Origin of the sequence: Shewanella sp. NKUCC01_JLK, assembly GCF_019345615.1 — a bacterium.
Lineage (GTDB): Bacteria > Pseudomonadota > Gammaproteobacteria > Enterobacterales > Shewanellaceae > Shewanella > Shewanella oncorhynchi.
The window spans coordinates 56865-112911 of the sequence record NZ_JAHKRD010000022.1; the positions used below are offsets into that span (position 1 = coordinate 56865).

The following is a 56047-nucleotide window of genomic DNA, read 5'->3' on the forward strand; positions in this document are numbered from 1 at the left end:
AACTCATCAAAGATTTAGCCTGAGACGAAATAAAAGAGCGCCACTCGCATTTGCATGTGATGGCCTGACAGTGAATTTATCAACAACTCGCTGGTTTGTTATTACGCCGATTGGAACTGCAAATATAAAAGATATTAGCATTGGCGGTGTTGGGATTTTGTGCAATGAACCATTGCCAGTAGGGAGGAGATTCTATATTGAACTTGAGCAAACACGAGTTTTATGTGAGGTAACTCGAGAACACACGATTAAAGGTCGATTGAAGTTCTTAGGCGCTCGCTGGATTTATCGTGATAAAGCTGAAGTCCAGAACTTGATTGATGCAATTAGACTACGGGCGAAAATATAGGATATGCAATGGCTGCATCTTTTCATCGAAACGGCTCGGATAAATTACAGAAGGTCTTTCTGTATCTTATTCTGCTGAATTGGCTATTGCTTATTATTGTTGCACTCAATATGAATACATTACGCTTTAGCCATGGTGTTATGATTTCAATTATGATTTTTATCTATAATTATTTTCTGGCTCATTTATGTTTTATTCGTGCTGCCAGAGCGCAAGATGCTTATCTTATTTACCCAGTGGTTATTGGCGCACTCAGCTCCTTTTTCCTCGTTGTTTATTTCTTCTTTTTACTCTAAATCCCCTGCCTATAAAAATGAGTTGCGACTCATTGTTATAGGCTTTTGTTGAGCATTTTTGCATCTAGCTCACATGCTTTTTGGGTCGCTCGCTTGGGAGCGATAACTTGGCCTTGTTTAGAATATTCATGCAGCTGGGTAGGTTTTGCCCGCGGTAATTGCGACAAGCCCAAAAGGGGCCGAATCGCCCATCCTTTAACAGCATATCGCCACCACAGAGGCTACAAAGTGGTGCTATATGACCACAGTTCTCATTCAAACATACCTTAAAGCCAGCAAAGCGTGTGCGGGTCATTGGGCTATCACAGAGCTCACAACCTTCTTCCTTGTGATCGCAAAGGGGAAAATGTGAACAGGAATAAAACGATTTAAATTTTCCCGTTCTAGGCTTAAGCTTTCCCGTGCTACAACGCACGCATTTTATGTCTTCAAATAACCTTTGTACTAAAGAGGTGCTGAACTCATCTTGTTCAATTGCGTAGCCTTTTGTAAGCAGTTCGGTGACGAATGGGCTCACGTCTGTCATATCGGCAATCACATAGGCGCGGTGTTTTGCCCGCGTTAACGCGACATAAAACAGTCGACGTTCTTCTGCAAATTCAAACGCTTCCGTTTTTGGTAAAAATGCATCTAGTATCGGAGGAGTGACTTTCATTGAAGGGAAGCCATGCATTCCCGTCTTCATCCCCATGATCACCACATAATCGGCTTCTTTCCCTTTAGAAGCATGAAAAGATTGGCATTCAATTTTCAAGTTAGGGTACTTAGCCTTGAGTTGGTTTACTTGGGTTTTATCGGGTAGCTGAAACCAAAAACGTGCCAGTAAATAGACGCTTGCTACGCTGTTAAGTTTGTCACTTCTAGCGCTTATCCTTGCACTAATGGCCGTTAATGCTTGTTCCAGTGCATTTGGGCTTGGTTCATTTAGGTTTGACTGCTCGTTTTCTCCGCGGCGTAATATTGAGACTGCAGGGTAGGCGACCTGCATGAGGGAGCGAATGTCCTTCCTCAATTGCGTGGGATTCTGGGTGACAAACTGAGTGGCAACTTGCTCAATACTACTGTTAAACCTAAAAGTCAGATCCAAGTAGCTTTGGGCTGTTGGGCCAAAATATTGGCTAAATTGCGTGGTTAAACTTACATCTGCACCGCTAAAACGATAAATTGCCTGCCAGTCATCCCCGACACAAAATAAAGACGCCAACGCTTTAGAATGGGGCGCACAGGAATCCCTCAAGGCACGCACTAAGCGGGCACGTGGTTCTGAAATATCTTGGAACTCATCCACCATAATGAAACGCCACGGGCTAATAAATTGCCCGCGTTGCAGATACGTCAGCGCTTTGCCAATCATGTCCTCAAAATCAATGTCGCCATTTATCGTTAAATGCTGCTCATAGCGCGTGATTATGGGCTCAAGCAGTTCGAATGCCTTGCGGGTCTGCTGAGCATCGGCGGCGCGAGCAAATACACCCTCAAGCCCATGTTCATCAAGGCAAGCCGCTTTATACAGCCCTATCAGCTGACTAAACATTTTTGCTAATTCGGTCACGCGGCCAAGTTCATGTAGGGTTGCTAGTATGGCTTCATCGGGTAAGGGCGCATATTGTACTTTAAAGACCTGTAAAGCTTGCTCAAGCTTACTGATTAACAACCCTTTTTTATGTTGGTAATAAAATAGCTCAACACACTTAGTGCCATGCTGTTGATGTAGCTGGCGTTTCCATGCCATCGATTCCAAGTATTTCTGGTTATCGATATAAGGAGCGGTATGCTGGTGTTCATCAATACCATAGTATTCAAGATAAATTTGGTATTCAGGCAGATAGAAATCGGGTTGATACTGACGAAAATCAATACTGCGCACATCATGCTCATACTTAGCTTCATAGACATATTCGATGCCATTGCTAAATAGCCAGTTAGCAATGTAGAGCTCACCAAAGCTTTTGACTCGCTCACCTTTAAGACTGCGAATATCGTTATCATTCAAGTATTGAAAATACTCGCCTTCCATATCGAACTCGAATGGGCTTTTTTCAACATAATAGAAACGACTGAAGTACTCGAAAAGCTGTTTACGGTAAGCCTCATTTTCAATCAAAGTCTCAAGGGTATTGTGCACCCACAGCTCTTTGGCTTTGTCATCCTCCGCTAAAGGGGACAAACTCGGTTTTGCTCGCTCAACGTCGGCGATAATTTTTGAGCCTAAACTGTGGAAGGTGCTCGCCTTGATATCATCCGTACCGAGCCTGTTTTTAATCCGCTCATCCATCTCGTCAGCCGCTTTACGGCCATAGGCTAATAGCAATATTTCATCGGCTTTTGCTTGACCACTCTTAAGCAAATATCCTGCTCGACCAACCATCACACTGGTCTTTCCCGTGCCTGCGCCTGCTAATAACAAGTTATTGTTATCATCGATAATACAAGCTCGGCGCTGTTTTTCGGTTAAGGGATTAGATTCTACATGCTCAAAATAGTCAGCAAATTTAATGAGCTGCGACTGAATATAATCTTCACGCAGTTGCTTTATATCGGCACGAGTCCAGCGGTGGATTTGCTTAAGCCTCGCTAACACTGTGTGTAAATGTGCAGACAATGGCAGGTTTTCACACCAAGGGAACCAACGCTGATATTCGCGCGCGACTCTGGCTTGTATCATTTCCACCCGTGATTCACGTAAATAAGTGTGTGTCAGTGTCTTATCCACTTTCGCCATTAACTCAGCAACGCGCGGCCCATTGGCATTTGCCCAATACTGTGCGATTTGATAGCTAAATTGATGTTGTGCAAAATAGCTGAGAAACGGCAGTTGATAGGCTTTGCCTAATACCGTGAAACCGAGTAGATAACCTAGTGGACTTAAGGTAAAAAATGGTGGGGAATCGAGCTGTTGCCAGGTAAAACATTCGTCAGCTGCTACTTTATTAGCGCTGCGAGAGTGAGCAAAAAAAGCCGCCTTTAGTGCGATTAATGCTAATACCACTGGCGCTGAGTTTTACCGCATCAGCTTTGCCAATAAAGAAATGGCCAAACCAACTGTGCTTGATATCTTGTTCAGAGTGAGTCAATGACAATGTAAAACCTACGGCTAAAAAGTTTTAGAATTAACAGGCTGATTTTTAAATGCATTATAACTTAAAACCTGATGGCTCGCGTCAAGGTTATGCTATGGGTCGGTGTGGATTGTCTATTGATTTTGGTCGTTCGAGCAGCCAAGCTCATAGTGTTGGTGAATGATGTTTTAGTTGGTGTGAGAGGCGTGGCAAGCCAAGCCTGATGGTGACTGTGGGTTACTATATGTATTAGAAGAGCGCGCATTAGAAAAGGTGTACATTAGAAAGGTGTACATTAGAAAACAGTGTATCAGAAAGCAAAAAAGCCTGAATCTCTTCAGGCCTTTCCTTTTCTCAATACAACAGCTTAATCCTTGCGGATTAATTCATGCCGTATTTTTTCAATTTTTTACGCAGAGTACCACGGTTGATACCTAGCATGTTTGCTGCGCGGGTTTGGTTGCCACGAGTGTGTTGCATGATGATGTCAAGCAGAGGCGCTTCAACTTCGCTTAGCACCATTTCATAAACTTCTTGTGCTTCCTGACCGTCCAACTGTGCGAAGAAGTTAGTTACGGCACGCTTTACTGCGTCACGTAATAACTGGGGCTTGATAGTGCCGTTTGCGGTTTCGATTTTGCCAACGGTAAGCTGGTGAACTTCTGTGTTAGTTGTCTGATCAAACATTCTATTCTGCTCTTTATTAATTCTGTACTAATTCATCAAAATAACATTCCACGAGGGAATACTGTTCTGCAGCGGTTTCCAGCCGATTAAAGTCAGCCCTAAATTGGCGCTGAGCTTCTTGGTCTAGGTACCATCCCATATGTTTTCTGGCGAAGCGGATACCCTTGTATTCACCATATAAATCATACAGTTTGGTGAGGTGTTCCAGCATCACTTGACGCTGTTCGGCAACCTCAATGGGCGCTAGCTTATTACCCGTTTCCAAGTAGTGCTGGATTTCTCTGAAAATCCAAGGCCGTCCTTGAGCACCCCGTCCTATCATCAAGGCATCGGCACCGGTGTATTCCAGCACAAAGCGGGCTTTCTCCGGACTGTCGATATCCCCATTCGCGACGACAGGAATCGAGACATTCTGTTTGATTGCTTTGATCGTGTCGTACTCAGCGTCGCCTCTGTACATACATTGTCTCGTGCGACCGTGAACGGCGAGCGAGGCGATGCCACAATCTTGGGCAATCTGGGCGATTTGAACACCATTCTTGTGTTCTGGCTCCCAGCCGGTGCGAATCTTTAACGTGACGGGCACATTCACTGCGGCGACCACGGCTTGTAAAATTTCTTTTACCAGCGGCGGGTTTTGCATCAGCGCTGAGCCAGCCAGCTTTTTATTCACTTTTTTCGCGGGGCAACCCATATTGATATCAATGATGTGAGCGCCTTGTTCAACATTGAACAACGCGGCTTGCGCCATTAAATCAGGATCGGCTCCTGCAATTTGCACTGAGCGGATGCCTTCCTCGCCAGAATGCGTCATGCGCTGGCGGCTTTTATCTGTATCCCAAACCTCAGGATTGGACGAAAGCATCTCGGAAACCGCTAGGGCTGCGCCATAACGAAGACAAAGATTACGGAAAGCTTGATCGGTGACACCTGCCATTGGTGCCACGATCAGCTGATTGTTCAGTTGATAGGGTCCAATCTGCATTTTATGTTTCACCTTAGCTCTTCAAAGGGGCGCTATAGTAGCCCTTTTTGTTGGCCGTGAAAAGGTCAATAAATGACCTAGATGTAATTTTTTTTCTTGACTTTTAATCGGCGAGAAGTCAGAGGCTGAATAGTTGGAAGCCAGCGGTGGCGCATGTTGCGCCACCCTTTAGCGCTATTTACGCTTGCCTGTCAAGCGGCTCCAATCTTCTTTGTGAGCCGCTGCGTCCATATCGAACCATTGGCTATAAAAGTCAGAGATTTCTTGGGCTTGTTCTTTGAGGAGACCGGAAAGGGCAAGTTTGCCACCGGTTTTTACGCGTTCTGCGATCAAAGGCGCTAATTCACGCAGTGGGCCGGCAAGAATATTGGCGACCAGAACGTCGGCTTTGAGATCTGCGGGTTGGTCTTCTGGCAAGTACAAGGCTAGCTTGTCGGCGACATCATTGCGCTCGGCGTTGGCACGTGAGGCGTCGATGGCTTGATAGTCGATATCGATACCTGTGACGTTTTTCGCGCCCAGTTTCAGTGCTGCTACGGCTAAGATGCCAGAGCCACAGCCAAAGTCGATCACTTCTTCATCGGTTAAATCTAAGCTGTCTAGCCACTCTAAACACAGTGCAGTCGTAGGGTGAGTGCCTGTGCCGAATGCAAGACCGGGATCGAGGATCACATTGACTGCGGTTGGATCGGGGATCTCGCGCCAGCTTGGGCAGATCCACAAACGCGTGCCGAATTGAATGGGGTGGAAGTTATCCATCCACTCACGCACCCAGTCTTTATCTTCAATTTGTTCGACCTTATGGCTGAAGTTCTCGCCGAGGAAAGGCAAGGTTTTCAACATGGCGATGGTCGGTGTCAGATCGGTTTCTGCATCGAATAGGGCCACTACCACGGTATCGCGCCACAGTGGGGTTTCGCCTAATTTAGGTTCAAAAATAGGGGTATCTTTACCGTCTTCGAAGGTGATAGAGACTGAACCTTCTTCCATGAGCAAGTCGCTGATGGTTTCAGCGTCATCGCTATTGGTGTTTATACGGAGTTGGATCCAAGGCATGGGGGCATCCTGTGACTGAGTGTTCATAAACTAAGGGTTCAAAATATCGCGGTATTGTATACCCAAACTATCCCAAAATGCAGGATGTAGCGGGAATTTAAAGCGCTTTAGGTAAGGTCGTTTGGTTATCACTAGGCTTTAGGTTCGACGACTGGCTATCCTGGTATTACGCTTTTGTCTATACAGACAAGGGGTTAGCTGGCGGGTATGGATTGGTGTTGAAAAGCGAATTGTCAGTTTTATTATTTGATATAACACTATGAAATATATTGGTTAATTGGTTTTACCTTTGTTTGGTTTTGATACGTTTTTTGTGATCATCTTCTAAGAGTTTAACTCCGTCAGGTGAGTTGGCTCACGCTTTAAATCTGTGACACTCAAGCCTGATTTGAGTTGCTGCTATGGTGTAGTTTGCCAAGAGGTGCCAACGATAAACGACATAGGTTAATTCAAGATGACAAGCATAACTCGAGTTCACAATAGGGTGAGTACACCGCTAGGTCATCCTTGGTCGGCTAAGGCTGATAGGCTGCAGAGTGCGACAGGGATTATGCTTGGCAGCTTTTTACTATTACACATGCATTTTGAATCGAGTATTTTGCTGGGTAAAGAGGCTTTTTATCGGGTCGTTCAGTTGCTTGAAGGTGGCATGTTTAGCAGCACAGGACATGGTTTTCCTATAGTCACTAAAGTGTTTTCAGTGTTTATGCTATTGGTGGTGATAGTACATGCCGCGGTGGCGCTGCGGCGTTTTCCGGCGCAGCTAGGGCAATGGCGAGCCCTGCGTTCGCACATGGGGAATATCAAGCATAAGGATACCCATGCGTGGTTTTGGCAATTGATCACCGGCTTTATCTTATTTTTCCTCGTTCCTGTTCACCTCTTCACTATGATTTTGAATCCCGAAATTGGCCCGCATTTATCGGCTGAGCGGGTTTATCACGATAATGCTTGGTTGCTGTATGCGCTGTTACTTCCCGCTGTAGTGGTACACGCCATGATTGGTCTCTATCGCGTGGCGGTAAAGTGGGGCATAACCACTAAACGTTCAGGTCTACGAAAAGTCGCTAAGGTGCTGATTATTTATTTGCTATGCCTTGGTACTGCGAGCCTTGTTTCATATCTATTTATCGGTAGCGAGCTCGGTATTCCTGTGCAGCCCTTCGTACCTGAGTAGGCTTTAAGCTAGCAGCAGGATTTTGTTTCACTGCTATTATTAAGCATTAGGTTAATTATTCAGCACTCAATTGATCTGGCTCACGTTTTCGTGTGGATGTGTGAGCGATATTAGTTTGCGATAAGACTTAATGAGATTGGCTCGATAAGGTCAACGGCGTGAGGCGATAGGATGGCGATCAAATTAAATATTAAAAAATGGAGTGCTTGGCTGGATTTAAGCCAGAGCTTGTCTGGGGTAATACTCGCAGTCTTTTTGTGGACCCACTTAGTGTTAGTGTCATCGATTTTATTGGGTGCGGATGCCATGAGTTGGGTGGCACGCACTATGGAGCTGAGTTTTCTGTCCGCTGATGGACACGGTTATCCTTGGGTAGTGACTTGTATTGCCATTGGTATTGCCATTTTGGCGTTAGTGCACGTGTTAGTGGCATTGCAAAAATTACCCATGAGTCTGCGTCAGCAAAGGGCTCTGCGCCAACAAATGCAAGTGATCAACCACAGCGATACTCGCTTGTGGCGCTGGCAAGCCATTACTGGTGTCGTGATTTTACTGCTGTTGCCTGTGCATTTGTGGCTTATTGGCTCGGCTCCCGAAACCATTGGCCCTCAGGGAAGCGCCGATCGTATTTGGAATCAAGGTGTCTGGATGGTTTATCTGCCTTTGCTGCTCACTGTGGAGTTACATGCAGCAATTGGTATTTACCGTGTGGCTTTGAAATGGGGCGCGGCGCGGGATCTCAACAACCGCAGTCGATTACGTAAGATCAAGACCATAGTGAGCGTGCTATTTGTCACAGTTGGCGTCGCCTCGCTCCTGGCATTTTTACCCTACGCGAGTTAATTCCGCTTTTAATCAATGATTAAGCTAATCAGTGAATAGAATGTCGAACATAAAAAAACAGCACAAAACAATAGACCCCATTAAGGAGCAGGCGTGAAACTGATTTATACCGATTCATTGGTGGTAGGAGCTGGGCTCGCGGGCTTAAGGGTCGCTATCGCTTCGAAAGAGCGTGGGCTTGACACTTTAGTTTTGTCACTCATTCCTGCAAAACGTTCCCACTCTGCTGCCGCTCAAGGAGGGATGCAGGCGAGTTTAGGCAATGCCGTTAAGGGAATGGGCGATGATGAGGATGTGCATTTTCAAGATACGGTAAAAGGTTCCGACTGGGGCTGCGATCAAGATGTCGCACGGATGTTTGCCCATTGTGCACCTAAGGCAGTACGTGAGCTGGCCAATTGGGGCGTGCCTTGGTCTCGGGTGACTGCTGGCCCGAGGGAAGTGATAGTCAATGCGCAAAAAGTCACGCTACATGAGGCCCAAGAAGCCCATGGTCTTATCAACGCCCGTGATTTTGGCGGGACTAAAAAATGGCGCACTTGTTATACCGCCGATGGTACAGGTCATTCGCTGTTATACGCTATGGATAACAAAGCGATTTCCATGGATATTCCCGTCCATGAACGTATCGAAGCCTTGGCACTTATTCACGATGGTAAGCGTTGCCATGGCGTGATTGCTCGTTGTTTGATTACGGGTGAACTTAGAGCCTATGTGGCTAAGTCCACTACGATAGCCACTGGTGGTTATGGCCGAATTTATGAAGTGTCGACCAATGCGATCATCTGCGAAGGTATTGGCCAAGCGTTGGCATTGGAAACGGGCGTGGCAAGGCTTGGCAATATGGAGGCGGTACAATTCCATCCCACTGCCATTGTACCCGTGGGCATTTTAACAACGGAAGGGTGCCGTGGTGATGGCGGCTTATTGCGCGATAAAGACGGTTATCGCTTTATGCCTGACTATGAGCCCGATAAAAAGGAGTTGGCATCGCGGGATGTCGTATCGCGTCGCATGACCGAACATATACGTAAAGGTAAGGGCGTCGATAGCCCTTATGGCCCGCATTTGTGGCTAGATATAACCCTTTTAGGTCGCAAGCATATTGAAACGAATCTTAGGGAAGTGCAGGAAATTTGTGAGAATTTCCTTGGCATCGATCCCGCTAAAGATTGGATCCCTGTACGCCCAACTCAGCATTATTCTATGGGCGGTATTCGGACTAATGCCACAGGTGAAAGTCCGCAGCTTAAAGGCTTATTTAGCGTAGGTGAGGCGGCTTGTTGGGACATGCACGGCTTTAACCGTTTAGGCGGTAATTCGTTGGCCGAAACCGTGGTTGGCGGCATGATTATTGGTAAATATGTCGCCGATTTTTGTGAGAAAAATAGCCTTGAGATCGACACTCAGCTTGCTGAACGGTTTATGCAGCAGGTGCAGAGTGAAATCAATGTGCTGGTCGAGGGTGATGGTCACGAGAGCGCCTTTGAACTCAAGCGCGAAATGCAGCGCATCATGATGGATTATGTGGGGATTTTCCGTAATGGCCCCGAGCTTGAAAAAGCGGTTGCCGAGCTAAAAGTGTTGCTCGAGCGTTCGCGTAAACTCGGGCTTAAGTGTAAAAAACGTCACGCCAATCCTGAGTTAGTTGAAGCCCTGCGGGTCAAGCGTATGCTAAAAGTGGCGCTAACCGTAGCCTGCGGCGCCGCAGCGCGAACAGAGAGTCGTGGTGCCCATGCTCGCGAGGATTATCCACAGCGAAATGATCGAGACTGGCTGAATCGCACCTTGGCCAGCTGGCCGGATCCCGATGCACTCGAACCTGTGCTTAACTACGAAGCACTCGATGTGATGAAGATGGAACTCCCGCCGGGTTATCGTGGTTATGGCATCAACAACGCCATAGTGCATCCCGATACCGAAAAGCGTGAACAGCAAATCGCCGAGATTTTAGCTGAGCTAGGTGATGATGCTGACCGCTATCAAAGGCAGCGGGCTCTTATGCCCTTTGAATTACCCGAGAGCTTGCAACCTAATAACGAACGTTTAAGTGATACTTTAAAAAGTCCATCTGCCAATGCGTTAGGAGAAAAATCATAATGAGCCAAGGTCGTCAGTTAACCTTTAATATCTTTCGTTATGATCCGCAGGAGCCAAACGATAAGCCGAAAATGGTGCGTTATCAGCTTACCGAAACGCCGGGGATGACGGTATTTATCGCCCTTAATAAACTCAGGGAAGAACAAGACACTTCATTGCAGTTCGACTTTGTCTGTCGTGCAGGTATCTGTGGTAGCTGCGCTATGGTGATCAACGGTTTCCCGACGCTAGCTTGCCGCACCTTAACGGCCAAATATCCTAAGGGCGAAATCACCTTAATGCCGCTGCCAGGTTTTGAGTTGATTGGTGATCTCTCGGTTAACACTGGTAAGTTTATGCGGGAACTGGCCGAACGCTTAAAGCTGTGGTTACACCCTAAGGCCAATGATATAAGCGTGCATCGGCTTGAAGATCCTATGGATCCAGATGAAGCTGCGCGTTTGTATGAGCTAGAGCGCTGCGTTGAATGTGGTGTATGTGTTTCCGCCTGTGCGACGAAACAAATGCGTGAAACTTTTGTCGGCGCTGTGGGCATGATGAAAATAGCTCGTTTTGAGATGGACAGCCGTGACGCTCGTACTGCCGAGGATTTTTACCATGTGATTGGCAATCAGGATGGCGTATTTGGTTGTATGACTTTACTCGGCTGCCAAGACAACTGTCCTAAGGATTTGCCACACATGCAGCAAATCGCGTATTTACGCCGCAAGATGGCCATGACTTTGATTCGATAAGTGATAAATGATGAAAAGCGCCAATGTGTTTGGCGCTTTTTTGTTGATTAGCAGGCGTAGCTTTTGTGAATGTCAGCTCGATTGATTATGTCTGCGGTTTGAGCGACGAATGCTTGAAAGTGCGTACTCGCCATATGTTCATCCAGTGCGGCTTGGGATTGCCAAATTTCGTACATCCAGAAGATATTTTCATCATCTAATGAGTGATGCAGTTTGTATTCGATGCAGCCTGCCTCGGTATGAGTGTCTGTCACGAGTTGCTTGAGTATCTTAAATAGCGTATCGCTTTGGCCTTGATTCGCTATGATTTGGGCAAATACTGTTATTTTCATTGGTTAAAACCTTCTAAAACAATTTTACCGATCGCTTTGCCAGACTCTATCTGAGCGTGAGCTTTGATTAAGTTTTGGGCATTAATGGTGCCGTAGTGTTCACCGAACGTACTCTGTAACTCGCCTGTATCGATAAGGGCGCTTAAGCGGTTGAGTAAGTGATGTTGCGCAATCATATCCTCGGTCTGATAAAGGCTGCGGGTAAACATCAGTTCCCAGTGTAAGGATAAGCTTTTACGCTTAAGTTTCATCACATCTAATGGCCCTTTAGGATCATCGATTAATGCTAGTTTTCCTTGTGGCTTAAGCACTTGTACTATTTCATCAAAATGCTGATCGGTTTGGGTTAAGCTAATCACATGGGTCACATCAGTAATGCCAATATTGGCAAGTTCCTGTGAAAGTGGCTTGGTGTGGTCGATAACTGCATCGGCACCAAGTTTGTGCACCCAAGCGGCGGATTCTGGACGAGATGCAGTGCCTATCACTTCTGCACCTGTGAGTTTTACTGCAAGCTGAGTGATGATTGAACCCACTCCGCCGGCCGCACCGATAATTAAAATACGGGCGTCAGTTGCCGAACCATCTTGGGGTAAAGCTAAACGGTCGAATAAAATCTCCCATGCCGTAATCCCCGTTAAAGGTAATGCCGCGGCTTGGGTATAGGTTAAACTTTTAGGTTTATGGCCGACAATTCGCTCATCAACCAATTGATATTCTGCATAACTTCCGCTGCGACTGATATCGCCCGCATACCACACTTCATCGCCAACGTTGAAAAGACTGGCTTTCTCACCAACGGCTTTGACGACACCGACCGCATCCCAGCCGATAATTTTGTATTCGCCTGCAGGTGCAGAGCTAGATGCACGGATTTTTGTATCAACCGGATTGACAGAAATGGCTTTGATTTCCACTAAAAGGTCAAAACCTGTCGCAGTTGGCTCGGCTAGCGTGATGTTTTCTAATGCATTGGGCGCTGTGATTGCACCTGCTGTCTGGTAACCAATGGCTTTCATGTTTATTCCTCTGGGTGTACTTGCTGGAGTCTACTTGTTTGAGTGTACTTGTATCGTGTAGCCATTGTGTGGAATATTAGCCAAGAGATAAACAGGATAAAGTTTGTAATTTTTTCAAAGGATTTTTGATAATCATGCTAATTAATGATTTAGCTTTGTTCGTGCGAGTCGCTGATTGCGGCAATATATCTGCCGCAGCAGCCGAGATGGATATCTCGGCTGCTTCTGCCAGTGCAGCAATAAAACGGCTTGAGAAACAGCTCGATACTAGTTTATTTATCCGCACGACACGCAGCTTACGTTTGACTGTGCAAGGTGAACGTTATCTTATTCATTGCCGACGTGCGCTAAGCGATTTAGCGCTTGGCGAACAGGCTATCGCCAGTGATAAAGGTAAAATATCCGGCACCTTAAGCCTTTCGGTTTCTTCAGACTTTGGCCGTAATCTGTTTGTGCCTTGGCTCGACGAGTTTTTGCTCGATTTCCCTCAACTGCAAGTTCGCTTGCACCTTGGCGACAATATCAGCAGTTTTTACCACGATAAAATTGATGTCGCCGTGCGCTATGGAAAACCGCAGGATTCTAACCAAGTGGCTTTCCCTATCTGCAGTGTTGATCGTGTTTTGTGCGCCTCACCTGAATATCTCGCCAAGTTTGGTGTGCTTGATTCATTAGAACAATTAGTTGAGCATAATTGCTTGTTTTATAAGCTAGATGATCGCACCCACGATCAATGGCTATTTAGGCGTGATGGTCAAGAATTCAAAGTGCGTGTCACGGGCAATCGTAGTGCTAATGATGCCGAGATTGCCCGCCGTTGGGCTGTGGCTGGCAAAGGGTTGGTATTTAAGTCGAGTCTAGATCTGGCCGATGACTTAATCTCAGGGCGATTAGTACGTTTGTTGCCTGAGTATCAGGGGGAGCCCGTCGATTTGTACTTAGTGTGCCCAGGACGCGAGCATGTCACTCCCGTGGTGTTACTGCTTCGCGAAATGTTACGCCAACGTTGTAAAGAGCTGCAAATGCAGTTGGCGGCTCGTCATATTCTCCCACAATACCCTTAAGCAATTGCATTATGGTGGTATATGTAAATAAGCGCACTGCATGTTGTTATTTATTTATAAATAAAGTTTTCTAAATTGTTTTGCTAGATAGGCTGGGTTGTTGCTCATTGTGTTTTTTATGTTTAATTTTGCTGGATTTTTCTGATCTAACTCATATTTATTTTAATTTAATATGAGTTAGCTCTTGTGTGAGTTGTAAATATTTTTTTTTCGTGCGTATGATGCAATAAATGTATCTTTTTGTATCTTCAGCTGTGATGTCGCAGTGGAGATTATTTATAGCATGACGTATTGACGAGCAATGTTAACTAAATTAGCCATAAAAAAATATCCAAAAATACCAAAGCGTTTTCTTTTCGCTGTGGGTGAGTGGCTGATATTTGGAATATTATGGGTGAGATTACCTGTGAATATTGCCGCGTTGTCTGATTCTTGTGTTATTAAAAATAATTATTTATCAATGGCTTCAGTGTTGGCGTTTCACTGTGAATCTGTTAGCCATCAGTCAATAGTAATAGTTGGTGAATATAGCGCTCCCCTTTGGACTGGGTTTGCCCAAACGGATTTTGAAAGCATATTTTTGGGAGCGTCTTTTTTCATTTTTTTTGGTTTTATTTATTTCGTCTTAACCATATTTATACGTAGTTATATTACTAATATAGAAAACTATTATTCAGTTTTACTTAATTGGATGAAATCAATTCAAGCAAGTACATCCTAGCGTTAAATAGAGCGCATGCTCACTATCAAGATTTTTCATTAAAAATATAAATCAAGGTTTTATTATGCAACCAACGAATAATCAATATTATTCGTCGATTTCTCGTCGACGAAATAAATGGTCTGTGTTTTTCTGCGTGCAGGTGATGCTGGCCAGTTTCTCCTTTGTCGGCCAAGCATTGGCCGTCAATGAATTTGAGCTAGCAACGGATGCACAAGCAGCAAAATGGTCTGGCTACGTTAATGTGGGTTTTACGCGAAACATTTATGACTCGGAAAGTTATTACGCCTATCAAGCCTACAACATCGATAGCCGTATCGATTACAAGGCAAATTGGGGCAATGTGCTGTTTACCCTTGGGGGTGAAAAGCAAACATTACATGGCAAAGAGTCCAGTTTTTATGATCCTTTGCTGGAGTACCGCACGCCACTGTATGCCTTAACCGATACCGTCTCATTGAAAGGCAGTTTAGGTGTGTATTTACCCGCAGAACGTGAATCAAAACTAGATAGGTTGCAATATGCGCCGCGCATTGCCGCGTACTTATTTTGGAGCCCGCTAGATAACCTAAGTTTTTATTTTTCACCGCGCTATCGCTACAACGCTTACCAATACAAAACCGCTGGTGAACGCGTGTTAGTTGAACAGCAACTCGATGGATTACTCGATGCTTATTGGCAAATAACGGCCAATTGGTATTTGGATATGAGTGGTCGTTATCGGATTTCCAAAAACTATTACGGTCGTCGACTCGATGATCAATTTACCTTTGCCCAAGAACTCGGTTGGTCGTTTAAGCCTGATTGGGTGTTGGCTGTTGGTCACAACAATAGTGGTCGTTTCTATAACCCAGAAGTGGGGACATCTCAGGGATTTGAGATTTATGACAAAAAGAGTTCAACCTTTTATTTGTCAATTACTAAATATCTATAAAAAACAGTAGTTAAGAGGAATCTATGAAGAAGTCCATGCTATGTCTGGCGATCACCAGTGCACTGACCCTTGTGGGGTGTGGTGCCGGCGATGAGCCTTATAAAGAACTCCCGAAAGATGAAAAGCAAGTCACCACTGCCGACATCGATAAAGCAACTGAGCGGCAATATCTCTACATTCGCAGCGTGGGTAAGGCTCCGCGTTATGCTGCCGAGGTGCGAGGTTTTACCCAAGGTGATCCTAAGTTGGTGACCTTGCATAAAACAGAGAATGGTATCCAAGTACGTCAAATTGACCGAGATAATATCGGACTAGGTCATGACAGTCGTTATCCTAATGAGTATAACCAAGCGCCAGTGTTAACCATTCCTGGCGAATATATCGACTTTAAATGTACCGAAGATAAATGGCGTGAGTGCGTTAACGTTGAGCAAGTTAATACAGATGCTAATTTAACATGGCAGGATAAGCGCTATTTTGTCCCTGATTTTGCCAAAGCCAAAATTGCCGAGTTGAGCATTAATGACATTTTCACCTTTGGAGAATGCGTTACTGAAACAGAAGCCCCGCGTCTAGTGAATACTCAAGGCCAAAAAGGCTATGAGATGGATTTAGCTAAGGGCGTGGTTAACTTTGAAATTGAGCATACTTATCAAGCTTCACCAAGTTGCTTTAACCAATTTTACGGTGGCAACCTCGACAACCTATCCTTTACGACCACTGAGTTTATTTCGATTGTGGCGGTGGATCAATTAGCCAGTAAAGACTATCAAGCGATTCCCTATGCTGAAAATGAAAAGGGAGCATTTGGTTTCTTTACCTCCTCACATACCTATCGTGATGCGACTGACTCAGAGGGCGTTGACGGGTATGTGCGAACTTACTTAAATCGCTTCAATCCGGCCAAATCGGAACTGACTTATTACCTGAGTAATAATTTCTACGATGCGAAAAATAAACCCTTTTTGGATGCTGCCATTGAGTCTGTTACGGCAATTAACATTCAAAACAAGTTGTATAAAACTGGTTTTCCACAGATAAAGCTTGAGCAAGCAAACGATAAACGCCATGGCGATCTACGTTATAGCAACATCACTTTATTCGATGAGCCGCTAGATAATGGCTTGGCGGGTTATGGTCCATCAGCGGCAAACCCGCTAACAGGTGAAATTGTTAGTGCGCGAGTTAATCAATACAGCTCGAATCTAAAACAAGGCGCAGTACGTTACTATCGCCAAGTGCGTTTAGATTATAACAGAGGTAAATTGGACGCGAATTCAGTGACGTCGTTAACGGGTGAGCCATATGTCTCTCGTTTGGACAAGCCAGATGTCAGCCTAGACACCGCGCCAGTTGAGGCGGCTGCATTTGAGCAACCCACTCAGCAACTTATCGCTGCACCCAAATCGATGTTATTAACTCCCAAGGATAATAGTTTCGATGCCTTAGCGGATTTTGATAAAAAAACACAAGCGTTTTGGTCTGAAAACTCAATGATGCATGTGGATACCGTGTTTGCTACGGGTGGTAGTGATCGTGAATTACCTCGCGGCATCAAAGGTCATGAAATTGACTGGAAAAAAGCTGAAATGTGGGTTGATGGCAAAGTGGGCGGTAAGTTAGCGGCATTTGAAGATCTGCCCATAAGTTTACAAGACTCCTTAACGACAGCCCTAGCCGCGCAAGCATTTGCTGGCACCTTAACCCATGAGTTAGGACATACCTTTGGCTTAAGGCATAACTTTGCTGGGAGTCGCGACCACGACAATACCTTTAACCAAGCGCAACTGACGGAGTTAAAAGTCGCCTTTAGCGATGCGGGTTACCCAGAAATTACCGTTAATGCCGAGTTTTCCAGCCAAATGGATTACAACGTGAATCGGTTTGCGACCACGTTTGAACCCTATGACTTAGCCGCGTTACGTTTTGGTTATGCCCGTGAAGTAGAAACGAAGGCCAACGAATTTGTGTCGCTCAAAGCGGAAGATGTCAAACGCCGTGACGAACTCGCCAAAGGGGTTGTTAATGGAGATACTCGATTTGGTGTGCTCTATAACATTGAGCAAAACAATAGCCTACGTCAGTATTCTTACTGCACTGATGAACATGTGTCCCTTAACAGCAACTGTAATCGTGGTGATGCAGGTAAAAACTTAGATGATATTAATCAGTTCTATATCGAGAAGTATTTTGATAGCTACGAGACCATGAACTTACGCCATAATCGTCAATCTTTATTTGAAGATCATAGCCTAAGTTACGCCATTAATCGTAAAGCTCAGTTTGATGAAATACGTCAATTCATTGAAGATGTGAGCTTTTTAGAGCAATTATTTGGTCTATCTGAAAACTTTTTCGCTGGTGAATGCGAACGATTGGCGGCGGCAGGTAGCGAGGCTTGGTATTGCGCGAATCAGCGGGCGATGAATCAGTCGGCAGATTTCTTCCTTAAGCTGGTGGGAGAAAATGATGCGACCCTCGATGTGACATACAAGCAAGCCGATGGCAGCGTGGCCTTAAGACAGCAGTATAATTTTGGCAAAGTGCTTGAACAATATCGTTTTAAAAGCGGCGATATGAAGGCGAAGTTTGAGCCAGGTGAGGTGATAAGTCAGTTCTCTGATTCTCCTGAAGCCTTGAAAGAGCTGATCATTAAATCGCAAATTAATCCTAAATTTCAGGATTTATTAACGGCGGATGTCAGCTTTTCGGGTCGCTTACTCAACGGTATTAAAACGCCTGCATCCTCACCTAACCATCCCTATGTGAATGAGCGCGACGTCTTGGGGGTGTGGCCAGATAAATTGTTAGCCGTGAGAGCCTTAGTATCACGTACCACCCCACGTAGTACATCGAGTCTTGGTTATAAAGCATTGGTTGATTTACCTAATGTGGGTCCGGTGTTCAAAGATATGTTGTGTAAGATGACCATGGGCGAAGGCCCAGGGCTAACTCGTGGTAATGCACCCCTCTTTACCGAAAGCTGTGGTGTGAGTGGTAAGCTCGATAGCTATTTGCCTTATTACACTGATTTTGCGCAACAAAGTATTGAGCCATTACCTAATTACGACCGTTCGGTATCACGTTACTTCCAATTCGATACTGTTAACGGGCAGCCAAAAGGTAAGAGTAATTTACTGCAGATGATATTACGTCAAGTGGTGCTTGCATCCGTGGACAGTGACTATCAAGGCGAGCAAAAAGCCAGGCTATGGCGTGAATACGTTGGTATTCGTTTAGCTGGCCCAGCATTGGCGACTCAAGCAGAAGTGACGGTAAATGGCCGAGTGTACGCGGCAACCGCAGAAAACACCTTAGCACTTGCGCTGATCAACCGAATTAAAGAGATGGAAACCTTTAAGACGCAAGCCGGGGAGGCCACGCTTGCCATCAAGTTAAACAATGGCACAGTAGGTGAGATCATTGATAGCCAGTTAAGTCGAGATCAGTTAGTGCTCAGTTACTTACCTGTGCTTGATTAAGTCACTTGAATCAAGATTAGCCGCACCCGCGGCTTTTTTAATACATAAACAAAAGGCCGCTCAGTGAGCGGCCTTATTATTCATGCAATCTTGTATGGCTTAAGACTTAGTGCGTTTCATGGCGGTAAAGAACTCTTCGTTAGTCTTGGTCATCGCCAATTTATCGATTAAGAATTCCATTGCGCTGACTTCATCCATAGGATTGAGGATCTTACGCAGGATCCACATTTTTTGCAGTTCTTCTTGAGTCGTGAGTTTTTCTTCACGACGGGTACCGCTGCGGTTGAAGTCAATGGCTGGGAACACGCGCTTTTCTGCCGCTTTACGTGACAAATGTAGCTCCTGGTTACCTGTACCTTTAAATTCTTCGTAGATCACTTCGTCCATCTTAGAACCCGTATCAACCAAGGCTGTGGCGATAATGGTCAAGCTGCCGCCGTGTTCGATGTTACGTGCCGCACCGAAGAAGCGTTTTGGACGGTGCAGGGCGTTAGCATCCACACCACCCGTTAACACTTTGCCCGATGATGGGATAACAGTGTTATAAGCACGGGCTAAACGGGTAATCGAATCGAGTAAGATAACGACGTCTTTCTTGTGCTCAACCAAACGTTTTGCTTTTTCAATCACCATTTCGGCAACTTGAACGTGACGGCTGGCTGGTTCATCGAAGGTTGATGCGATAACTTCGCCTTTAACGAGGCGCTGCATCTCTGTTACTTCTTCTGGGCGTTCGTCGATCAGCAATACCATCAACACCACTTCTGGGTTGTTGTAGCTGATGCTTTGAGCAATACCTTGAAGTAATAGCGTTTTACCGGCTTTTGGTGGTGCAACGATCAAACCACGTTGACCTTTACCAATCGGTGAGCATAAATCCAGAATACGCGCGGTAATATCTTCAGTTGAGCCGTTGCCGCGCTCCATACGCATACGTTCTTCTGCGTGGAGTGGGGTTAAGTTTTCAAAGAGGATTTTATTACGGGAGTTTTCTGGTTTATCGAAGTTAACTTCGTTGACTTTCAATAGAGCAAAATAACGCTCGCCTTCTTTTGGTGGGCGAATTTTACCAAAAATGGTATCACCCGTTCGCATGTTGAAGCGGCGAATTTGGCTTGGTGAGACATAGATGTCATCTGGACCAGCTAAATAAGAACCGTCTGAGCTGCGTAAGAAGCCGAAACCGTCTTGGAGTATTTCTAATACCCCACCACCGAAAATGTCTTCTCCACTTTTTGCGTGGGCTTTAAGGATTGAGAAAATAATGTCCTGCTTGCGAGCGCGGGCCATATTTTCGAGCTTCATATTTTCAGCTAGCGAGACTAGGTCAGAAATCGGCGTGTCTTTTAATTCAGTTAAGTTCATTTTGGGGGTCTTGTGTTACGCGACAAAGCTTACCGCGATCAATCAGTAAGGATGTAATTCAGGATAGTGATTGACGAGCGAGAAGAGGTTATTAGAAAGAATCTGGTTATTAAAGTAGCACTAACAAAGCGGGGCGTCCAGAAATTTAGGGAAATTCCGGCACAATTAATTTATAGCTTGTGCCGGAGGTCACTCATTACGACGTCAAATTAGATTTGAGCGTCGATAAACTCTTTCAATTGCGTTTTTGAGAGTGCGCCAACTTTAGTCGCGGCTAATTCGCCGTTCTTGAATAGCAGTAAAGTTGGGATGCCACGAACGCCATATTTCGCTGGAGAAACATTGTTTTGGTCAACGTTTAATTTAGCGATAGTCAAGCGACCTGCATATTCTTCAGACACATCGTCTAAAATTGGAGCGATCATTTTACAAGGACCACACCACTCGGCCCAGAAGTCTACCAATACTGGCAAATCAGACTTTAATACGTCGTTTTCGAAGCTGTCGTCACTCAGGTATATAATTTTATCGCTCATGATGTTCTCCAGTTTGGGTGCCATTGCTGGTTTGTTAATGGCTTACCATGTATATTGGGGCTGAAAAATAGCTTTTCAAGTTACCTTTTTACAATGTGGCTATTTCAAACGATCGAGTATCTTATTGCAACCTCAACAGGTAAGCTTGCGCTATGAGCGAAACACATCTATCTACCCAAAGGTTTGCCGACCTACCTCTACATCCTGAGGTTAAACAGGCCCTTGCCGAGAACGGCTTCGAATTTTGTACGCCGATCCAGGCGTTATCACTGCCTGTATTACTCCAATCAAAAGATATCGCAGGCCAAGCACAAACGGGCACTGGTAAGACAATGGCCTTTTTGGTCGCCACGTTTAATCATTTATTATCGACTCCCATACCTGAAGGTCGACTGATTAATCAGCCCCGCGCCATCATTATGGCCCCGACTCGCGAACTGGCGATTCAGATTGCCAAAGATGCGATTTTACTCGCTAAGCACACACACTTAAAAGTGGGTATTGTTTATGGCGGTGAAAGTTACGATGTGCAGCGTAAAGTATTAGATCAAGGTGTTGATATCTTGATTGGTACAACGGGTCGAATTATCGACTACGTTCGCCAAGGTATTATTGGCTTGAATTCAATTCAGGCTGTGGTACTTGATGAAGCCGATCGTATGTTTGATCTTGGTTTTATTAAAGATATCCGCTTCTTATTTAGACGTATGCCTGAGGCAAATCAACGTCTTAATATGCTATTTTCGGCAACCTTGTCCATGAAAGTACAAGAGCTGGCTTATGATCATATGAATGAGCCCGTTAAAGTTGAAATCGCCCCCGAAGAAAAAACCTCCAAAAACATCAAAGAAGAAATCTTCTATCCTTCCCAAGAAGAGAAGATGCGTTTGCTGTTGACCTTGATTGAAGAAGATTGGCCAGAAAAAGCCATTGTTTTCTCCAACACTAAGCACAGTTGTGAAACGCTTTGGTCTTGGCTTGAAGGTGACGGACATCGTGTGGGTTTATTAACGGGTGATGTGCCACAGAAAAAGCGTATTCGTATCCTTGAGCAATTTACCAGTGGCCAGCTAGATATATTGGTTGCTACTGATGTTGCGGCTCGTGGTTTACATATTTCTGACGTTTCACACGTGTATAACTATGATTTACCTGATGATTGCGAAGACTATGTTCACCGAATCGGTCGTACGGGTCGTGCGGGTAACAAAGGCATGTCGATAAGCTTTGCCTGTGAAGAGTACGCATTGAACTTGCCTGCAATCGAAAGCTATATCAATCATTCGATTCCAGTAAGTAATTACGACAGTGAAGCTTTACTGGCCGATATTCCTACGCCAGCGAAGATCCACCGTAAACACCCTAGCGGCACTCGAAACTTGCGTGATCGTTCAGGGGCAAGCCGGCCAGGTGCTCAACGCAGTGGTGCTCGCCCTCCTCGTCATGATAGGACACGTAGACATTCGTAAATGCCAACACCCGCTTATGCCGCTATAACATTAGGCTCAAATAGTTTTAATATGCTGATCGCCAAAACGCGTGGTGGTCAGCCGCATATTATTGCGAAATATAAACGCAAGGTGAGGCTCGCCGAAGGCATAGGCAACGATGGCAAATTAAGCCCCGATGTCATGCAGCGCGGCCTCGACTGTTTGAGTATGTTTGCCCAGATGTTGGTGCAACATAAGATTGAAGCAAACCATGTCGCTGTGATTGCTACCGCAACCCTTCGCAGTATTAGCAATGCCGATGAGTTTAATCGGCGTGCATTGCCACTCTTAGGTCATCCGATCGAAATTATCTCTGGTATGCGTGAAGCAGAGCTTATTTATCAAGGTATGGTGGCGACCACTTGTGGTCAAGGCCGTCGCTTAGTTATTGATATCGGTGGGGCGAGTACAGAGTTTATCATTGGCGATGGGCATCAAGTGCTGTTCAAAACCAGCTTGCCCTTTGGTAGCGTGACTTATAATCGCCAATTTTTCAGCAGTTTGCCGCTGCAGCAGTTAGATTTCGATGATGCTAAGCAGCAAGTGCTAACCGCATTAGCTGAGCATAGACAAACCCTACGTGATCTTGGTTGGCATTGTGTCGTTGGTGCCTCCGGGGCTGTACAGTCCGTGGTAGAAGTGCTACTCCACCGAGGGTTATCTGAAACTATCACACTCGATGTGCTTACTCAGTTGAAGGCTGAGATCCTCACTCAAGAAGATATTAGCTTAATGGGGATTGCTGGGCTTTGCAGCGAGCGAGCACCGACTTTTGCTGCGGGTGTCGCTATTTTATTGGCTTTGTTTGAGTTGCTGGGGATCGAGCATTTAGCCTTATCTGGCGGCGCGTTACGTGAAGGTGTTTTAGTGATGTTAGCTCAGCGTATTATTGACGAAGTCAGCTAATATTTTATTGAAACATGATAAAAACCAAAGGCCGCGATGCGGCCTTTATTGTTTGTATATTCTTTGTACTGTGTACGATTATTTCAATAAATCGGCGAGATCTTTTTCTAAGGAAACCGTTGGGCGCTCTACGATGCGGCCAACTTCTTTACCTTGCTGCAGTACAATAAAGGTCGGTATACGGGTAAAGTCGTATTTTGCGGCTAAGCCTTCGGGATCTTTTTTCGTTCGATCGACACCAATATAGGTCACTTTAATATTGGGATTAGTGACTTCTTCCATAATACGGATAAAGCGCGGCGTTTCCCGGTGACAATCTGGGCACCAAGTACCAATGATCACTACAATTTCTGTAGGTTCAGTGATGCTTTTAAGCGGGGTGATTGCAGTGGTATCGACTTGATAGGTTTTATACCCTTCAGCAAACTCATTGAGATCTGTGACTAAATGTTGTGCTTCTACTATGCCAGTTAAAATCACTTCTTGTTTCTCCTCACTGCAGGTCGCAATTAAACCCTGTTGTTGTTCTTCAAATCCACAGCCACCATTGGCTAGTACCTGACAACTAAAAAATAAGGCGGTAGTGGCTAGGAATGCCTTAACGTTATTGTGCATGATGCGCCCTCGAAATCGAAGAGAAAGAATGAAATTCGATTCAAACATTATTCTGGATACGATTAAAGCGATTAATTGATTTGCTGCAAGCAAGATCACGCATTGCTAATATCTATCAGCTTAACGATCACATAATTACATGTTTTTCGGAGTTAAGGCATTGAAAAAGTTCATCCCCGAATCGTGATTCGGGGACAGAACACATTGAGAGGATAAGGTAAATTGCTTTATTACTGAGCCAGAATTTTTTCAAGAATAGGCTTATTAGCCTCGGGGAAGTCGTAATTGGTTAAGTCGGTTTTAGTGACCCAAGCGATAAGCTGACCTTCAAGGCCTTGAGCTGTGCCGTTAAATTCGGTGACTGAATGGATATCGAGTAGCACTTGTTTATCGGGATAGTCGAAACTTAACGCCATAAATGGCTGACTATCAGTGACATTGAGCGCGACTTCCTCTTTGAGTTCACGGATCAATGCCTGAGTGACAGTTTCGCCTGTCTCAACCTTACCACCAGGAAATTCCCATTTTCCACCTTGATGTAAATGATCTGGGCGTTTTGCCAACAGAATTTCACCGGCCGAGTTAGTAATAATGCCGACGGCAACATGGATGCGTTTAGTCATAATATTTATCGATTAATGAGTGGGTAAAAGTAAGTGCATTAAAGGCTTGAGCTGAGTTATTCGTGTGTAAACCCAAAATTACTCTTTAAAAAAATCGCCTTCATCGAGATCAAATTCATCAAATGCTTCTGGATCAAATTCGGCTTTGACTGGGATGACGTGTTTTTCTGACGCCCAATCGCCGAGGTCGATCAACTTACAGCGCTCGCTGCAAAAAGGTTTAAATGCAGATTGTGGCACCCACTCGACAGGGGCTTTGCAAATAGGGCAGTTAACGGTCAATGGCATAATTGTTCTCTTGGTTAACGGCGATAAAGCGGCCGCCAATACGAATGTCTTTCAGGCCATTAGTGTAAAGGCTTCATGCACAGGTAGCCAGTAAGAAATCAATTGAACGGTCGGAGTGGCGTTGTTGTTCAAACTGCACAAAATGGATAGCGAAACGGTTTTTATGGCCGCTAATCGTAGGATAACACCCGTGGGAAGCATCGACTTTAACCCTTACCAAAGCAAGTGCTTGGGCACTGTCACCTTGATAAAAGCCAGCATGGGCAACGGCATTGTCGTAATGGGCTGTACTGCGGGTGAGTTGGAGTAATAGTGTGATGGGGGTGAGCAAAGGTTCGAAATGCGCTATCCAAGAGCGATAATCGTGCTGTTTTTCTTCCCAAGGTTTAGATAGCCAATAATGCAGTTGCGGTAGGTCGAAGTTACAGCAAGCACCTGGCATGCCGAAGCGTTGTCGTAGCGCGGAAATAAATTTGTCTTGTTTTAATTGGCTGCCGAAGCGTTCAGGCTTTTGTAACGGTTCGCGGGCTTGGGTGAGGGCGTTGATATAGATATTGATTTGCTGGTGGTCGACGTGATCTAATTCTTGCCATTTGTTCAGTTGCAGCAAGTGCCGCTCAATATCTTTTAATACTTCATTGCGATAATCGCAGCGTTCGGACAATTCACAGAGGGAAAACAGCGGATAAAAACATCTATGTTGGTGGTCATTGCTTAGGTTACTTTGCAGCTGTTTATCGAGGTATTCGAGCCGCAAGTAGCTGCGAATTTTCTCGTTTAGGGGCTGTTCGTAAACTAATTCAGTCATGGGCGTTATGAGTACCAGATAGTTGTAAATAGTGTTGGTGCAATGCTAGCACCTCTCGTTTTAAGGCTGATATCTCTCCTTGATTATCAATAATGTCGTCGGCTCGGGCGAGTTTTTCGCTGCGGCTCAATTGGCTGTTAATGATGTTATTTACTTGAGATGCATCAACATTGTCCCTTTTCACGGTGCGGCTGATTTGCAACTCAGGCGAAATATCCACCACTAAAGTCCGATTGACTAACCTATCTAACCCGTTCTCAAATAGCAAGGGCACGACCATAATTACATAGGCAGAGGTTGCTTTTTCTACCTGTGCTAGCATTTCTTGGCGGATCATCGGGTGCAATAGCTGGTTTAACCATTCACGTTCTTCAGGGTGGCTAAATATCCGTTGCCGCAGTTTGGCGCGATCGAGTTCACCTTCTGGCGTTAATATCTCAGACCCAAAATGGCTAACAATGGCCTCAAGTCCTTTTGAATCCTGAGCGACAACGTCGCGGGCAACGATATCGGCGTCGACTAAGGTAATGCCTTCTGCAGCGAATAAATTGGCAACAGTCGTTTTACCGCTACCAATCCCACCCGTTAAACCAACAACAAATTTGGACATAACTTTCTCTTAAAAGCCAAGAAGGACGCATCTCTACTAGGAGCTAGAGCGCTTCGTTGCTAAGGCGGACTTCGTCCTGCGAGAATCTATAAGGGCGAAGCCCGTTCTGCATTTTCTAGCCGCTGCGTTTTTTGCAGCACCCTAGAAGGACTAAGTCCGCTCTATAGAGTTTCTAAATACCAATCAACAATCTGTTGTCCAAATAGCAAGGCTATCCAGCCTGCGGCAGCAATATAAGGCCCAAATGGGATGGGATTACCTTGCTTGAGGCGTTTACTGACAATCATAGTGATGCCGACGACTGCTCCGACTAAGGACGAAAGTAAAATGACCAGCGGCAGCATTTGCCAGCCGAGCCAAGCACCAAAAACGGCGAGCAGTTTAAAGTCCCCATAGCCCATGCCTTCCTTGCCAGTGAGGATCTTAAATAGCCAAAAAATGGACCACAAGCTTAAATAGCCTGCTGCCGCACCGATAATGGCATCGGTTGGGCTCGCAAAGGTATGATTTAGATTGATGATCAAGCCGAGCCAAAGTAACGGTAACGTCATTTGATCTGGCAGCAGCATCTCATCAAGATCGATACCAGTAAGGGCAATAAGTACAAATGTCAGTATGCTCGCAAAGACAAATTGCCAGCTTGGACCAAAGTGCCACGCTAAAGTCGCAACAAGTAGCCCTGTGATGAATTCAATTATTGGGTAGCGGGCGGAAATGGGGGCGTGACAAGCAGCGCATTTTCCCTTGAGCATTAACCAGCCGAATACAGGTAAATTATGCCAAGGTTTAATCGCCGTTTTGCACTTAGGGCAAGCAGAGCCCGGCACCACGAGATTATATTTTTCGGGGAAGCTATCTATAGGTGTATTGAGTTTATCAATACCGATTTTTGTGACTATCTCAGCGTGGTATTCCTGCAAATACTGATTACATTCTTGCTGCCATTCCCGTTTCATCATCACAGGATATCTGTGGATCACTACGTTTAAAAAACTGCCTATGGTGGCGGCAAAAATAAAGCTTAGCGTAATAAAGAGCCAAGGACTCTGATCAAAAGAGTGGCCCAAAAGAGAGATAAATTCTGACATTTAGTTTTCTTATTTTATTTGAATCGAATGAATTAACTGACGATTTTACCCATTTGGAAGATAGGAAGATACATAGCGACAATTAACCCGCCGACCACAGTACCTATGACTACCATCATAATAGGTTCAATTAGGCTTGATAAACCATCAACCGCATCGTCGACCTGCATTTCATAGATGGTTGAGACTTTATTGAGCATGTTATCCAGCGAGCCGGATTCTTCGCCAATCATCACCATCTGCACTAACATATCGGGGAAGAGCCCTGTGGTTTGCATCGCGACATTCATTTGCATCCCCGCCATTACCTCTTGGCGAATATTCAATATGGCTTTGCGATAAACTGCATTACCCGATGCGCCAGCGGCGGATTCTAAGCCATCAATTAACGGCACACCTGCAGCAAATGTGGTAGCTAAGGTGCGGGCGAAACGAGCCATGGCACCTTTGTGTAAAATCGGTCCAATGGCAGGGATTTTTAGCACGGCTTCGTCTACTCTATCTCGCACCATTTGCGAGTTTCGGTGTGCGCGTACAAACAAAAATACGCCGCCAACAATAGCGGCTAAAAAGATATACCAAGAGGATTGTAAGCCGCGGGAAATATGTAGTACCAGCTGTGTAAAGGCTGGCAGTTCTGCACCAAAGCCCTTAAAAATTTCCTCGAATTGAGGTACGACAAAGAGTAATAACAATGTCGTGACTAAAAGCGCGACTATGACGACCGCTGCAGGATAGAACATGGCTTTTTTAATTTTTGATTTTAGCGCTTCCGTTTTTTCTCTATAGGTGGCGACGCGATCGAAAACCAAATCGAGTGAACCTGAGTGCTCACCCGCGGCGACTAAGTCAACATATAATTCGTCGAAGTAACGTCTATGGGGGCGCATAGCATCGGATAAGGGAATACCCGATTGAATGTCGGTTAAAATAGTACCCAGTAATTCCCGCATTTTAGCTTTTTCATGGCCACGGCCGAGTAGTTCAAATGTCGTTACCAAAGGAACGCCTGCCGCCAACATAGTCGCGACTTGACGTGTCATCATGGCAATATCCATAGGGGTGATGTTGGCTTCACCTAATTTAAATAGTGGAGATGACTGCTTACGAACGCTCTTAGGGTTTACTCCTTGGGATTTTAGCTGGCTACGAATTTCGGCTGCGGTTGCACCTCTAAGCTCTCCTGCCGTTTTTTTGCCGTCGCGATTTATGCCTTTCCATTCGAAGGTATAGATTTTGGGCTGGCTTTTTTGCTCGGCTTTCTTGGTGCGAGGCTTTCTTGTTGTCGTTGCCGTAGCCATAAATGATTCCTGTAAATAAATCGTTCTAGATTTTTAGTTAACTGAACGCTGTGCTTGTAAAATAGTTTGGACTCTAAGATTCAAATATGCGAGTAATGATGCGCTATTGCCTGCATTTTAGACTTAGCTCTAGATGTCTAAAGATTGGATTTAGCCAAAACTGGTTACGCGATTGACTTCTGCGATGCTAGTAACACCGTGGATCACTTTTAATAATCCTGACTGACGTAAATCACGCATCCCTTGCGCTTTAGCTTGGGAGGCGATTTGTAAGGAGTTACCGCCTTCCATGATAGTACGCGCTATTTCATCGGACATCTTCATCACTTCGTAAATACCAACCCGGCCTTTGTAGCCGCCGGAGCAATGCTCGCAGCCCACAGGTTTAAAGGTAGTAAAGCCTTGGGTAATTTGTGCTTGGGCAAAACCTAAACGTAATAGTTCGTGCTCAGGTATGATTTCAGCCTGCTTACATTCGGGGCAAAGTCGACGCGCTAAACGCTGGGCAATAATCAGGTTAACTGAGCTGGCGATGTTATAACCGGGCACGCCCATATTGATTAAACGGGTCAAGGTTTCGGCGGCCGAGTTAGTGTGTAAGGTCGATAATACTAAGTGACCCGTTTGCGCCGCTTTAATGGCAATTTCGGCGGTTTCAAGATCGCGAATTTCACCCACCATCACCACATCGGGATCTTGGCGCAGGAATGAACGTAAAGCGGAGGCGAAAGTCAGGCCGGCTTTTAAGTTAATGTGGACTTGGTTTACGCCTTCAAGGTTTATTTCTACCGGATCTTCGGCGGTAGAAATATTACGCTCTTCAGTATTGAGAATATTTAACCCGGTATAGAGGGAGACGGTTTTACCTGAGCCTGTAGGGCCGGTCACTAAAATCATCCCTTGGGGTTTTGCTAACATCTCAAGGTAAAGTTTTTCTTGGTCGGGCTCGTAGCCGAGCTTTTCAATGCCCAATTGTGCGGAGGATGAATCCAAGATCCGCATTACAATTTTTTCACCCCACAGGGTCGGCAGGGTACTTACCCGAAAGTCGATGGACTTAGTGCGGGAAAGTTTCATCTTGATTCGACCGTCTTGCGGTACGCGGCGTTCGGCGATATCAAGTTTCGACATTACCTTTAATCGCGCCGATAAACGATTTGCAAGGCTAATAGGGGGTTCAGAGACTTCGTGTAAAATACCGTCGATGCGAAAACGAATGCGGTAGCGCTTCTCATAGGGTTCAAAGTGTAAATCCGAGGCGCCTTTACGGATAGCATCGGTTAGAATTTTATTGATATAGATAACAATAGGTGCATCATCACTACTCTCGCCTGCGGACTCTTCATTACGTCTGTCGGTATCTGTTATTTCAATATTGGCTAGAGCTGCTTCATCCATACCGCCTAAATCGAGACCGCTAATATCTACTTCGAGAATTTTCTCCAGTGCTTTGGCTAGTTTATCTTCTTCAACTAGAATCGCTTCGGCGTGGAGGCCTGCACTAAATTGGAAATCTTCGAGGGCGGTGATATTGGTCGGGTCGGATGTGCCTATATAGAGGCGATTTCCCCGTTTAAACAGGGGTAAGCAGCGGTGTTTCTCAATCAGTTTTTTATTGAGGAAGTCCTCAGGAATGGAAGCAAGATCAAACTCATTAAGATCGAGTAGTGGCGTGCCATATTCTTCATAGCAAAGCTCTGCAATAGCACGTGCTGAGACTAGTTTGCTTTGCACTAAGGTGCTGACCAACGCTTGCTTATTTTGGCGGGATTTTGTGATGGCGTTAGCCATCTGCTCTTCATTAAGCAGGCCCTTACGAATAAACAGGGTCGATAAACCTAAATGAAGACCTGTAGATGTCATATTTTCTAATTTATAATCAGCGTAAAAAACGAGGCGGTTAAAAATAAGTTATGTTTTAACCGCCGAAGTTTGAAAACTTAGTTGTTTACTAAATACCAGCACCTTCAACGCATTGTGGTGTTGTTGCGCCTGAACTTACGCTCACAGCAGCATAAGTGACTGTTCCGCCCGGCGCAACTGTAGCTGTTACTTGACAAGCACCATCACTGAATACGACAGCTCCGCCTACACCCTCATCAAAATTTGTAGCTGTACCTGCTAATTCAGGTAAAATGGCATCCACGGTATTGAAATTTGTACATCCAACACCAGTCTGAACACATGTTATCGCTTTAGATGTATATGCACTAACACCTTTCATTGCTGCACCACCGTGAGCTGAACCTACATAATCACGATATGCAGGGAGTGCGATAGCTGCCAAAATACCGATAATGGCAACTACGATCATTAGTTCGATCAGAGTAAAACCCTGAGCTTGTTTCTTTAAATTCATGGCCTTCATTTTTCTCTCCAGCTAACTATTTAGTGACTTACTGTGGTTGAATAGAGTGTTTAACCTAACCGCTGTTTTACTCTATAAATTGTGTTATCTCATCAAACTTTATAACTCATTTATGTCAATAAAATCATTTATATGATCTATGTAACATTAACAGTACACCGATGATCTTGAATGACCCATGTGTAATGACTCATGCTGATTTATCCAAGCTAGCTTTGCTAAATTAGCACTAAGTTAATGCTGGGTTAGCGCTTGTTTGAATAAATTGTTTCGGCAACCGCACCTTAGGCTAACGTTTTCAAAAATATGCCTCTCAAAAAACGTGAACTAGGCAATTTTAAAAAGAATCCCAGTGCTGACCTTAGGTGAGGTTGACCAAACGGCCATCTCGCCTTGGTAAAAGTTAGTACAAAGTTAGGTAAAAGGAAACAAAAATTAAGTATAAAGTACTAATAAAGTGTTGTTTTTGTATAAAAGGCTAACTTATCGACATGTTAGGTTATAACAACTTTTTGACAATGTCAGTTTAGCTGGCGTGTCTTTCGATGTTGTCAAATTGGTGACATGAAATAGTGGCGGGTTGGGTGCTTCGTGAGGGTGAATGCTGAGTATGATAGTACAGACGTAATTTCGTCATTTTGTTTGCTGGAGCCCTACAAAAAAATGCATTTCGCCTTAATATTTTATGAGTGGAATGTGCTTACGGTACTTTGCGAGAACATTCCACTGCCAGCTAACATCTAGCGGTTTTAAGCTTTTAATCTGAGTGATAAATCTAAGGCGCGAACATGCTTAGTGAGTGCGCCAACTGAGATATAATCCACCCCTGTCTTGGCGAATTCGGCTAGGGTATCTAAGGTGACATTACCAGAGACTTCAAGCTTAGCGCCGGCGCCTTTAGCTTTATATTGATTGTTCATTTCAACCGCTTCGACCATCTTAGTGATGTCGAAGTTATCTAACATTATGATATCTGTGCCAGAGTCGAGTGCTAAGGCGAGCTCTTCGAGTGACTCCACTTCGACTTCAACGGGTTTATTCGGGTACAAGCTGCGGGCGGTATCTACGGCTTGTCGAATACCGCCACAGGCCATAATGTGGTTTTCTTTAATCAAAAAAGCATCATATAAACCAATACGATGGTTTTTTCCGCCACCGCAGGTGACGGCATATTTTTGTGCCGTGCGTAGGCCTGGAATTGTCTTGCGAGTATCCAACAAACGAGTGTGAGTCCCCGCCAGTTTATCGACATAATGTTTGGTTAAGGTAGCTACGCCAGAAAGTGTTTGGATAAAGTTCATTGCCGTGCGTTCGCCAGTGAGAATAGCGCGCGCAGGACCTGATAATTCACATAATAGCTGGTTGGGTAATACTAGATCGCCATCATCCACATGCCAATGCAGTGCGACTTCGCCACCGAGTTGGTTAAAAACCTGCTCTGCCCATGCTTTACCACAAAAAACGCCTTCTTCACGGGTGATTAAAGTGGCTTCAGCGTACTTATCGGCGGGGATCAACATTGCTGTGATGTCGCCATAAGCGATGGCTTTGGTTTGATCGTTGATTTCGGTGCCACCTAAGTCTTCACTGAGGGCAGATTTTACTGATTGGCGGATATCATTTTCTAACATAAGCGGAGTCCTTGCATTACGGCCTACTTGCATTTTAGGTTAAGATTACCACGGCCTTAGGTCTCACGGAACAGGTTGGAAGATTGAGCAAAAGGAGTAAGCTGCAGCCTTATTTAAATTGAGAGTGGATGGTTTGCTCCATGATCTCAATGTTAAAAGAGAGCTCCGTCAGTAAGTTCCGTGCGCAGGGTTTCTTCTTTGCTTGGAGGAATACTGTTAGAGTAAGGCGGTATATGTGGCATAGAGGATAAGCTCATCATGCGGTTTGATTCGGGTTGGTGTGATAGTGCGAGGCGTTGTGAGTCGCCACATTTTAATCAACGTCCCTTGAATGAAGTGAGTTTGTTAGTGATCCACAATATTAGTCTGCCCGCAGGCTGCTTTGGATTACCTTACATTGATCAATTATTTCAAGGGTGTTTAGATACTAATGCCGATTCCAGCTTTGCACCGTTGCTGGGCTTGCAAGTGTCGGCGCACTTTTTGATCCGCCGCAATGGCGAGCGTGTCCAATATGTAAGCTGTAATGACAGGGCTTGGCATGCTGGGGTGTCTCGTTATGGTGAGAGAGAGAATTGTAATGATTTTTCCATTGGTATTGAACTGGAAGGCACAGATACTGAGCCTTACACTCCTGAGCAATATCAGTCACTCATCGAGTTAACACAAGCCCTACTGGTAGAATATCCATTGCTGAGTATTGAACGGATTGTGGGTCATTGTGATATTGCGCCAATACGGAAAACGGACCCAGGGCAAAGTTTTGATTGGGAAGGATATTTAGGCAAGTTAAAGGAATATACTCAGGCGTTGCGCTCTTAGTTAATCACTTAACTTTTTGGATTTTAGACGTATTCCATATAAACCTAGACTATTTATGGACAAATTATAGAGGTACAGCCCATGGCATTATTTTCACTCTTGGTCGCCATTTTAGTGGAGCGACTTAAATTTCTTCCTTCATCATGGCAATTTGATCGTTTACTGCAATCCTATCAGACAACATTTTTTGGTGATAAAGCGTCACTGACAAGCGTGATGATGGCGTTGGCGTTAGTGCTACCAGCCTTGTTGGTATATGTTTTATCTTGGTTAGTGGCGGGAATGTTTTGGGGCTTATTAAGTTTAGCACTATGGATTGTTGTGGCCGTGGTTTGTTTTAACCATCAGAAACAGCGTGATATTTTCAAAAAGTATATGCAAGCGGCTTGTCGCTCAGATGTCCAAGCTTGTTACCATTATGCTGCCGAACTCGATTGTAGCGAGTGTTTAGATGCAGTGTCCGAGAAAGACCTAGGTGCCAAAGTGGGTCAAAGTGTTGCTTGGATTAACTATCGTTATTATGGTGCAGTGGCGCTGTTTTTCATTTTTTTAGGTCCAGTCGGTGCAGTACTGTATTGCACGGTACGTTTTTATGCCGAAGAGAATGCCCGTAAATCTCTAGAGCTACCCTTAGTCAACGAAGTGATTACGCTACTGGATTGGTTACCGAGCCGGATTTTCGCCTTTGGTTATGCCTTAAGTGGCCAATTTAGTGAAGGTTTAGCGGCGTGGCGCCGTAATGGATTGACCTTAAATGTGAGCGCTCGCACTGTGGTTGCTGAAACGGCATTAGCGGCACAACCTTTACCAGAGGTCGCAAGTGCACCTATATGTGTACAATCAACCTTAGCATTATTAGTGCTCAGTAAACGTAACTTTACACTTATTGTTGCAATACTTTCATTACTGACTATTTTTGGATTGGTGAGTTGAAAGAAGGACGCTTCGCAGCGAGAATCGAGAACGCTTCGCTGCTAGGGCGTCGCTGTGCTCCTTCTAGTCTAGAACCTAGAATCTATCCGCTGCGCTTTTGGCAGCGCCTAGTGGGGCGAAGTCCGTGCTTTTGTCAAATGGTCTGACCCCATAAACATTTTTTTCCGCTATGCTCTCTCTTCGTGAGTGCTTTTGATCGAGATCGCTTTTAAGGAGTGATCTTCAATCTGGACATCAAAACGCTGATTTGATAAAGTGCGCTCACTCAAAAAAATTGGTAAGACCAATTTACAACGGAGCTGAGCGCCTGATGGCCTATAGTAAAATTAATCAGCCAAAAATTTCTGACGTGATCATGGCGCAATTAGAGCAAATGATCTTAGAGGGGAGTTTACAGCCCGGTCAGAAGTTACCGCCTGAACGCGAACTGGCGATCCAGTTTGAAGTGTCTCGACCTTCTTTGCGTGAAGCTATTCAAAAGCTTGAGGCAAAAGGACTGTTAATGCGCCGCCAAGGCGGTGGTACTTATGTCAAAGAACAACTCTGGCAGACCCTTGCCGATCCTATTGTTGAACTGATGAATTCAGATCCAGAAAGTCAGTACGACTTACTGGAGTTCCGCCATGCCACCGAAGGCATGATGGCCTATTTTGCGGCCCTGCGTGGTACCGACGCCGATATGCAAAATATCAAGCGTATGATCCTTGAGGTGGAAGCCGCCACCGATATCGAACAAAAAGCTGCTGCGATTGTGCGTTTTTATCGTGCTGTGGCGGAAGCGTCACATAACGTGGCTATGTTACACCTCGTTCTTAGTTTAACCCCTGTGCTGCATCAAAATGTGGCGCAAAACCTGGAGCTTTTAAGCCGCCGCGAAGAAGCTTCTACTATGGCTAACGATCACAGACGGGCCTTGCTCGCTGCCATCGTTCGTCGTGATCCCGACGCCGCCAGAGAAGCCTCGAATGAACACTTAAGTTACATCGAAGAGGTGATGTTATCTGTGCGGGAAGAAGATAGCCGGTTGCAGCGAAGCTTGCGCCGTTTAAAGAGTGGCGCTTAAGTTCTGTGATTTAGCTGCCAGCTAAATCGGAATATGCCGCAAACACCATTCATTATCATGTATATAGAGAAGGACAGTGTCATGTCTGAAGATATGCTACAAGACGTAGATCCGTTAGAGACTCAGGAATGGGTTGATGCCCTGCAAGCCGTGTTGGAACAGGAAGGCCCAGAGCGCGCGCATTTTTTACTAGAAAAGCTGATCGATAAAGCGCGTCGTAATGGCACTCACTTGCCTTATAACGCCACAACGGCTTACCTGAACACTATCCCTGCGGGTCAAGAGCCGCACATGCCTGGCAACCAAGAGATGGAACGTCGCATTCGCGCCATCATCCGTTGGAACGCTTTAGCTATGGTGCTTCGTGGTTCTAAGAAAGATTTAGAATTAGGCGGCCATATTTCAAGCTTCGCCTCAAGCGCGACTATTTATGACGTATGTTTTAACCACTTCTTCCGCGCACCCAATGAAAAAGACGGTGGCGATTTAGTGTATTTCCAAGGCCATATCGCCCCTGGTATTTATGCGCGTTCATTCTTAGAAGGTCGCTTAAGCGAAGACCAACTGGCTAACTTCCGTCAAGAAGTGGATGGCAAGGGCCTGTCTTCATACCCACATCCAAAACTGATGCCGGATTACTGGCAATTCCCAACAGTTTCTATGGGCTTAGGTCCTATCCAAGCGATTTATCAGGCGCGTTTCCTGAAATATCTGACTGACCGTGGTCTGAAAGATTGTTCAGCACAAACCGTTTACTGTTTCTTAGGTGACGGTGAGTGTGATGAGCCAGAAGCTTTAGGTGCGATTGGTTTAGCGGCCCGTGAAGAATTAGATAACTTAGTCTTCATCGTTAACTGTAACTTACAGCGTCTTGATGGCCCTGTACGTGGTAACGGTAAGATCATCCAAGAACTTGAAGGCGAATTCCGCGGCGCAGGCTGGGAAGTCGTTAAAGTGATTTGGGGTCGTTACTGGGATCCATTATTGGCCCGTGACACTAGCGGTAAGTTACTGCAGTTAATGGAAGAAACCGTTGACGGTGAATACCAAAACTGTAAAGCCAAAGGTGGCGCTTATACTCGCGAACACTTCTTTGGTAAGTATCCTGAAACGGCCGAAATGGTGGCTAACATGTCAGATGATGACATTTGGCGTTTAAACCGTGGCGGTCATGATCCTGTGAAAGTGTACGCTGCCTTAGATCACGCACAAAAAACCAAAGGTCGCCCAACGGTGATTTTAGCTAAGACTGTAAAAGGTTACGGCTTAGGTGATGCGGGTGAAGGTAAAAACATCGCTCACAACGTGAAGAAAATGGGTATTGAGTCTATCCGTTACTTCCGCGATCGTTTCAATATTCCGATCCCAGATGACCAGTTAGAAGATCTGCCTTTCTATCACCCAGGTCCAGATTCTGAAGAAGTGAAGTACATGATGAGCCGTCGTGAAGCGCTGCATGGTAGCGTGCCACAACGTCGTCAAAAGTTCACCGAAGAGATGGAAGTGCCGTCACTGAAGATTTTCGATTCGATTTTACAGGGCTCTAACGGCCGTGAAATTTCATCGACTATGGCATTCGTTCGTGTTCTGACAGCTCTGCTGAAAGACAAGAAAATTGGCAAAAATATTGTGCCAATTATTCCTGACGAAGCTCGTACTTTCGGTATGGAAGGTTTGTTCCGTCAAGTGGGTATTTATGCTCACGAAGGCCAAAAATATATTCCGCAGGATTCTGACCAAGTTGCTTACTACCGTGAAGATAAAACCGGCCAAGTATTGCAAGAAGGGATTAACGAACTCGGCGCTATGTCTTCATGGGTATCAGCAGCGACGAGCTACTCAGTCAACGATACACCTATGATCCCGTTCTACATCTACTACTCAATGTTCGGTTTCCAACGTATTGGCGACATGGCTTGGGCTGCGGGTGATATGCGTGCTCGTGGTTTCTTAGTCGGTGGCACTTCAGGTCGTACAACGCTTAACGGCGAAGGTTTACAGCATCAAGACGGTCACAGCCACGTATTGGCGAACACTATCCCTAACTGTATTACTTACGATCCAACATACGGCTACGAAATCGCCGTTGTGGTACAAGATGGTATCCGTCGTATGTACGGCGAAAATCAAGAAGATATCTTCTACTACTTGACCACAATGAACGAAAACTATGAGCAACCAGCCATGCCAGAAGGCGCGGAAGTGGGCATAGTGAAAGGTATCTACAAGTTAGAAACGGTTGCGGGTTCAGGTAAAGGCAAAGTTCAGTTAATGAGCTGTGGCACTATCCTTGAACAAACTCGTAAAGCGGCGCAAGCACTGGCGAAAGACTTTGGTATTACTGCCGACGTATTCAGTGTGACCAGCTTTAACGAATTGACTCGCGATGGTCAAGCCGCTGAACGTTGGAACATGCTGCACCCAACCGAAACGCCAAAACAAGCCTATATCAGCCAAGTGATTTCAAGTGATGCACCTGCAATCGTCGCGACTGACTATATGAAGATTTACGGCGAACAGTTACGTGCTTATATTCCTACCGATTACAAAGTGTTAGGTACTGACGGTTTCGGTCGTTCAGACAGCCGCGAGAATCTGCGTCACCACTTCGAAGTGGACGCTAAGTTTATCGTTATTGCGGCACTGAAATCACTGGTTGATCGCAAAGAGCTGCCTGTCGATGTGTTAGCAAAAGCCATTAAAGAATATGGTATCGACGCTGACAAGATCAATCCACAGTACGCGTAAGAGGCAATGAAAATGGCTGAATTAAAAGAAGTTTTTGTTCCTGATATCGGCGGCGATGAAGTGCAAGTGATCGAAATTTGTGTGGCTGTGGGTGATACCCTAGCGGCAGAAGAATCGATTCTTACCGTCGAAAGCGACAAGGCGACTATGGATATTCCAGCGCCTTTCGCCGGTGTTTTAGCCGAATTGAAAGTGGCTGTGGGCGATAAAGTATCTGAAGGTACTTTGATTGCTATGATGCAAGCGGCGGGCGCGGCAGCAGCCGCTCCGGCTCCAGTTGCAGCACCCGCTCAGGCGGCACCAGCATCTGCACCAGTTCAAGCGGCTCCTGCCCCTGTGGCTGCTGCTCCTGCGACGGGCGCAACCAAAGTGGTTGAAGTGACAGTACCAGATATCGGTGGCGACACAGATGTATCGGTTATCGAAGTCCTGGTTGCTGTCGGTGACAAGATTGAAGTTGATAGCGGTTTAATTACCCTAGAAACAGACAAAGCGACGATGGACGTGCCATCACCTTTCGCGGGTGTGGTTAAAGACGTTAAAGTTGCGGTTGGCGATAAAGTGTCGCAAGGCTCTTTAGTCATCATGCTTGAAGTGGGCGGCGCTGCACCTGCAGCCGCGCCAACCGTTGCTGCCCAAGCGGCTCCAGCCGCGACGGTTGCACCAGTGGCCGCAGCACCAGCTGCACCAGCGGCAAGCGTGGTTGCGGTAAAAGAAATTCAAGTGCCGGATATTGGCGATGCCAGCAATGTCGATGTGATCGAAGTGCTAGTCTCTGTTGGTGATGAAATCACTGCCGACCAAGGTTTGATCACCCTTGAAACTGACAAAGCCACCATGGAAGTGCCAGCGCCATTCGCCGGTAAACTGCTGTCTTTGACTGTTAAAGTGGGTGACAAGGTTTCTCAAGGTAGCGTTATTGCGACGATTGAGACTACTTCTGTTGCAACAGTAAGTGCGGGTGCAGCTCCTGCAGCGGTAGCTCAAGCTGCTGTTCCAGCTCCAGTGAGCGCTGCACCTGTTGCAGCCCCAACACCTGCAAGCCGCCCTCCAGTACCACATCACCCAAGCGCAGGTACCCCTGTGTCTACCGGTGCAGTACATGCGTCTCCTGCAGTACGCCGTTTAGCCCGTGAGTTTGGTGTCGACTTGACCCAAGTGACAGGTTCTGGCCGTAAAGGTCGCATCATGAAAGAAGACGTGCAGGCGTATGTGAAATACGAACTGTCGCGTCCGAAAGCGACTGCCGCAACTTCTGTTGGTTCAGGTAATGGCGGTGGTCTGCAAGTGATTGCAGCACCTAAAGTTGATTTCAGTAAGTTTGGTGAAGTGGAAGAGATTCCATTAAGCCGTATCCAGAAGATTTCTGGTCCTAACTTACACCGTAACTGGGTGACTATCCCTCACGTGACTCAGTTCGATGAAGCTGATATCACTGAAATGGAAGAGTTCCGCAAGCAGCAAAACGATGTAGCGGCGAAGAAAAAAGCCGATTACAAGATCACGCCTTTAGTGTTTATGCTGAAAGCTGTGGCTAAAACGTTGCAACAGTTCCCTGTGTTCAACTCGAGCTTAAGCTCTGATGGCGAATCACTGATCCAGAAGAAGTATTTCCACATCGGTGTGGCGGTTGATACGCCAAACGGTTTGGTTGTGCCTGTCGTGCGTGACGTGGATAAGAAAGGCGTTATCGAGTTATCTCGTGAACTGGCTGATATCTCTATCCGTGCCCGTGATGGCAAGCTGAAATCTGCTGATATGCAAGGTAGCTGTTTCACCATTTCAAGTTTAGGTGGTATTGGCGGTACGGCGTTTACGCCTATCGTGAACTACCCTGACGTGGCGATTTTAGGTGTGTCTAAATCTGAAATTAAGCCTAAGTGGAATGGTAAAGAGTTCGAACCTAAATTGATGTTGCCGCTGTCACTGTCATACGATCACCGCGTGATCGATGGTGCCATGGCTGCACGTTTTAGTGTAACGCTGTCAGGAATTCTGTCCGATATTCGTACTTTGGTTCTGTAAGCATATAAGGCTGCTCATCTTGAGCAGCCTTTTGTTTATTGTGATCAGTATCAAACACAGGTTAAAATGCGCCCACCTTACGCGCTGGCGCATTTTCGGTTGGCAGGATAGCTCCTCCAACGGATTGAATGAGAATTAGAGGAAAACATGAGTAACGAAATCAAAACTCAGGTAGTGGTATTAGGTGCAGGTCCTGCAGGTTATTCTGCGGCTTTCCGTGCTGCTGACTTAGGTCTGGAAACCATCATAGTTGAACGTTTTAGCACTTTAGGTGGCGTGTGTCTTAACGTGGGTTGTATCCCATCTAAAGCCTTACTGCACGTTGCTAAAGTTATCGAAGAAGCCAAAGCGGTTGCCGCTCACGGTGTGGTCTTCGGCGAGCCAACTATCGATTTAGATAAGTTACGTGGCTTTAAAGAAAAAGTCATTGGCCAATTAACTGGCGGATTGGGCGGCATGTCCAAAATGCGTAAAGTTAACGTGGTTAACGGTTTTGGTAAATTCACTGGCCCTAACACGCTAGAAGTGACTGCTGAAGATGGCACTGTGACTAAAGTGACTTTCGAGCAAGCGATCATTGCTGCGGGTTCTCGCCCAATCAAACTGCCATTTATTCCGCATGAAGATCCACGTATTTGGGATTCGACTGACGCATTAGAACTGAAAGAAGTTCCAGGCAAGTTGTTAGTGATGGGCGGCGGTATTATCGGTCTAGAAATGGGTACTGTGTACGCTTCTTTAGGCAGCCAAATCGACGTGGTTGAGATGTTCGACCAAGTGATCCCTGCGGCTGATAAAGATGTGGTTCGCGTATTTACTAAGCAAATCAAGAAGAAATTCAACCTGATCCTTGAAACTAAAGTCACAGCGGTCGAAGCCCGTGAAGACGGTATCTATGTTTCTATGGAAGGTAAGAGCGCGCCAACTGAAGCTGTTCGTTACGATGCCGTATTAGTGGCTATTGGCCGTGCACCTAATGGCAAGTCGTTAGATGCTGAAAAAGCAGGTGTTAACGTTGATGAGCGTGGCTTTATCAAGGTTGATAAGCAACTGCGTACTAACGTACCGCACATTTATGCTATCGGCGACATCGTTGGTCAACCAATGTTGGCTCACAAAGGCGTGCACGAAGGCCACGTAGCGGCTGAAGTTATCGCTGGCATGAAGCACTACTTCGATCCAAAAGTCATCCCATCAATTGCTTACACTGACCCTGAAGTAGCTTGGGTTGGTTTGACTGAGAAAGAAGCGAAAGAGCAAGGTATTGCTTACGAAACCGCAACTTTCCCATGGGCTGCAAGTGGTCGTGCTATCGCGTCTGATTGCTCTGAGGGCATGACTAAGCTGATTTTCGATAAAGACACTCACCGCGTGATCGGTGGTGCTATTGTGGGTGTTAACGGCGGCGAGCTGTTGGGCGAAATCGGTCTAGCGATTGAAATGGGTTGTGATGCTGAAGATTTAGCATTAACCATTCACGCTCATCCAACACTGCACGAATCAGTAGGCTTAGCGGCTGAAATGTACGAAGGTTCTATTACTGATTTGCCAAACCCAAAGGCAAAGAAAAAGTAATTTAGCTGTCGATTAAAAAAGCGCTCATTTGAGCGCTTTTTTATTGCCTGTATTTTTTTGTAACTTTTATGTAAACAAGCGGATGAATTGAAGGGATTGAGCTGCTACAGTACAGTTAAGGTATGCGGTAAGTTGTCACATGCAAACAAAAATAATTAGAACAATTCTGACATGTTTCATCCTTTCACTGATTAGCGTCCATTCGGCTTGGGCGGGCGGCTTTGTGCAGCGTGTTTTTACCGATAGAGACGGTTTAGCTGTCACCAGCATCCGAGGTTTAGCCTTAGATGACTATGGTTTTGTATGGGCAGCGACTGAGCAGGGCTTGTATCGGGTCAGTAATTCTAAGGTGCGGCGCATTGATAAAATTGGCACGGAATCACGGCTTGCGGATGACTTTTTAACGACAGTGGTAAACATCGACCGAGACAAGTTATTGGTCAGCACCAATGCCGCGATTTACCTTTACGATATAGTACAAAATCAATTTACCGCGTTTGGTTCTCCCTATCTATTCCCGCAGTTTCCAGGTGGTGCGCTGATATCGGCAGCCCGCAAGAATAGCAAAACATGGCGATTATTAATTGATAATGGTCAGATCTATGAGTTTTCCCCTTCAAAGTCAGAACTTCGCCTTATCACTCAATTAGCTGTTAATCGCGACCTTCCTTGGCGCAAGTTATTGCTTATGCCCAATGGACACATGTTGGTTGCGGGGCAGTTGCAACTAGAGCTCCTCGATAACAAGGGCGAACGGCTGTTCCAATACCCTTGGACCGAATCTATGGGCAGTATTCTCGATATGTTGGAGGATACTCAACATAGGATCTGGATTGCGACAGGGCGTGGTGTTTATCAATTAGATCAAATCGCTCATCAAATTACACCTGTGCCAGAATTACCCGATTGGAGCACAGCGATCATTGAAGATGCTAAAGGGTATTTGTGGTTTGCCAGTCGTATTGGCTTGTTAAAATGGTCGCCTGAGACGCGGTTGATTGAGAATTATCAGCAAGAGTTGAAGGCTGAGGCCAACATGGAAACGCTGAAAGCCATGTTGTTTGATGATGCAGGCTTGATGTGGGTTGGAGGCTCTGGTGATGGATTGGCATTGTTAGCGTCACCGCCTGATTTCATTCTTGATACTTATGCGGCAGATGAACCCTATCAGCTGAGCGATGCCATGACTTGGTCTGTACATGCCAGTGATGAAGGGGTTTGGCTCGGTTCTTCTAGTTTAGATTTTGTTGCTAAGGGCAGTAAAAAAGCGGTTAACATTCCGATTGAGGGGTTTAATCCCCACGAAAGTATTTATGATATTAGTGAGTTTGAGGACCATTATTTACTGATCTCAACAACCAGTGGTCTTTTTGTTATTGATAAAGAGACCTTGCAAGGCAGCAGTTTTTCTAAATGGACTCACGGTCAGGATGACTTTAAAAATAAGCTCATATATAAAACTTATCGGGATCCCAAACTGAAAGGACGCGTCTGGATTGCGACTACCACGGGACTCTATTTTTGGGAAATGGGACTCTATGAGCCCCAGCCATTTGATATTGATAAGTCATCGAACGAATTTGATGGCCCCAAGCGGCCAGTGATCCGCACGATTTATCGCAGCTCTGACGGTCGTCTTTGGGTTGGCGGTAAAAAAGTCTTTGGTTACATAGACAGTCAAAATGAGTTTCATGATCAACGGCACTTATTTAATGCTTTTGCGGCACAACCAACGATTAGCCATATTGAAGAAATGTCCCCGGGAATTATCTGGTTTGGTTCCTATGAAAAAGGTTTGTTTGAATATAATCAGCAGGCGGAATCGTTAGTTTCACTGACTTCCGAATGGCAATTAAATTGTAGTTCAGTGTTTTTTATTCAAAAGACCCCTAAGTCAAATCTTGTGGGTTGTGCTGATTCTTTGATTCGTCAGGATATTCAAACAGGCAATATTGCCATGTTTAATCAACTCGATGGTTTGATTTCCGATGAAATGAACGAGGGCGCTTATTTTTATTCACCAAAAACAGGCTTTTACTTAGGAACACCTGAAGGTGTGATGCGACTCGATGTCAATAGACTGGTCAACCGTATAACCGATGACCATGTGATGCTTGAATCTGTCTCTGTGTACTATAACAACACGACAGAAGTATCCTTGTTGCCGCGTAACCTGATGACCATCAAACCCGATGCGAATATGGTGAGTTTTCAAATCACTAACTTAGATTATCTCGATGATTCGCCAATCCAATTTAAATACCGATTACGTTATCAGGATGAAGATAGCCATTACGTTTTGTTGCAGGGGGAATCTCAGATCAACCTCGCAGGATTAGCTGCGGGTGGCTATGTTTTAGATATTTTGAGTCAAGTTAATGGGATATGGTCAGATAAGCCGTTCTCTTATCCTTTTTATGTTGAGCAGCATTGGTGGTTATCCCAAGGTTTTAAAGGTATTTTGCTGCTGTTATTTTCAATTATTGCTTTAAGTCTTGCTTGGTATCGACAACGACAGATCAATACATTTAAGCAGATGAATCTGGCATTAACGGAGAGTGAGGACAGGTTAAGGCAGTCTTTGCGCGGCAGTGACTCAGATCTCTGGGAGTGGCATAAAAATACTCAGGCATTTCACCTTGATAATCGCGGTTCGGTGCTTGGTACGCATGCCAATGAGATTGTGGTGAGCTTAGAGGATTTGCCTGTGCATCCGCAGGATAGGGAGAAAGCTCTCGCTCAGTGGGACAACATGATGGCGGGTGAGATTGACCGATTCGAGGCCGAATATCGCTATCAGCGTAAGGACGGTAATTGGGGATGGCTGAGGGTTAGAGGGCGGCCAGTTGCTCGCAATAAGCACTCAAATGAAATTGAACGGGTCGCGGGTATTTATAGCGATATTACTGTGCAACGCCAGCTAGAGGATGAAATTAATTTATTGGCGAAAGCGTTTGGCAATACCTCTGAAGGTGTGTTGATTTTAGATGTCGAAGGCGGTATTCGCGTTGCGAATTACGCTGCGCAACAAATTATTGGTATAGATTCTGACGACTTAGTCGGGCAACCATTTGCACAATTCGTACAGATGAATGACGGATTAGCATCGGAAATCAAGCAACTTCTCCGTGATAGTCAGTCTTGGACTGGAGAGCGGGAGTTAATCCGCGCCAATCAGCAACTTTTTCCTGTGTGGCTAAACGTTTCGGTGATGCAAAGCATTAACGGGAAAGTAACCCACTATGTGGTGGTATTTTCTGATATTACGGAGCGTAAACGTACTGAAGCCGATTTACGCCGTTTGGCTAATTACGATGTGCTTACTGGGTTGCCAAATCGCTCCTTATTTTCTAGCCGTCTATTACAGTCGATTCAAGCTGCGCAGCAAACAGGTGAGAAACTGGCGCTACTGTTTTTAGATCTCGATAGATTTAAGCATGTTAATGATTCCTATGGTCATAGCATGGGCGATGCTCTGTTGGTCGAAGCATCAAGCCGACTGCAATCTTGTATTTCCAGCGAGCATTTACTCTGTCGTTTTGGTGGCGATGAATTTGTGATTTTACTCCGCAATGCAAACAGCATTGACGATATTAACCATGTCGCCGAGCGCCTGTTGGAGCAAATTGTCGCGCCCTTTAAGTTGTATGGTCGGGAATTTTATATTTCGACCAGCATAGGCATCAGTATTTGGCCCGACGATGCGGTGCAGCCAGAGGCTTTTATCAAGAATGCCGATCTTGCTATGTACCATGCCAAAGAAGAAGGGCGAGGGAATTTCCAATATTATTCCTCGGAGCGTAATGCTCAAGCCCTCTATCATTTACGGCTTGAGGCCGATTTACGCAAAGCCATAGAACGACAAGAGTTCGAGCTTTATTACCAGCCGCAAATTGATATTTTGCGTAATGATAAGCTCATAGGAATGGAAGCATTAATTCGCTGGAAACATCCGCTGGACGGCTTTATTCGTCCCGATATTTTCATCAAAGTCGCCGAGGCCTGCGGTTTAATTGTTGATATTGACCGCTGGGTATTAAGACAAGCCTGTGTGCAGGGAGCCAATTGGACTAAGCGCTATGGCTCGGGCTTTAAGTTGTCGGTTAATATTTCGGCGGTGCATTTTAGGCAGCCAGATTTTATTGAAGATATCCAAAGAATTTTACAAGAAACCCAAATGCCAACAGCATCTTTAGGATTAGAAATCACCGAAGGCGTATTGATGAAGGAGTTGCATGTCGCTAAAGACCATCTTACTCGATTGAAATCTTTGGGGATCGAGGTTGCCATCGATGACTTTGGTACTGGGTATTCTTCACTGGCTTATTTGCGTAATTTTGAAGTCAATACCCTAAAAATTGATCGCTCCTTTTTGATTGATATCGCCACTAATACCGCAGATCAGGCGATTGTGAGCAGTATTATTGAATTAGCCCGTAACCTTAAATTAAATGTAGTTGCTGAAGGGATTGAGACGGTTGAGCAGTTAGAGCAAGTCTTTAGCCGTGGCTGTTATATTATTCAAGGGTATTATTTTGCTAAACCTATGTGCGTTGATGATTTTGAGCGCTATTTAGAGACAGATAACAAAATCGTCTCTATTGATCATTAAGCTAGAAACATAGTCTATTATTGGCTCGCGAATACTTAATATTTGTACAGCTGATGGGCAATCGTCTGCACGATATAAGCCAGTGAGCTTGAGATGTAAACGTTATCGTCTTCAGTGATGATGGATATTTTGTTTAGCAGTTTATTCAATTAAACTTCATCTGTTTGTATAAAGAGTACACAAACTTATCACTAGTCGGTCCAGATAAAATATGACTGACGGTTAAATCGATAAGTTTGTTAATATAACTCGGATTTTTATCCCATAAAAAGTAGCCTCACATGATGCGTCAACTACTCGCTTCTATTATTTTGTGTTTATGTGTTACCCCGTCTTTGGCTGCAGAGCGCCTTAAAATTGGTGTCGTACTCAGTGGTGGTGGTGCTAAAGGCGCCGCTCATGTGGGCGTGCTCAAAATATTAGAAGAACATAACATCCCCGTTGATTACATCGCGGGCACCAGCATAGGCGCCTATGTCGCTGGCATGTATTCACTGGGTTACAGTGCGAGTGAAGTGGAAGCTATCATGATGGGGGTCAACTGGGACAGTGGCTACTCGGACACCATACCGCGCAATATTTTGAGTTACAGGGATAAACAGTTACGCGACCGTTACAATATTCCGTTAAACATTGGCTATAACGAAGGCCAAGTGAGGGCTCCAAGTGGTCTGCTACGTGGACAGACTATGTCACAACTTTTACGTCAGTCGACAGATCTGGTACAGCAATTTGGTCATTTTGATGATTTAGCCATTCCCTACCGAGCGGTTGCAACCGACTTAGAAACTAGCTTACCTGTGGTGATTAGTCATGGCAGTATGGTTAAAGCCATGCAAGCGTCTGCAACTGTACCTGGTGCACTTCAGCCAGCACAAATTGAAGGCAAGTTATTGGTCGATGGTGGTATTGCTAATAACATGCCCGTCGATGTGGTTAAGGCCATGGGAGCCGATATTATTATCGCCGTCGATATTGGCTCGCCTCTGGTCAAAAAAGATAAATTAGACAGTACTATCGCAGTGCTCGATCAGCTCTCTAATTTTTTGACCAATGCCAGCACTGAAAAACAAAAACAATTACTGACAGATAAAGATGTATTGATCCGACCCGCGATTGACGCCCTCAGCACCACTGATTTCACTATTATGCCGCTGGCATTAACCCTTGGAAAAGAAGCCGCTAATGGTCAGCTTTATAAGTTGAGCAGCATGAGCGTGAGCCCTGAGGAATATGCCGCTTACGTCGAGGCTAAAAAAGCCAAAGGTAAATTATTAATGGCGGATGTACGTCATCCCATTAATGAAATCGTATTTGAAAACCAATCTAAGGTGAGTTTGAATCTCTTGACGGAAACCTTGGATATTAAACCTGGGCAAGCTGTATCTAAAGACGAGCTTAATGAGGCGTTAAAGCGTATTTACTCCCTCAATAAATTTGAACGTGTCGATGCTGAATTTGTAGAAGGTGAGGATGGCCGTATACTCACAGTCACCACTAAGGCTAAGTCTTGGGGGCCGAATTATTTCCAACTGGGCTTTAATTGGGAGGATGATTTTAATTCAGAATCTGCCATCAGTTTTGACATGGCTTATACCATGACTGATTTGACCTTTAATGGTGGCGAGTGGCGCAATGAGGTCAAACTCGGCATTGAAAAGTTGTTTGCAACTGAGTTCTATCAGCCTTTAGACAGGGACCAACAGTTCTTTAGCCGTGCCCGCTATCAATACGATACCCGTGATTGGGACTTATACGATAATAACAGTCGTATCTTAACCTTCGACAAGAAAACCCACACTATTGAATTAGGCATAGGTTATAACTACACCTTACAAGGGATGATTGAGTTAGGCTTAGTCGCAGAGAAGGGGTCGATAGTCAATGATGTTTGGCTAACGCAGGACTTAGATTTTAGTTCCTATGGTGCTTACTTTAGGTTCGGTTACGATAGCTTAGATAGCATTAGCTTTCCAACATCAGGTAATCGCGTAACCTTAAACGTTTACGTGCGCAATGAAGATTTCAATGACAGTATCGACGATAATCAAAACCAATTTAGTGTGCAAATAGAGGCCGACTGGAAAGGTGCCTTGAGTGTCGGTAACCACGCTTTTGTTGGTAAGGCATCAATTGCTACCAACAATAATGATGGTGTCAATACGCTGCATTTATCTGAGCTGGGAGGATTCTTAAACCTGTCTGGTTACCATAAAGACTCCATTATGGGCGCACATAAAGTGTTTGGGGCCTTTATTTATCAATATGATCTCGGGCGTGATGCACTAGGTATGACAGATTATCCTCTATACCTAGGTTGGAGCTTAGAGGCGGGGAATGTCTGGGACGAGCGCACTGACGTTACCCTGACCGATCTGATTTATGCATCGAGTCTTTATATCGGTACAGATACTTCCATGGGACCCGCAGCACTTGGTTTTGGGATCACAGATCTTGGCGATAAGTCTTTCTATTTATTTGTGGGTAAAAACTTCTAGTTTGATATTTGTGTAAAGGACTTAAGGGCATGACTGAGGTTGTGCCCTTACTTTTTGGTCGATGGAAAAACTATAAGCGTCATCCCTATGGAAGTTCTCTTGCCGAAATAGCTAAGAGTGTCGCTAAAGTGTCATATCCTTTTACAAAATCTTACTACTGTGAGGCGTGCCAAGATGCTAAGGTTTTGCGGGAAAAATAATAACTCTCAACGGAAGCTGGGGAAAACAATGAAGAAGATAAGCACACTGGCACTGAGTATCGCCTTGAGTTTAGGTTTAGCGGCTTGTAGTACTGAGCCTAAAACTGAAGCCGTCGCGGTGTCTGGCATTGAATTGCAAAACTTTGATGCCTCAGTTCGCCATCAAGATGATTTCTATTACAGCGTTAACGGAAAATGGTTGGCAAATACGCCTATTCCTGCTGACAAATCTAACTATGGCGCGTTTTCTGTGTTGTACGACCAAAGCCAAGATGCATTGAAGAAAATTATCGACGAAGCGGCCGCTAAAAAGAATCCTGCTGCAGGTTCGAATGAGCAGAAAATCGGTGATTTCAATGCCAGCTTCATGAATACCGATTTACTTGAAACCTTAGGTGTTACACCGCTTAAGCCATTGCTGGCCGATATCGCTGCCGCAAAAACGCACGCTGACTTACCCGCTGTTATGGGCAAATTACTGACGACGGGTTCTGGTATTCCTTTTGGTTTTTACGTCAATAATGACGCTAAAAACTCAACCCAGTATGCGGTGTATTTAAGCCAGTCGGGCCTTACGTTGCCTGACCGCGATTATTACCTAAAAGATGATCCTAAGTTTGCCGCTAATCGCCAAGCCATGGCCAAGTATGTGACAGACATACTGACCGAAGCGGGTTACAAGGACGCTAAACGTGCGGCTAAAAACGTCGCTGACATCGAAATGATGATCGCCAAAAGTCAGTGGAGCCGAGTCGAATCCCGTGATGCCAACAAGGCATACAACAAGTTAGATCGTGCTGAACTGCAAAAGTTAACCAGTCAATTCGATTTTAATGCCTTTGCTGCGAGTGCGGGCTTAGGCGATAAAGTGACTGAAGTGATCGTGCGTCAGCCCTCTTATTTTGAAAAACTCGGCGCCAGTTTCGAGACATTCCCTGTATCGGCTTGGCAGGATTATCTTGCGTTCCACTTAGTGGATAGCTACGCCGAGTTACTGAGTAAAAACTTTGTTGATTTGAACTTCGCCTTTAAGAGCAAAACCTTAATGGGTATCGAAGAGCAGCAGCCACGCTGGAAAAAAGCAGTTGATGGTGCTGACCAAGTGATTGGTGAGTTAGTGGGTGAAGAGTATGTTAAGCAATACTTCAAGCCAGAAGCTAAAGCGCGCATGGAAACCATGATCAAAAACTTGATCAAAGGTTTTGAAGTCAGCATTAATGAACTTGAGTGGATGACGCCAGAAACCAAAGTCGCCGCTCAAGAAAAACTGGCTAAATTTACCTATAAAATTGGCTATCCAGATAAATGGAAAGATTACTCAGGTTTAGATATCAAGGCTGACGAGTTAGTCGGTAACTACATGCGTTATGCTCAGTTTGAATATCAAGACATGATCAACAAGCTAGGCAAGCCAATTGATCGTACCGAATGGGGCATGACACCACAAACGGTGAATGCTTATTACAGTCCAGTGAAAAACGAAATTGTGTTCCCTGCAGCGATTCTGCAACCGCCATTCTTTAATATGGATGCCGATGATGCTGTTAACTACGGTGGTATCGGTGCCGTGATCGGCCATGAAATTAGCCATGGTTTTGATGACCAAGGTGCTAAGTACGATGGTGACGGCAACCTGCGTGATTGGTGGTCAGATAAAGACAGAGAAGAGTTCCAAAAACGCGGTAAGCAGTTGTCTGCGCAATACTCAGGTTATGAGGCAATGCCCGGTAAGTTTGTTAATGGTGATTTGACCTTAGGGGAAAACATTGGCGACTTAGGTGGTTTAACCGTAGCGGCACGCTCGTATTTGATGAGCCTTAACGGCAAACCTGCACCTGTGCTCGATGGTTTAACGGGCGAGCAACGCTTCTTTGTGGGTTGGTCGCAAGTATGGCGCCGTAATTACCGTGATGAAGAGCTGAGCCGTCGTTTGCTGACAGATCCGCATTCACCGAGCCATTATCGTGCCATGGGTACACCACGTAACGTGGAAGCCTTTTATAAGGCCTTCGAGATGAAAGAAGGCGATAAAATGTATTTAACACCAGATGAGCGTGTGAAAATTTGGTAATACATTCAGTAGATTGAAATAAGCAAAGCCAGACAATGTCTGGCTTTTTTATTGATGACAATAATCAATGATGCTGCCGATTAATGTCCATAACCTAAGGATTCAATTTTTGTGACTTTATTATCAGTGGCATACAGGCGACGCATTAAGCGTGTTGGTCCAAAGTCATAGGTCCATTCTTGATACTCAGTTGGCAACTTGCTGGGATCGATCACCCTGTCTCCGTTAGCGTTGAGATAAGTCGCGGGCAGACTGTATTCTCGAATATCACTGGGCGAGCCGCATTTATCCTGCACAGTCGTTAAAGTATCGCCCGTATTGATCACTTGTTGTTTACAGTGCATGGTCTCACCTGCGCTAGCGGGTAAACAGGTGGACATGAGTATTAAGCCCATGGGCAGTATTAAGGACAGGTACTTCACATTGAATTCCTTCTGGTGCATACACCATTGTGCTATTTATCCGTAGGGCAAAGACTAAGCTTATCCGCCCAGCAGAAACTCGGTGTGTTGTGACGTTATTTTGCCAAAATTGTTGTTAATGCCAACAAACTCTCGGCCTGATGATGGGCGATAATCCACTTGGCATCGCCTCTTTGTTCTGGCGCAGGGATCGCGACCGTTTGCATGTTGGCTGCTCTGGCGGCAATTAAGCCGTTAAAGGAATCTTCGATGGCAAGACAACAACGGGGATCAACATCTAACGCCTTAGCGCAATTCAAATAAACTTCTGGGTGGGGTTTACCATAGATTAGGTGTTCAGCCGATTCTATCGCCATAAACTTTTCACTGAGATCTAACTTCGTTAATACTGCTTGGATAATGGTGTTTGGGGATGAAGTCGCTAAGCCGATTTTAAGGCCAAGCGCTTGGCAGTGGTCAATCGTTTCGTAAACGCCCAGCATAGCTTCGCCGCTAACCAGAATTTCATTTGCAACTTTATCAACAATCGTTTGGCTGACCTTGGCATTATCATAGTGTGGCCAAGGTGCCTTGTGGTACCAATAATCGACGCATTGATCTATGCGTAAGCCCGTGGTTTGTTGAATCGTCTCTACCGTCACTGGCACGCCGAGTGCGGATAACACTTCATACTCGACTCGTTGCCATAGGGGTTCTGAATCGATTAAAACGCCATCCATATCAAAAATAACGGCTTGAATGCTAAGGGATGTCATTGGTACTCCGATGGACTAAGGAAATAACTGAGATATGCAGTAAATTAAGCCTGAGTGTAAGTTCTCGCACTGCATCTTAAAAGCCAAAATGCAGCAAGATGAGAAAAATTTATACCTATTTGCTCTCTGACACGGAAAATTGCTTGTTCGATTTAAAATTAATGAAACATTGTTAACTATTTGTAGTGTATGGTTTTTTGTCTGTTTTCAAACTATTGTCTAATTTCACTTGTTTTAATCTTCCCGTAAGTTGGCATTCGCCGCCGGATTTAGTCCTTATTTCGCTTTTTGCCGAGTGTGACCTGATTCATACTTTTGCAAAGCTGTAGTATACTGCAGGCCGGAAATACGGGTCGATCATGTCGGACTGTCAGCTTCAATTAAGAAGACGTGCAGTTTCGTTGTTAGAGCGCCAAACAAAGAGGAATGTTGCCGTGCTAGAAGCATATCGTAAACACGTCGCAGAACGTGCTGCAGAGGGCGTAGTCCCTAAGCCATTAGATGCACATCAAGTGGCTGAACTGGTTAAGTTAGTTCAAAATCCACCCGCAGGTGAAGAGGCTTTCGTTCTCGACCTGCTTGAAAATCGAATTCCCCCAGGTGTTGATGAAGCTGCTTATGTTAAAGCTGCTTTTTTAGATGCGGTTGCCAAAGGCACTGAAAAATCACCGATTCTGTCTGCTGAGCGTGCTACTGAGTTATTAGGCACAATGCAAGGCGGCTACAACATCGAACCTCTGATCGCGCAGCTGGATAATCCAGCGTTAGCACCTTTAGCCGTTAAAGCGCTATCTCACACTCTGCTGATGTTTGATTCTTTCCACGATGTGGTTGAGAAGATGGAAGCGGGCAATGAGTTTGCTAAGCAAGTGGTTGAAGCGTGGGCGAATGCAGATTGGTATTTAAGCCGTCCAAAACTGGCCGACAAAGTCACTCTGACAGTATTTAAAGTTTCTGGTGAAACCAACACCGATGACCTGTCACCTGCACCAGATGCATGGTCACGTCCTGATATCCCATTGCACGCGTTAGCTATGCTGAAAAACGCCCGTGATGGTATCGAGCCTGATGTTGCTGGCGCCGTTGGCCCAGTGAAAAAAATCGAAGCATTAAAAGCACAAGGTCATCCATTAGTATATGTGGGTGACGTTGTGGGTACGGGTTCATCACGTAAATCTGCGACTAACTCAGTACTGTGGTTTATGGGCGATGATATTCCATTCGTACCCAACAAGCGCGCTGGTGGTTTCTGCCTTGGCGGTAAAATTGCACCGATTTTCTTCAACACTATGGAAGATGCGGGCGCACTGCCAATCGAGCTTGATGTGAACAAGATGGAAATGGGCGATGTGATTGACATCTACCCATACGCCGGTGTGGTTAAGCGTCACGATAGCGACGAAGTAATTTCAGAATTCAGCTTAAAAACGGAAGTCTTGTTAGACGAAGTTCGTGCTGGTGGTCGTATTCCATTGATCATCGGTCGTGGTTTAACTGACAAAGCCCGTGACGTATTAGGCTTAGGGTTATCTGACGTCTTTGTACGTTCTCAAGATGTCGCTGATACCGGTAAAGGTTATACACTTGCGCAGAAGATGGTCGGTAAAGCTTGTGGCGTAGCGGGTGTGCGTCCTGGTCAATACTGCGAACCTAAGATGACGTCTGTCGGTTCACAAGACACAACAGGTCCTATGACCCGTGATGAGCTGAAAGATTTAGCTTGTTTAGGTTTCAGTGCTGATTTGACTATGCAGTCATTCTGTCACACTGCGGCTTATCCAAAGCCAGTGGATGTGAACACACATCATACTCTGCCAGATTTCATCATGAATCGCGGCGGTGTATCACTGCGTCCAGGTGATGGTGTTATCCACTCATGGTTAAACCGTATGCTGCTACCAGATACAGTTGGTACGGGTGGTGACTCACATACGCGTTTCCCAATTGGTATTTCATTCCCAGCGGGTTCTGGCTTAGTAGCGTTTGCTGCTGCGACTGGCGTTATGCCACTCGACATGCCTGAATCCGTATTAGTGCGTTTCAAGGGCAAAATGCAACCGGGTATCACACTGCGTGATCTGGTTCATGCTATCCCATTAAAAGCCATTGAACTGGGCATGCTGACCGTTGAGAAGAAAGGTAAAGTAAACATCTTCTCTGGTCGCGTACTGGAAATCGAAGGTCTTGAAACCTTGAAAGTTGAACAAGCTTTCGAACTGTCAGATGCTTCAGCTGAGCGCTCTGCTGCCGGTTGTACCATCAAGTTAGACAAAGAACCTATCATTGAATACCTGAACTCAAACATCATCATGCTCAAGTGGATGATCGCTGAAGGTTATGGCGATCGTCGTACGATTGAACGTCGTATCAAAGGCATGCAAGAGTGGTTAGCCAATCCTGAGCTGATGAGTGCCGATAAAGATGCTGAGTACGCTGCAGTAATCGAAATCGACCTAAATGACATCAAAGAGCCAATCCTGTGTGCGCCAAACGATCCTGATGATGCCGTTTTACTGTCATCTGTTGCGCAAACTAAGATTGATGAAGTGTTCGTAGGTTCTTGTATGACCAACATCGGTCACTTCCGCGCAACCGGTAAGATGCTAGACAAGTTTGCTAAAACCCTGCCAACACGTCTGTGGATCGCACCACCGACTAAAATGGATAGAGATCAGCTGACTGAAGAAGGCTACTACGCGATTTTTGGTCGTGTAGGTGCGCGCATCGAGATCCCAGGTTGTTCACTGTGTATGGGTAACCAAGCACGTGTAGCAGAAGGTTCAACTGTGGTATCGACTTCTACCCGTAACTTCCCTAACCGTTTAGGTACAGGTGCTAACGTTTACTTAGCCTCTGCTGAACTGGCTGCGGTTGCTGCACTGTTAGGTCGTCTGCCGTCACCTGAAGAATATCAAGAATACGCTAAAGAGTTAGACGCAACTGCAGCTGACACATACCGTTATTTGAACTTCGATCAAATCGAGTCTTACACAAAAAAAGCATCGGAAGTGATCTTCCAGACTGCCGTGTAATCGATTGCCGTTAAGGTAATTTAATGTAAAAAGCCAGCGTAAGCTGGCTTTTTTGTGGGTTTGTTTTATTTCTACATCTATATGCACCAATGAACCCTATCATAGTCATGCCTTTAGTTCTTACATCACAAACTCGCTACTTACTAATGGTCATGCGTTGTCGTCATTAAAAAATCCAATTAAGCCGATCCGTCGGTCAATCTCGCACTTAGCCCCGTTTAACCTTCTTTTTAAAAGACGAAAGTCTTCTATTTTCATAACTACCAACAAATCATCTGATGGCTTTTGGCTATACATAATGCGAAACAGAGGCGAAGCCTTGACTGAGTTGTGGATAACTTTGGGGGTAAGTGGTGGGTATGATGTGGCTAGATTAGGTAATTGGAATTAACTGCATATTCCCTTAAAAAAGGGGTTGCACAAAATCTCCTGCTGCCTATAATGCGCATCCACTGACACGGCAGACAGCGTTAAGCAGCCTGGTGTGACAGTTCATTGATGAGTTTACTGATTGATGAGTGTTGAGAAAGTTTGTAAAAACTCCTTGACGCGAAACGGGAAATGCGTAGAATACGCAGCCCTAGCCAACTGGAAGCGTTCGACGCTCAGTGTGGTACTCACCTTCTCTTATGAGGTTGAGTTGCTCTTTAACAAGATAAAACAAGAAATCTGTGTGGACACTCACAGGTGTTGAGTTAATCGAAACTGCTTAACCTTCGGGTTGGCAGTCAAAAATTTAAATCAATGTAACAATGAGTGTTCATAGTAATATGTACAGTTTGTTTCTTTTAGCGAGAAACAAAAAATCAGAATTCATTGAGCCG

Annotated in this window: 41 protein-coding genes and 1 pseudogene (1 of these 42 running past the window's edge); 22 read left to right on the forward strand and 20 right to left on the reverse strand. The window is 45.2% G+C overall.

Annotated features, from left to right (window positions below; translation table 11 throughout):
• Together KO537_RS20445 and KO537_RS20450 are read left to right on the forward strand one after the other, a co-directional pair.
• A protein-coding gene (locus KO537_RS20445; RefSeq protein WP_113940805.1) for a pilus assembly protein PilZ crosses the window boundary here: on the forward strand, nt 1-349 show its 3' portion. The gene continues 86 nt to the left of window position 1, outside the view; the window shows 349 of its 435 coding nt (coding positions 87-435); its start codon lies off the left edge, out of view; its stop codon occupies nt 347-349.
• 8 nt (nt 350-357) lie between these two features.
• On the forward strand, nt 358-645 hold the full coding sequence (locus KO537_RS20450; protein ID WP_113940804.1) for a hypothetical protein: 288 nt from the start codon (nt 358-360) through the stop codon (nt 643-645).
• A 64-nt stretch (nt 646-709) separates the two neighbouring features.
• On the opposite strand, the pseudogene KO537_RS20455 reads toward KO537_RS20450, so the two are convergent.
• From KO537_RS20455 to prmA, 4 genes and pseudogenes are all read right to left on the reverse strand, one after another.
• Nucleotides 710-3725 (reverse strand): annotated as a pseudogene (locus KO537_RS20455) (UvrD-helicase domain-containing protein).
• A gap of 360 nt (nt 3726-4085) precedes the next feature.
• Nucleotides 4086-4391 (reverse strand): DNA-binding transcriptional regulator Fis, encoded by a 306-nt coding sequence (gene fis / locus KO537_RS20460; RefSeq protein ID WP_006083371.1) that lies wholly within the window; start codon nt 4389-4391, stop codon nt 4086-4088.
• A gap of 16 nt (nt 4392-4407) precedes the next feature.
• Nucleotides 4408-5376: a tRNA dihydrouridine synthase DusB gene (gene dusB, locus KO537_RS20465; protein ID WP_006083370.1), complete on the reverse strand. Its 969-nt coding sequence runs from the start codon at nt 5374-5376 to the stop codon at nt 4408-4410.
• Between the two features lie 174 nt (nt 5377-5550).
• Nucleotides 5551-6432, reverse strand: a complete 882-nt coding sequence (gene prmA / locus KO537_RS20470; RefSeq protein ID WP_219235582.1) for a 50S ribosomal protein L11 methyltransferase — start codon at nt 6430-6432, stop codon at nt 5551-5553.
• A gap of 454 nt (nt 6433-6886) precedes the next feature.
• On the opposite strand from prmA, the gene KO537_RS20475 reads away from it, so the two are divergent.
• The 4 genes from KO537_RS20475 (at nt 6887) to KO537_RS20490 (ending at nt 11286) form a co-directional block, all read left to right on the forward strand.
• On the forward strand, nt 6887-7609 hold the full coding sequence (locus tag KO537_RS20475) for a fumarate reductase cytochrome b subunit (RefSeq protein ID WP_173247902.1): 723 nt from the start codon (nt 6887-6889) through the stop codon (nt 7607-7609).
• A gap of 171 nt (nt 7610-7780) precedes the next feature.
• Nucleotides 7781-8452 (forward strand): fumarate reductase cytochrome b subunit, encoded by a 672-nt coding sequence (locus tag KO537_RS20480; RefSeq protein WP_173247897.1) that lies wholly within the window; start codon nt 7781-7783, stop codon nt 8450-8452.
• Between the two features lie 93 nt (nt 8453-8545).
• On the forward strand, nt 8546-10552 hold the full coding sequence (locus tag KO537_RS20485) for a fumarate reductase flavoprotein subunit (protein ID WP_219235584.1): 2007 nt from the start codon (nt 8546-8548) through the stop codon (nt 10550-10552).
• On the forward strand, nt 10552-11286 hold the full coding sequence (locus tag KO537_RS20490; RefSeq protein WP_105250423.1) for a fumarate reductase iron-sulfur subunit: 735 nt from the start codon (nt 10552-10554) through the stop codon (nt 11284-11286). Before KO537_RS20485 ends, KO537_RS20490 begins: the two co-directional genes overlap by 1 nt.
• 47 nt (nt 11287-11333) lie before the next feature.
• On the opposite strand, the gene KO537_RS20495 is transcribed toward KO537_RS20490, so the two are convergent.
• Nucleotides 11334-11618 (reverse strand): putative quinol monooxygenase, encoded by a 285-nt coding sequence (locus tag KO537_RS20495; RefSeq protein WP_168825853.1) that lies wholly within the window; start codon nt 11616-11618, stop codon nt 11334-11336.
• The gene (locus KO537_RS20500) at nt 11615-12637 is read right to left on the reverse strand and encodes a zinc-binding alcohol dehydrogenase family protein (protein ID WP_219235586.1); all 1023 of its coding nucleotides are present in this window, start codon (nt 12635-12637) and stop codon (nt 11615-11617) included. The genes KO537_RS20495 and KO537_RS20500 overlap by 4 nt, the downstream gene beginning before the upstream one ends.
• A 134-nt stretch (nt 12638-12771) precedes the next feature.
• Here KO537_RS20500 and KO537_RS20505 point away from each other — a divergent pair, with 134 nt between their 5' ends.
• The 4 genes from KO537_RS20505 (at nt 12772) to KO537_RS20520 (ending at nt 18838) form a co-directional block, all read left to right on the forward strand.
• Nucleotides 12772-13701 (forward strand): LysR family transcriptional regulator, encoded by a 930-nt coding sequence (locus tag KO537_RS20505; RefSeq protein WP_219235588.1) that lies wholly within the window; start codon nt 12772-12774, stop codon nt 13699-13701.
• A 301-nt stretch (nt 13702-14002) separates the two neighbouring features.
• Nucleotides 14003-14422: a hypothetical protein gene (locus tag KO537_RS20510; protein WP_173247885.1), complete on the forward strand. Its 420-nt coding sequence runs from the start codon at nt 14003-14005 to the stop codon at nt 14420-14422.
• Between the two features lie 64 nt (nt 14423-14486).
• On the forward strand, nt 14487-15356 hold the full coding sequence (locus tag KO537_RS20515) for a hypothetical protein (RefSeq protein WP_219235590.1): 870 nt from the start codon (nt 14487-14489) through the stop codon (nt 15354-15356).
• A 23-nt stretch (nt 15357-15379) separates the two neighbouring features.
• Nucleotides 15380-18838, forward strand: coding sequence for a zinc-dependent metalloprotease (locus KO537_RS20520; protein WP_173247877.1), 3459 nt, complete (start codon nt 15380-15382; stop codon nt 18836-18838).
• 99 nt (nt 18839-18937) lie between these two features.
• On the opposite strand, the gene rho is transcribed toward KO537_RS20520, so the two are convergent.
• Nucleotides 18938-20203, reverse strand: coding sequence for a transcription termination factor Rho (rho, locus tag KO537_RS20525; protein WP_011787892.1), 1266 nt, complete (start codon nt 20201-20203; stop codon nt 18938-18940).
• Nucleotides 20204-20412: 209 nt separating this feature from the next.
• Nucleotides 20413-20739: a thioredoxin TrxA gene (gene trxA / locus KO537_RS20530; protein WP_105250415.1), complete on the reverse strand. Its 327-nt coding sequence runs from the start codon at nt 20737-20739 to the stop codon at nt 20413-20415.
• 152 nt (nt 20740-20891) lie between these two features.
• Here trxA and rhlB point away from each other — a divergent pair, with 152 nt between their 5' ends.
• Together rhlB and KO537_RS20540 are read left to right on the forward strand one after the other, a co-directional pair.
• On the forward strand, nt 20892-22208 hold the full coding sequence (rhlB, locus tag KO537_RS20535; RefSeq protein ID WP_063884693.1) for an ATP-dependent RNA helicase RhlB: 1317 nt from the start codon (nt 20892-20894) through the stop codon (nt 22206-22208).
• Nucleotides 22209-23135 (forward strand): exopolyphosphatase, encoded by a 927-nt coding sequence (locus tag KO537_RS20540; protein ID WP_219235591.1) that lies wholly within the window; start codon nt 22209-22211, stop codon nt 23133-23135.
• A 78-nt stretch (nt 23136-23213) separates the two neighbouring features.
• Here KO537_RS20540 and KO537_RS20545 read toward each other — a convergent pair whose 3' ends face one another.
• From KO537_RS20545 to nadC, 10 genes are all read right to left on the reverse strand, one after another.
• Nucleotides 23214-23750 carry a thioredoxin family protein gene (locus tag KO537_RS20545; protein WP_106649212.1) on the reverse strand — a complete coding sequence of 179 codons (537 nt, stop codon included), beginning with the start codon at nt 23748-23750 and terminating at the stop codon, nt 23214-23216.
• Between the two features lie 230 nt (nt 23751-23980).
• The gene (gene mutT / locus KO537_RS20550; protein WP_131523409.1) at nt 23981-24373 is read right to left on the reverse strand and encodes an 8-oxo-dGTP diphosphatase MutT; all 393 of its coding nucleotides are present in this window, start codon (nt 24371-24373) and stop codon (nt 23981-23983) included.
• Nucleotides 24374-24451: 78 nt separating this feature from the next.
• On the reverse strand, nt 24452-24661 hold the full coding sequence (gene yacG / locus KO537_RS20555) for a DNA gyrase inhibitor YacG (RefSeq protein ID WP_006083355.1): 210 nt from the start codon (nt 24659-24661) through the stop codon (nt 24452-24454).
• A gap of 73 nt (nt 24662-24734) precedes the next feature.
• Nucleotides 24735-25469, reverse strand: a complete 735-nt coding sequence (zapD, locus tag KO537_RS20560) for a cell division protein ZapD (protein WP_173247868.1) — start codon at nt 25467-25469, stop codon at nt 24735-24737.
• Nucleotides 25462-26079, reverse strand: coding sequence for a dephospho-CoA kinase (coaE, locus tag KO537_RS20565; RefSeq protein WP_219235593.1), 618 nt, complete (start codon nt 26077-26079; stop codon nt 25462-25464). The genes zapD and coaE overlap by 8 nt, the downstream gene beginning before the upstream one ends.
• 161 nt (nt 26080-26240) lie before the next feature.
• Complete coding sequence (locus KO537_RS20570; protein WP_219235595.1) at nt 26241-27167, reverse strand: A24 family peptidase; 927 nt, start codon at nt 27165-27167, stop codon at nt 26241-26243.
• 32 nt (nt 27168-27199) lie between these two features.
• On the reverse strand, nt 27200-28468 hold the full coding sequence (locus KO537_RS20575; protein ID WP_219235597.1) for a type II secretion system F family protein: 1269 nt from the start codon (nt 28466-28468) through the stop codon (nt 27200-27202).
• 150 nt (nt 28469-28618) lie between these two features.
• Nucleotides 28619-30331, reverse strand: a complete 1713-nt coding sequence (gene pilB / locus KO537_RS20580; RefSeq protein ID WP_219235599.1) for a type IV-A pilus assembly ATPase PilB — start codon at nt 30329-30331, stop codon at nt 28619-28621.
• 88 nt (nt 30332-30419) lie between these two features.
• Nucleotides 30420-30836, reverse strand: a complete 417-nt coding sequence (locus KO537_RS20585; RefSeq protein WP_219235601.1) for a prepilin-type N-terminal cleavage/methylation domain-containing protein — start codon at nt 30834-30836, stop codon at nt 30420-30422.
• A 749-nt stretch (nt 30837-31585) separates the two neighbouring features.
• Complete coding sequence (gene nadC / locus KO537_RS20590; RefSeq protein ID WP_105250404.1) at nt 31586-32467, reverse strand: carboxylating nicotinate-nucleotide diphosphorylase; 882 nt, start codon at nt 32465-32467, stop codon at nt 31586-31588.
• A 258-nt stretch (nt 32468-32725) separates the two neighbouring features.
• Between nadC and ampD the strand changes: the two genes are divergently transcribed.
• From ampD to KO537_RS20635, 9 genes are all read left to right on the forward strand, one after another.
• Complete coding sequence (gene ampD, locus KO537_RS20595; protein ID WP_219235603.1) at nt 32726-33289, forward strand: 1,6-anhydro-N-acetylmuramyl-L-alanine amidase AmpD; 564 nt, start codon at nt 32726-32728, stop codon at nt 33287-33289.
• Between the two features lie 81 nt (nt 33290-33370).
• Nucleotides 33371-34222, forward strand: coding sequence for a beta-lactamase regulator AmpE (gene ampE / locus KO537_RS20600; protein WP_198573092.1), 852 nt, complete (start codon nt 33371-33373; stop codon nt 34220-34222).
• Nucleotides 34223-34532: 310 nt separating this feature from the next.
• A complete protein-coding gene (gene pdhR / locus KO537_RS20605) occupies nt 34533-35285 on the forward strand; it encodes a pyruvate dehydrogenase complex transcriptional repressor PdhR (protein ID WP_105250401.1) in 753 nt (250 codons plus the stop codon).
• Nucleotides 35286-35366: 81 nt separating this feature from the next.
• Nucleotides 35367-38033, forward strand: coding sequence for a pyruvate dehydrogenase (acetyl-transferring), homodimeric type (gene aceE / locus KO537_RS20610; RefSeq protein ID WP_105250400.1), 2667 nt, complete (start codon nt 35367-35369; stop codon nt 38031-38033).
• A gap of 12 nt (nt 38034-38045) precedes the next feature.
• The gene (gene aceF / locus KO537_RS20615; RefSeq protein ID WP_219235606.1) at nt 38046-40058 is read left to right on the forward strand and encodes a dihydrolipoyllysine-residue acetyltransferase; all 2013 of its coding nucleotides are present in this window, start codon (nt 38046-38048) and stop codon (nt 40056-40058) included.
• Nucleotides 40059-40205: 147 nt separating this feature from the next.
• Complete coding sequence (gene lpdA, locus KO537_RS20620; protein ID WP_105250398.1) at nt 40206-41633, forward strand: dihydrolipoyl dehydrogenase; 1428 nt, start codon at nt 40206-40208, stop codon at nt 41631-41633.
• A 139-nt stretch (nt 41634-41772) separates the two neighbouring features.
• Entirely contained in the window at nt 41773-46245 is a 4473-nt protein-coding gene (locus tag KO537_RS20625; RefSeq protein WP_219235608.1) for an EAL domain-containing protein, read from the forward strand.
• Nucleotides 46246-46526: 281 nt separating this feature from the next.
• Nucleotides 46527-48743 (forward strand): patatin-like phospholipase family protein, encoded by a 2217-nt coding sequence (locus tag KO537_RS20630; RefSeq protein ID WP_173496216.1) that lies wholly within the window; start codon nt 46527-46529, stop codon nt 48741-48743.
• A 228-nt stretch (nt 48744-48971) separates the two neighbouring features.
• Complete coding sequence (locus KO537_RS20635; protein WP_219235610.1) at nt 48972-51014, forward strand: M13-type metalloendopeptidase; 2043 nt, start codon at nt 48972-48974, stop codon at nt 51012-51014.
• 80 nt (nt 51015-51094) lie between these two features.
• Here KO537_RS20635 and KO537_RS20640 read toward each other — a convergent pair whose 3' ends face one another.
• Complete coding sequence (locus KO537_RS20640; protein ID WP_028759308.1) at nt 51095-51436, reverse strand: DUF2845 domain-containing protein; 342 nt, start codon at nt 51434-51436, stop codon at nt 51095-51097.
• Nucleotides 51437-51531: 95 nt separating this feature from the next.
• Entirely contained in the window at nt 51532-52191 is a 660-nt protein-coding gene (gene hxpB, locus KO537_RS20645) for a hexitol phosphatase HxpB (RefSeq protein WP_219235611.1), read from the reverse strand.
• Between the two features lie 434 nt (nt 52192-52625).
• On the opposite strand from hxpB, the gene acnB reads away from it, so the two are divergent.
• The gene (gene acnB, locus KO537_RS20650; RefSeq protein WP_105250395.1) at nt 52626-55223 is read left to right on the forward strand and encodes a bifunctional aconitate hydratase 2/2-methylisocitrate dehydratase; all 2598 of its coding nucleotides are present in this window, start codon (nt 52626-52628) and stop codon (nt 55221-55223) included.
• Nucleotides 55224-56047 lie beyond the last annotated feature (824 nt).

What these genes read in the sequence shown, in the direction of transcription:
- KO537_RS20450 (WP_113940804.1), top strand. Translation starts at nt 358, where the DNA reads ATGGCTGCATCTTTTCATCGAAACGGCTCGGATAAATTACAGAAGGTC.
- fis (WP_006083371.1), bottom strand. Translation starts at nt 4,391, where the DNA reads ATGTTTGATCAGACAACTAACACAGAAGTTCACCAGCTTACCGTTGGC.
- dusB (WP_006083370.1), bottom strand. Translation starts at nt 5,376, where the DNA reads ATGCAGATTGGACCCTATCAACTGAACAATCAGCTGATCGTGGCACCA.
- prmA (WP_219235582.1), bottom strand. Translation starts at nt 6,432, where the DNA reads ATGCCTTGGATCCAACTCCGTATAAACACCAATAGCGATGACGCTGAA.
- KO537_RS20475 (WP_173247902.1), top strand. Translation starts at nt 6,887, where the DNA reads ATGACAAGCATAACTCGAGTTCACAATAGGGTGAGTACACCGCTAGGT.
- KO537_RS20480 (WP_173247897.1), top strand. Translation starts at nt 7,781, where the DNA reads ATGGCGATCAAATTAAATATTAAAAAATGGAGTGCTTGGCTGGATTTA.
- KO537_RS20490 (WP_105250423.1), top strand. Translation starts at nt 10,552, where the DNA reads ATGAGCCAAGGTCGTCAGTTAACCTTTAATATCTTTCGTTATGATCCG.
- KO537_RS20495 (WP_168825853.1), bottom strand. Translation starts at nt 11,618, where the DNA reads ATGAAAATAACAGTATTTGCCCAAATCATAGCGAATCAAGGCCAAAGC.
- KO537_RS20500 (WP_219235586.1), bottom strand. Translation starts at nt 12,637, where the DNA reads ATGAAAGCCATTGGTTACCAGACAGCAGGTGCAATCACAGCGCCCAAT.
- KO537_RS20505 (WP_219235588.1), top strand. Translation starts at nt 12,772, where the DNA reads ATGCTAATTAATGATTTAGCTTTGTTCGTGCGAGTCGCTGATTGCGGC.
- KO537_RS20510 (WP_173247885.1), top strand. Translation starts at nt 14,003, where the DNA reads ATGTTAACTAAATTAGCCATAAAAAAATATCCAAAAATACCAAAGCGT.
- KO537_RS20515 (WP_219235590.1), top strand. Translation starts at nt 14,487, where the DNA reads ATGCAACCAACGAATAATCAATATTATTCGTCGATTTCTCGTCGACGA.
- KO537_RS20520 (WP_173247877.1), top strand. Translation starts at nt 15,380, where the DNA reads ATGAAGAAGTCCATGCTATGTCTGGCGATCACCAGTGCACTGACCCTT.
- rho (WP_011787892.1), bottom strand. Translation starts at nt 20,203, where the DNA reads ATGAACTTAACTGAATTAAAAGACACGCCGATTTCTGACCTAGTCTCG.
- trxA (WP_105250415.1), bottom strand. Translation starts at nt 20,739, where the DNA reads ATGAGCGATAAAATTATATACCTGAGTGACGACAGCTTCGAAAACGAC.
- rhlB (WP_063884693.1), top strand. Translation starts at nt 20,892, where the DNA reads ATGAGCGAAACACATCTATCTACCCAAAGGTTTGCCGACCTACCTCTA.
- KO537_RS20540 (WP_219235591.1), top strand. Translation starts at nt 22,209, where the DNA reads ATGCCAACACCCGCTTATGCCGCTATAACATTAGGCTCAAATAGTTTT.
- KO537_RS20545 (WP_106649212.1), bottom strand. Translation starts at nt 23,750, where the DNA reads ATGCACAATAACGTTAAGGCATTCCTAGCCACTACCGCCTTATTTTTT.
- mutT (WP_131523409.1), bottom strand. Translation starts at nt 24,373, where the DNA reads ATGACTAAACGCATCCATGTTGCCGTCGGCATTATTACTAACTCGGCC.
- yacG (WP_006083355.1), bottom strand. Translation starts at nt 24,661, where the DNA reads ATGCCATTGACCGTTAACTGCCCTATTTGCAAAGCCCCTGTCGAGTGG.
- zapD (WP_173247868.1), bottom strand. Translation starts at nt 25,469, where the DNA reads ATGACTGAATTAGTTTACGAACAGCCCCTAAACGAGAAAATTCGCAGC.
- coaE (WP_219235593.1), bottom strand. Translation starts at nt 26,079, where the DNA reads ATGTCCAAATTTGTTGTTGGTTTAACGGGTGGGATTGGTAGCGGTAAA.
- KO537_RS20570 (WP_219235595.1), bottom strand. Translation starts at nt 27,167, where the DNA reads ATGTCAGAATTTATCTCTCTTTTGGGCCACTCTTTTGATCAGAGTCCT.
- KO537_RS20575 (WP_219235597.1), bottom strand. Translation starts at nt 28,468, where the DNA reads ATGGCTACGGCAACGACAACAAGAAAGCCTCGCACCAAGAAAGCCGAG.
- pilB (WP_219235599.1), bottom strand. Translation starts at nt 30,331, where the DNA reads ATGACATCTACAGGTCTTCATTTAGGTTTATCGACCCTGTTTATTCGT.
- KO537_RS20585 (WP_219235601.1), bottom strand. Translation starts at nt 30,836, where the DNA reads ATGAAGGCCATGAATTTAAAGAAACAAGCTCAGGGTTTTACTCTGATC.
- nadC (WP_105250404.1), bottom strand. Translation starts at nt 32,467, where the DNA reads ATGTTAGAAAATGATATCCGCCAATCAGTAAAATCTGCCCTCAGTGAA.
- ampD (WP_219235603.1), top strand. Translation starts at nt 32,726, where the DNA reads ATGCGGTTTGATTCGGGTTGGTGTGATAGTGCGAGGCGTTGTGAGTCG.
- ampE (WP_198573092.1), top strand. Translation starts at nt 33,371, where the DNA reads ATGGCATTATTTTCACTCTTGGTCGCCATTTTAGTGGAGCGACTTAAA.
- pdhR (WP_105250401.1), top strand. Translation starts at nt 34,533, where the DNA reads ATGGCCTATAGTAAAATTAATCAGCCAAAAATTTCTGACGTGATCATG.
- aceE (WP_105250400.1), top strand. Translation starts at nt 35,367, where the DNA reads ATGTCTGAAGATATGCTACAAGACGTAGATCCGTTAGAGACTCAGGAA.
- aceF (WP_219235606.1), top strand. Translation starts at nt 38,046, where the DNA reads ATGGCTGAATTAAAAGAAGTTTTTGTTCCTGATATCGGCGGCGATGAA.
- lpdA (WP_105250398.1), top strand. Translation starts at nt 40,206, where the DNA reads ATGAGTAACGAAATCAAAACTCAGGTAGTGGTATTAGGTGCAGGTCCT.
- KO537_RS20625 (WP_219235608.1), top strand. Translation starts at nt 41,773, where the DNA reads ATGCAAACAAAAATAATTAGAACAATTCTGACATGTTTCATCCTTTCA.
- KO537_RS20630 (WP_173496216.1), top strand. Translation starts at nt 46,527, where the DNA reads ATGATGCGTCAACTACTCGCTTCTATTATTTTGTGTTTATGTGTTACC.
- KO537_RS20635 (WP_219235610.1), top strand. Translation starts at nt 48,972, where the DNA reads ATGAAGAAGATAAGCACACTGGCACTGAGTATCGCCTTGAGTTTAGGT.
- hxpB (WP_219235611.1), bottom strand. Translation starts at nt 52,191, where the DNA reads ATGACATCCCTTAGCATTCAAGCCGTTATTTTTGATATGGATGGCGTT.